This is a genomic window from Amycolatopsis sp. WAC 01375 (assembly GCF_003947325.1).
Lineage (GTDB): Bacteria > Actinomycetota > Actinomycetes > Mycobacteriales > Pseudonocardiaceae > Amycolatopsis.
Window position 1 is genome coordinate 1 of record NZ_QHHW01000036.1, and the last position, 56438, is coordinate 56438.

General features: G+C 68.7%; 56 protein-coding genes, 1 tRNA gene and 1 pseudogene (1 of these 58 running past the window's edge). 34 read left to right on the top strand and 24 right to left on the bottom strand.

The window, feature by feature from the left end; genetic code table 11:
* The 6 genes and pseudogenes from DL991_RS42985 to DL991_RS22865 all read left to right on the top strand — a co-directional run.
* Window positions 1-218: pseudogene (locus DL991_RS42985) on the top strand (hypothetical protein); the annotation flags it as partial.
* Between the two features lie 90 nt (window positions 219-308).
* Entirely contained in the window at window positions 309-980 is a 672-nt protein-coding gene (locus DL991_RS22845; protein ID WP_125786919.1) for a FadR/GntR family transcriptional regulator, read from the top strand.
* A gap of 4 nt (window positions 981-984) precedes the next feature.
* Window positions 985-2424 (top strand): amino acid permease, encoded by a 1440-nt coding sequence (locus DL991_RS22850; protein ID WP_125786395.1) that lies wholly within the window; start codon window positions 985-987, stop codon window positions 2422-2424.
* Window positions 2421-3374: an asparaginase gene (locus DL991_RS22855; RefSeq protein ID WP_125786396.1), complete on the top strand. Its 954-nt coding sequence runs from the start codon at window positions 2421-2423 to the stop codon at window positions 3372-3374. The genes DL991_RS22850 and DL991_RS22855 overlap by 4 nt, the downstream gene beginning before the upstream one ends.
* A gap of 10 nt (window positions 3375-3384) precedes the next feature.
* A complete protein-coding gene (gene aspA, locus DL991_RS22860; protein WP_125786397.1) occupies window positions 3385-4773 on the top strand; it encodes an aspartate ammonia-lyase in 1389 nt (462 codons plus the stop codon).
* A gap of 158 nt (window positions 4774-4931) precedes the next feature.
* Window positions 4932-6554 (top strand): CocE/NonD family hydrolase, encoded by a 1623-nt coding sequence (locus DL991_RS22865; protein ID WP_125786398.1) that lies wholly within the window; start codon window positions 4932-4934, stop codon window positions 6552-6554.
* A gap of 24 nt (window positions 6555-6578) precedes the next feature.
* Here DL991_RS22865 and DL991_RS22870 read toward each other — a convergent pair whose 3' ends face one another.
* Window positions 6579-7340 carry a phosphodiesterase gene (locus tag DL991_RS22870; protein ID WP_125786399.1) on the bottom strand — a complete coding sequence of 254 codons (762 nt, stop codon included), beginning with the start codon at window positions 7338-7340 and terminating at the stop codon, window positions 6579-6581.
* Between the two features lie 4 nt (window positions 7341-7344).
* Window positions 7345-7974: a GntR family transcriptional regulator gene (locus DL991_RS22875; protein ID WP_125786400.1), complete on the bottom strand. Its 630-nt coding sequence runs from the start codon at window positions 7972-7974 to the stop codon at window positions 7345-7347.
* A gap of 46 nt (window positions 7975-8020) precedes the next feature.
* Between DL991_RS22875 and DL991_RS22880 the strand changes: the two genes are divergently transcribed.
* The gene (locus DL991_RS22880; RefSeq protein ID WP_125786401.1) at window positions 8021-9199 is read left to right on the top strand and encodes an aminotransferase class V-fold PLP-dependent enzyme; all 1179 of its coding nucleotides are present in this window, start codon (window positions 8021-8023) and stop codon (window positions 9197-9199) included.
* On the opposite strand, the gene DL991_RS22885 is transcribed toward DL991_RS22880, so the two are convergent.
* On the bottom strand, window positions 9196-9687 hold the full coding sequence (locus DL991_RS22885; RefSeq protein WP_125786402.1) for a DUF1453 domain-containing protein: 492 nt from the start codon (window positions 9685-9687) through the stop codon (window positions 9196-9198). The two genes, DL991_RS22880 and DL991_RS22885, sit on opposite strands and share 4 nt — an antisense overlap.
* Window positions 9688-9750: 63 nt before the next feature.
* Here DL991_RS22885 and DL991_RS22890 point away from each other — a divergent pair, with 63 nt between their 5' ends.
* The 3 genes from DL991_RS22890 to DL991_RS22900 are packed head-to-tail and all read left to right on the top strand — an operon-like array spanning window position 9751 to window position 12087.
* Window positions 9751-10368: a TetR/AcrR family transcriptional regulator gene (locus tag DL991_RS22890; RefSeq protein ID WP_125786403.1), complete on the top strand. Its 618-nt coding sequence runs from the start codon at window positions 9751-9753 to the stop codon at window positions 10366-10368.
* Window positions 10365-11861, top strand: coding sequence for an AMP-binding protein (locus DL991_RS22895; RefSeq protein WP_125786404.1), 1497 nt, complete (start codon window positions 10365-10367; stop codon window positions 11859-11861). The genes DL991_RS22890 and DL991_RS22895 overlap by 4 nt, the downstream gene beginning before the upstream one ends.
* Before the next feature lie 52 nt (window positions 11862-11913).
* Entirely contained in the window at window positions 11914-12087 is a 174-nt protein-coding gene (locus tag DL991_RS22900; protein ID WP_233598944.1) for a hypothetical protein, read from the top strand.
* Window positions 12088-12247: 160 nt separating this feature from the next.
* On the opposite strand, the gene DL991_RS22905 is transcribed toward DL991_RS22900, so the two are convergent.
* Window positions 12248-12766, bottom strand: coding sequence for a MarR family winged helix-turn-helix transcriptional regulator (locus DL991_RS22905; RefSeq protein WP_125786405.1), 519 nt, complete (start codon window positions 12764-12766; stop codon window positions 12248-12250).
* Window positions 12767-12780: 14 nt separating this feature from the next.
* On the opposite strand from DL991_RS22905, the gene DL991_RS22910 reads away from it, so the two are divergent.
* Window positions 12781-13284, top strand: coding sequence for a carboxymuconolactone decarboxylase family protein (locus tag DL991_RS22910; protein WP_125786406.1), 504 nt, complete (start codon window positions 12781-12783; stop codon window positions 13282-13284).
* A 281-nt stretch (window positions 13285-13565) separates the two neighbouring features.
* On the opposite strand, the gene DL991_RS43400 is transcribed toward DL991_RS22910, so the two are convergent.
* Window positions 13566-13823 (bottom strand): GNAT family N-acetyltransferase, encoded by a 258-nt coding sequence (locus DL991_RS43400; protein WP_233598945.1) that lies wholly within the window; start codon window positions 13821-13823, stop codon window positions 13566-13568.
* Between DL991_RS43400 and DL991_RS43405 the strand changes: the two genes are divergently transcribed.
* Window positions 13804-14274 (top strand): hypothetical protein, encoded by a 471-nt coding sequence (locus tag DL991_RS43405; protein WP_233598946.1) that lies wholly within the window; start codon window positions 13804-13806, stop codon window positions 14272-14274. The two genes, DL991_RS43400 and DL991_RS43405, sit on opposite strands and share 20 nt — an antisense overlap.
* Window positions 14275-14417: 143 nt before the next feature.
* On the opposite strand, the gene DL991_RS22920 is transcribed toward DL991_RS43405, so the two are convergent.
* From DL991_RS22920 to DL991_RS22930, 3 genes are all read right to left on the bottom strand, one after another.
* Window positions 14418-14489, bottom strand: a tRNA-Val gene (locus DL991_RS22920).
* 39 nt (window positions 14490-14528) lie between these two features.
* A complete protein-coding gene (locus tag DL991_RS22925) occupies window positions 14529-14990 on the bottom strand; it encodes a peroxiredoxin (RefSeq protein WP_125786407.1) in 462 nt (153 codons plus the stop codon).
* Between the two features lie 76 nt (window positions 14991-15066).
* Entirely contained in the window at window positions 15067-15498 is a 432-nt protein-coding gene (locus DL991_RS22930; RefSeq protein ID WP_125786920.1) for a DUF3052 domain-containing protein, read from the bottom strand.
* A 402-nt stretch (window positions 15499-15900) separates the two neighbouring features.
* Between DL991_RS22930 and aceE the strand changes: the two genes are divergently transcribed.
* Both aceE and DL991_RS22940 read left to right on the top strand, forming a co-directional pair.
* Window positions 15901-18696 carry a pyruvate dehydrogenase (acetyl-transferring), homodimeric type gene (aceE, locus tag DL991_RS22935; RefSeq protein ID WP_125786408.1) on the top strand — a complete coding sequence of 932 codons (2796 nt, stop codon included), beginning with the start codon at window positions 15901-15903 and terminating at the stop codon, window positions 18694-18696.
* Between the two features lie 126 nt (window positions 18697-18822).
* Window positions 18823-20034 carry an alpha-hydroxy acid oxidase gene (locus DL991_RS22940; RefSeq protein WP_037342403.1) on the top strand — a complete coding sequence of 404 codons (1212 nt, stop codon included), beginning with the start codon at window positions 18823-18825 and terminating at the stop codon, window positions 20032-20034.
* Window positions 20035-20107: 73 nt separating this feature from the next.
* On the opposite strand, the gene DL991_RS22945 is transcribed toward DL991_RS22940, so the two are convergent.
* On the bottom strand, window positions 20108-20749 hold the full coding sequence (locus DL991_RS22945) for a nicotinamide mononucleotide transporter family protein (RefSeq protein WP_125786409.1): 642 nt from the start codon (window positions 20747-20749) through the stop codon (window positions 20108-20110).
* Window positions 20750-20975: 226 nt separating this feature from the next.
* Window positions 20976-21713, bottom strand: a complete 738-nt coding sequence (locus DL991_RS22950) for a hypothetical protein (protein ID WP_125786410.1) — start codon at window positions 21711-21713, stop codon at window positions 20976-20978.
* Window positions 21714-22040: 327 nt separating this feature from the next.
* Between DL991_RS22950 and DL991_RS22955 the strand changes: the two genes are divergently transcribed.
* On the top strand, window positions 22041-23255 hold the full coding sequence (locus DL991_RS22955) for a CdaR family transcriptional regulator (protein ID WP_125786411.1): 1215 nt from the start codon (window positions 22041-22043) through the stop codon (window positions 23253-23255).
* Window positions 23256-23269: 14 nt separating this feature from the next.
* On the opposite strand, the gene DL991_RS22960 is transcribed toward DL991_RS22955, so the two are convergent.
* On the bottom strand, window positions 23270-23839 hold the full coding sequence (locus DL991_RS22960) for a DinB family protein (RefSeq protein ID WP_125786412.1): 570 nt from the start codon (window positions 23837-23839) through the stop codon (window positions 23270-23272).
* 199 nt (window positions 23840-24038) lie between these two features.
* On the opposite strand from DL991_RS22960, the gene DL991_RS22965 reads away from it, so the two are divergent.
* From DL991_RS22965 to DL991_RS22980, 4 genes are all read left to right on the top strand, one after another.
* Window positions 24039-24965, top strand: coding sequence for an ACP S-malonyltransferase (locus DL991_RS22965; RefSeq protein WP_255431373.1), 927 nt, complete (start codon window positions 24039-24041; stop codon window positions 24963-24965).
* On the top strand, window positions 24962-25945 hold the full coding sequence (locus tag DL991_RS22970; RefSeq protein ID WP_125786414.1) for a beta-ketoacyl-ACP synthase III: 984 nt from the start codon (window positions 24962-24964) through the stop codon (window positions 25943-25945). The genes DL991_RS22965 and DL991_RS22970 overlap by 4 nt, the downstream gene beginning before the upstream one ends.
* A gap of 68 nt (window positions 25946-26013) precedes the next feature.
* Window positions 26014-26259 carry an acyl carrier protein gene (locus DL991_RS22975; RefSeq protein WP_004559006.1) on the top strand — a complete coding sequence of 82 codons (246 nt, stop codon included), beginning with the start codon at window positions 26014-26016 and terminating at the stop codon, window positions 26257-26259.
* Window positions 26260-26299: 40 nt separating this feature from the next.
* The gene (locus DL991_RS22980; protein WP_125786415.1) at window positions 26300-27550 is read left to right on the top strand and encodes a beta-ketoacyl synthase; all 1251 of its coding nucleotides are present in this window, start codon (window positions 26300-26302) and stop codon (window positions 27548-27550) included.
* 71 nt (window positions 27551-27621) lie between these two features.
* Here the strand turns inward: DL991_RS22980 and DL991_RS22985 are convergent, their stop codons facing one another.
* On the bottom strand, window positions 27622-28134 hold the full coding sequence (locus DL991_RS22985; RefSeq protein WP_125786416.1) for an RICIN domain-containing protein: 513 nt from the start codon (window positions 28132-28134) through the stop codon (window positions 27622-27624).
* Between the two features lie 139 nt (window positions 28135-28273).
* On the opposite strand from DL991_RS22985, the gene DL991_RS22990 reads away from it, so the two are divergent.
* Entirely contained in the window at window positions 28274-29824 is a 1551-nt protein-coding gene (locus DL991_RS22990; protein WP_158634446.1) for an alpha/beta fold hydrolase, read from the top strand.
* Here DL991_RS22990 and DL991_RS22995 read toward each other — a convergent pair.
* The 4 genes from DL991_RS22995 to DL991_RS23015 form a co-directional block, all read right to left on the bottom strand.
* A complete protein-coding gene (locus tag DL991_RS22995) occupies window positions 29812-32172 on the bottom strand; it encodes a cation-translocating P-type ATPase (RefSeq protein ID WP_199754035.1) in 2361 nt (786 codons plus the stop codon). The two genes, DL991_RS22990 and DL991_RS22995, sit on opposite strands and share 13 nt — an antisense overlap.
* Window positions 32173-32237: 65 nt before the next feature.
* The gene (locus DL991_RS23000) at window positions 32238-32831 is read right to left on the bottom strand and encodes a hypothetical protein (RefSeq protein ID WP_125786418.1); all 594 of its coding nucleotides are present in this window, start codon (window positions 32829-32831) and stop codon (window positions 32238-32240) included.
* Between the two features lie 42 nt (window positions 32832-32873).
* A complete protein-coding gene (locus DL991_RS23005) occupies window positions 32874-33377 on the bottom strand; it encodes a DUF3145 domain-containing protein (RefSeq protein WP_091599164.1) in 504 nt (167 codons plus the stop codon).
* A gap of 282 nt (window positions 33378-33659) precedes the next feature.
* Complete coding sequence (locus DL991_RS23015) at window positions 33660-35132, bottom strand: S8 family serine peptidase (protein WP_125786419.1); 1473 nt, start codon at window positions 35130-35132, stop codon at window positions 33660-33662.
* A gap of 193 nt (window positions 35133-35325) precedes the next feature.
* Here DL991_RS23015 and DL991_RS23020 point away from each other — a divergent pair, with 193 nt between their 5' ends.
* Entirely contained in the window at window positions 35326-36786 is a 1461-nt protein-coding gene (locus DL991_RS23020; protein ID WP_199754036.1) for a hypothetical protein, read from the top strand.
* On the opposite strand, the gene DL991_RS23025 is transcribed toward DL991_RS23020, so the two are convergent.
* Window positions 36783-38156: an NAD(P)/FAD-dependent oxidoreductase gene (locus tag DL991_RS23025; RefSeq protein WP_199754037.1), complete on the bottom strand. Its 1374-nt coding sequence runs from the start codon at window positions 38154-38156 to the stop codon at window positions 36783-36785. The two genes, DL991_RS23020 and DL991_RS23025, sit on opposite strands and share 4 nt — an antisense overlap.
* A gap of 158 nt (window positions 38157-38314) precedes the next feature.
* On the opposite strand from DL991_RS23025, the gene DL991_RS23030 reads away from it, so the two are divergent.
* Window positions 38315-39034 carry a histone-like nucleoid-structuring protein Lsr2 gene (locus DL991_RS23030; protein ID WP_125786420.1) on the top strand — a complete coding sequence of 240 codons (720 nt, stop codon included), beginning with the start codon at window positions 38315-38317 and terminating at the stop codon, window positions 39032-39034.
* A gap of 92 nt (window positions 39035-39126) precedes the next feature.
* On the opposite strand, the gene DL991_RS23035 is transcribed toward DL991_RS23030, so the two are convergent.
* The 5 genes from DL991_RS23035 to DL991_RS23055 form a co-directional block, all read right to left on the bottom strand.
* Window positions 39127-39876 (bottom strand): lipoate--protein ligase family protein, encoded by a 750-nt coding sequence (locus DL991_RS23035; RefSeq protein ID WP_125786421.1) that lies wholly within the window; start codon window positions 39874-39876, stop codon window positions 39127-39129.
* Window positions 39873-41258, bottom strand: a complete 1386-nt coding sequence (locus DL991_RS23040; RefSeq protein ID WP_125786422.1) for an NAD(P)(+) transhydrogenase (Re/Si-specific) subunit beta — start codon at window positions 41256-41258, stop codon at window positions 39873-39875. Before DL991_RS23040 ends, DL991_RS23035 begins: the two co-directional genes overlap by 4 nt.
* Complete coding sequence (locus DL991_RS23045; protein ID WP_007032801.1) at window positions 41255-41554, bottom strand: NAD(P) transhydrogenase subunit alpha; 300 nt, start codon at window positions 41552-41554, stop codon at window positions 41255-41257. Before DL991_RS23045 ends, DL991_RS23040 begins: the two co-directional genes overlap by 4 nt.
* The gene (locus DL991_RS23050) at window positions 41554-42660 is read right to left on the bottom strand and encodes a Re/Si-specific NAD(P)(+) transhydrogenase subunit alpha (protein ID WP_125786423.1); all 1107 of its coding nucleotides are present in this window, start codon (window positions 42658-42660) and stop codon (window positions 41554-41556) included. Before DL991_RS23050 ends, DL991_RS23045 begins: the two co-directional genes overlap by 1 nt.
* A gap of 376 nt (window positions 42661-43036) precedes the next feature.
* Window positions 43037-43693 (bottom strand): TetR family transcriptional regulator, encoded by a 657-nt coding sequence (locus tag DL991_RS23055; protein WP_125786424.1) that lies wholly within the window; start codon window positions 43691-43693, stop codon window positions 43037-43039.
* Between the two features lie 89 nt (window positions 43694-43782).
* Here DL991_RS23055 and DL991_RS23060 point away from each other — a divergent pair, with 89 nt between their 5' ends.
* The 5 genes from DL991_RS23060 to DL991_RS23080 all read left to right on the top strand — a co-directional run bounded on the left by DL991_RS23060 (window position 43783) and on the right by DL991_RS23080 (window position 48411).
* Window positions 43783-44874 (top strand): ferredoxin reductase, encoded by a 1092-nt coding sequence (locus DL991_RS23060; RefSeq protein WP_125786425.1) that lies wholly within the window; start codon window positions 43783-43785, stop codon window positions 44872-44874.
* 13 nt (window positions 44875-44887) lie between these two features.
* On the top strand, window positions 44888-46003 hold the full coding sequence (locus tag DL991_RS23065) for an acyl-CoA desaturase (protein ID WP_125786426.1): 1116 nt from the start codon (window positions 44888-44890) through the stop codon (window positions 46001-46003).
* Between the two features lie 10 nt (window positions 46004-46013).
* The gene (locus DL991_RS23070) at window positions 46014-46214 is read left to right on the top strand and encodes a hypothetical protein (protein ID WP_125786427.1); all 201 of its coding nucleotides are present in this window, start codon (window positions 46014-46016) and stop codon (window positions 46212-46214) included.
* Window positions 46215-46478: 264 nt separating this feature from the next.
* Window positions 46479-47750, top strand: a complete 1272-nt coding sequence (locus DL991_RS23075; protein WP_125786428.1) for a sensor domain-containing protein — start codon at window positions 46479-46481, stop codon at window positions 47748-47750.
* A gap of 16 nt (window positions 47751-47766) precedes the next feature.
* Window positions 47767-48411, top strand: a complete 645-nt coding sequence (locus DL991_RS23080) for a response regulator transcription factor (protein ID WP_034311085.1) — start codon at window positions 47767-47769, stop codon at window positions 48409-48411.
* 332 nt (window positions 48412-48743) lie between these two features.
* On the opposite strand, the gene DL991_RS23085 is transcribed toward DL991_RS23080, so the two are convergent.
* Window positions 48744-49274: a GNAT family N-acetyltransferase gene (locus DL991_RS23085; protein ID WP_125786924.1), complete on the bottom strand. Its 531-nt coding sequence runs from the start codon at window positions 49272-49274 to the stop codon at window positions 48744-48746.
* Between the two features lie 31 nt (window positions 49275-49305).
* Here DL991_RS23085 and DL991_RS23090 point away from each other — a divergent pair, with 31 nt between their 5' ends.
* From DL991_RS23090 to DL991_RS23100, 3 genes are read left to right on the top strand one after another with little or no spacing between them, the layout of a single operon-like run.
* Window positions 49306-49869, top strand: a complete 564-nt coding sequence (locus DL991_RS23090) for an XRE family transcriptional regulator (protein ID WP_125786429.1) — start codon at window positions 49306-49308, stop codon at window positions 49867-49869.
* 10 nt (window positions 49870-49879) lie between these two features.
* Window positions 49880-50689, top strand: a complete 810-nt coding sequence (locus DL991_RS23095) for a DUF3626 domain-containing protein (RefSeq protein ID WP_199754038.1) — start codon at window positions 49880-49882, stop codon at window positions 50687-50689.
* Window positions 50690-50694: 5 nt separating this feature from the next.
* Complete coding sequence (locus DL991_RS23100) at window positions 50695-51105, top strand: secondary thiamine-phosphate synthase enzyme YjbQ (protein ID WP_125786430.1); 411 nt, start codon at window positions 50695-50697, stop codon at window positions 51103-51105.
* On the opposite strand, the gene DL991_RS23105 is transcribed toward DL991_RS23100, so the two are convergent.
* Window positions 51043-52047 carry an ABC transporter permease gene (locus DL991_RS23105; RefSeq protein ID WP_125786431.1) on the bottom strand — a complete coding sequence of 335 codons (1005 nt, stop codon included), beginning with the start codon at window positions 52045-52047 and terminating at the stop codon, window positions 51043-51045. The genes DL991_RS23100 and DL991_RS23105 overlap by 63 nt on opposite strands.
* A gap of 128 nt (window positions 52048-52175) precedes the next feature.
* Between DL991_RS23105 and DL991_RS23110 the strand changes: the two genes are divergently transcribed.
* The 4 genes from DL991_RS23110 to DL991_RS23125 all read left to right on the top strand — a co-directional run.
* Window positions 52176-52862, top strand: coding sequence for an HAD hydrolase-like protein (locus DL991_RS23110; RefSeq protein ID WP_125786926.1), 687 nt, complete (start codon window positions 52176-52178; stop codon window positions 52860-52862).
* Between the two features lie 9 nt (window positions 52863-52871).
* Window positions 52872-53792: a hypothetical protein gene (locus DL991_RS23115; RefSeq protein ID WP_125786432.1), complete on the top strand. Its 921-nt coding sequence runs from the start codon at window positions 52872-52874 to the stop codon at window positions 53790-53792.
* On the top strand, window positions 53789-54640 hold the full coding sequence (locus DL991_RS23120) for a hypothetical protein (RefSeq protein ID WP_125786433.1): 852 nt from the start codon (window positions 53789-53791) through the stop codon (window positions 54638-54640). Before DL991_RS23115 ends, DL991_RS23120 begins: the two co-directional genes overlap by 4 nt.
* Before the next feature lie 71 nt (window positions 54641-54711).
* Window positions 54712-56438, top strand: partial view of a bifunctional lysylphosphatidylglycerol flippase/synthetase MprF gene (locus tag DL991_RS23125; protein WP_125786434.1) — the 5' portion only. Its footprint extends 442 nt past the window's final position; 1727 of the gene's 2169 nt are visible here — the first part of the coding sequence; it begins with the start codon at window positions 54712-54714; the stop codon falls past the right edge of the window.

Below are 56438 nucleotides of genomic sequence, written 5' to 3' on the forward strand. Positions count from 1 at the left end.
TGGGTGGGAGGGGGCAATTCGGGTTAGAACCCGAATCGCCACTCACGACCCACCGCACCGACAACGGTGTGACACTGGCCACCTCGACGCGGGAATCCGGTGTCACCACGGGACTCCGCACCCGCGAAGGCGCCCAGCACGGCTTTCAATTCTCGGGCGATTACCCCATCGACGCGGACCTCGCAGGCTGGATCGGCACCCTCGGGCTGATCCCTTGACAAAGCGTTGGACCGACCGCACGATCTCGTCTCATGAACCTGTCTGACAGCCAGACAGCCGGACACGGTGGTCCACGACGCGTCAGCGCGATGGAGGCCGTTCTGGCCCACCTCCGCGGCGCCATCGAGCGCGGCGAGTATCCCGTCGGGGAGAAACTGCCGTCGGAATCCGCGCTCGGCAAGGAGTTCGAGGTCAGCCGCTCAGTCGTCCGCGAAGCACTGCGGGGACTTCAGGCACTCGGGCTGACCGTGTCCAAAACGGGCAAAGGGACCTTCGTGACCGCCACCGGGCCGGTCGAGAACCCGACCTTCGGGACCTACTCGGCCCGTGACCTGTTCGAGGTCCGGCGACATGTCGAGATCCCGGTCGCAGGCTACGCGGCCGTGCGCCGCAGCACCGACGACCTGGATCTGCTCGGTCACCTCGTCGAGCGCATGGACCTCGAAACCGACAACACCGCGTGGGTGGCGCTGGATTCGCTGTTCCACATCACCATCGCCCAGGCCTCGGGCAATCCGGTGTTCGGCAAGGTCATCGAAGAAATCCGGGACGCGCTGGCCCGCCAGTCGTCGTTTCTCAACCAATTGGGTGGCCGTCGGACCCGCTCGAACACCGAGCACCGTGAGATCGTCACCGCCATCGCCGCCGGCTCCGAAGCGGACGCCGTCGCGGCGATGACCTCGCATCTCGAACACGTCGAGACCGCGCTCACCACCATCGTGCGGCCGGGCCATGCCACGCACCAGAACAAGGACGACTGAACTCGTGACCGAACAGACCCTCAGCGCGGACGGCAAATCCGCGCCGGTGCCCGCCGACGCCGGTGACGCCGGCTACGACAAGGCGCTGAAACCCCGCCACGTCAACATGATCGCGATCGGTGGCGCCATCGGCACCGGCCTGTTCCTCGGCGCGGGCGGACGGCTCGCGCAGGCAGGTCCGGCACTCGCGATCGTGTACGCGGTCTGCGGCCTTTTCGCGTTCTTCGTGGTGCGCTCGCTCGGCGAACTCATCCTGTACCGCCCCTCGTCCGGCGCCTTCGTTTCCTACGCCCGGGAATTCATGGGCGAGAAGGGTGCTTTCGTCGCGGGCTGGATGCACTTCCTGAACTGGTCGACCACCGGTATCGCGGATATCACCGCGATCGCGCTGTACGCGCATTTCTGGTCCTTCTTCACGCCGATCCCGCAATGGGTGCTGGCGCTCATCGCGCTCGCGGTGGTGCTGGCCCTGAACATGGTGTCGGTGAAACTGTTCGGCGAGATGGAGTTCTGGTTCGCCATCATCAAGGTCGCCGCGCTGGTGACGTTCATGGGGATCGGGATCTTCCTGCTGGTCACGCAGCAGCCGATCGACGGCACCACGCCGGGCTTCTCGCTGATCTCCGACCACGGCGGGATCTTCCCCGCGGGCCTGCTGCCGATGGTGCTGATCGTCCAGGGTGTCGTGTTCGCCTACGCCTCGGTCGAGCTGGTCGGTGTCGCCGCCGGCGAGACGGAGAACCCGCGCAAGATCATGCCCAAGGCGATCAACTCGATCATGTGGCGGATCGGGATCTTCTACGTCGGCTCGGTGGTCCTGCTGGCGATGCTGATGCCGTGGGACTCCTACTCGAAGAACGAGAGCCCGTTCGTCACCGTGCTCTCGCATATCGGGGTGCCGCAGGCAGGCAACGTGATGAACCTGGTGGTGCTGACCGCGGCACTGTCCAGTCTCAACTCGGGCCTCTACTCCACCGGCCGCATCCTGCGTTCGATGTCGCTGGCCGGATCCGCGCCGAAGTTCACCGGCGTGATGAACAAGAACCACGTGCCCTACGGCGGGATCCTGCTCACTTCCGCGGTCTGCGTGGTCGGTGTCGGCCTGAACGCCGTCGTGCCGAGCCAGGCCTTCGAGATCGTGCTGAACTTCGCCGCCATCGGCATCCTCGGCACCTGGGCGATCATCGTGCTGTCGCATCTGATGTTCGTGCGCAAGGCCAATCGCGGCGAGGTCGAGCGACCGTCGTACCGCCTGCCGTTCTCGCCCTACACCGAGATCGCGACGCTGATCTTCCTCGCCGCGGTCGTGGTGCTGATGGGCTTCGACGAGACCGGCCGGATCACCCTGTACTGCCTGCCGATCATCGGGCTCGCGCTGGTGGCCGGCTGGTTCGGGGTCCGCAAGCGAATCAACATGGACGTCTTCGAAAAGACGAAGCTGTGATCCCCGAGCTCCGCGTTCCCGCTCACGAACCGCTGGTGCACCTCCTCCGCGACGGAATGGTCGAGGGGGTGCACCACGGTTCGGCCGTGGTCCTCGCGCCCGACGGCCGCGTGCTGTTCGCCGCGGGCGACATCGATGCGGCGTTCTATCCGCGTTCGGCGGCGAAGCCCTTGCAGGCAGCGGCGATGGCACGGCTCGGGGTCGAGCTGAGCGCCGCCGGGTTCGCCGTCGGCGCGGCCAGCCACTCCGGCGAGGAGATCCACCTCACCGAGGTGCGCAACACCCTCGACGGTGCCGGGCTCACCGCGGAAGACCTGCGGACACCGGAGGATCTGCCGTTCGATCCGGTCGAGCGCGACGCCTGGATCGCGTCGGGACGGACCGCTTCGAGACTGGCGCACAACTGCTCCGGCAAGCACGCGGCGATGCTCGCGACCTGCCGCCTGCACGAGTGGTCCACAAAGGACTACCTGGATCCCGCCCATCCGTTGCAGCGCGCGATCGCGGAATGCGTCGAGGAGCTGACGGGGCAGCGGATCCCGAAGGTCGCCGTCGACGGCTGCGGCGCTCCCCTGTTCGCGGTTTCTTTGCGCGGTCTCGCCACCGCTGTCGGCAAGATCGCGGCGGCCGCCCCGGGTACACCGGAAGGTCTTGTGGCCGAAGGGATCCGGAAGCATCCGGAACTGGTCGCCGGCACCCGTCGTGACGTCACCGCGCTCATGCGCGCGGTGCCCGGGCTGATCGCCAAGGACGGTTTCGAGGCCGTCCAGGTCGCCGCCCTGCCGGACGGCACGGCGATCGCGATCAAGATCGCCGACGGCGGCGACCGCGCGCGGCGGCCGGTGCTCGCCGCCGCGCTCGCGCTGTGCGGTGTCGATCCGGACGTGCTGGAACCCACCCCCGGCCTACGCGTGACGGGCGCGCTGGCCGAACTCCATCTCGCCGCCTGAGGAGCCTTCGATGCACCGCGTGGAACACGATCTGCTTGGCGACAAGGAAGTCCCCGCCGACGCCTACTGGGGTGTGCACACCGCCCGCGCCAGGGAGAACTTCCCCATCACCGGGACCGCGATCTCCGCGTATCCGCATCTGATCGAGGCGCTCGCCTCGGTCAAGGAGGCCGCCGCCCACGCCAACGCCGACCTCGGCCTGCTGGAGCCGGACGTCGCCGACGCGATCCGCCGGGCCTGCCGCGAAATCCGCGAGGGCGCACTGCACGATCAGTTCGTCGTCGACGTCATCCAGGGTGGAGCGGGCACGTCGACGAACATGAACGCCAACGAGGTGATCGCGAACCGCGCGCTCGAACTGCTCGGGCACGAGAAGGGCGACTACGCCCGCGTGCACCCGAACGAGCACGTGAACCTCGGGCAGTCGACCAACGACGCGTACCCGACCGCGGTCAATGTCGCGACGATCATCGCCGTCCATGAACTGGCCGAGGCGATGGTCGTGCTGGAGCAGGCTTTCGCGGCCAAGGCCGTCGAGTTCCACGATCTGCTGAAGATGGGCCGCACGCAGTTGCAGGACGCGGTCCCGATGACGCTGGGGCAGGAATTCGGGACGTACGCGGTCATGCTCGGCGAAGACCGGCTGCGGCTCACCGAGGCGGTGACGCTGCTGCACGAGATCAACCTCGGCGCGACCGCGATCGGCACCGGCCTCAACGCCGCTCCCGGATACGCCGAGGCCGCCGTCGCACACCTTCGCGAGATCACCGGGCTGCCCGTCGTGACCGCGGCGGACCTCATCGAGGCGACGCAGGACTGCGGGGCGTTCGTGCACCTTTCCGGTGTGCTCAAACGGATCGCGGTGAAGCTTTCGAAGAGCTGTAACGACCTGCGGCTGCTCTCGTCCGGGCCGCGGGCCGGGTTCAACGAGATCAACCTGCCGCCGGTGCAGGCGGGATCGTCGATCATGCCCGGCAAGATCAACCCGGTGATCCCCGAGGTGGTCAACCAGGTCGCGTTCGAGGTCATCGGCAACGACGTCGCCATCACGATGGCGGCCGAGGCCGGGCAGTTGCAGCTCAACGCGTTCGAACCGCTGATCCTGCACTCGCTTTCGGAGAGCATCACGCATCTGCGGTCGGCCTGCCTGGTGCTGGCGCGGCGGTGCGTCTCCGGGATCACCGCGAACGCCGACGTGATGCGAGGCTACGTCGAGAACTCGATCGGGCTGGTGACCGCGCTGAACCCGGCCATCGGGTACGCGGCGGCGACCGAGATCGCCAAGGAGGCCCTCGAGACCGGGCGCGGGGTGGCGGAACTCGTCGTCGAGAAGGGCCTTCTGCCCGCCGAGGAACTGGCGAAGCTGCTGAAGCCGGAGACGCTGGCGCGGCTGTCCTGAGACCCGCGGGGCGGTACCGGGCGGTCCGCCCCGCGCCATGAAAGCGTCCTTCATCGCAAATTTCGCAATGAAGGACGCTTTCATTTCAGGCGGGCGTGGGGTCACGCGCGTACGGTCGTAAGTGGAAGGTGATCCTCCGCACGAAAGGCGGCACTGGCGTGCTCGACCGACTTCTCGACCGGTACCTCGGCCTCCCGCCCGCCGAAGGCCCCGCCCCCTCGGTGACCAAGGGGATCCCCGTCCCGATGCCCGACGGCGTCCGCCTGCTCGCGGATCGCTACGCCGTCCCGGGCGACGAGCCGCGGCCGGTGGTCTTGATCCGCACGCCGTACGGCCGCAAGGGCCTGATGGGCAAGATCTTCGGCGAGACGTTCGCGCGGCACGGGTTGCAGACGGTCCTCCAGAGCACCCGCGGGACCTTCGGCTCCGGTGGCGAGTTCCGGCCGTTCCACCTGGAGAAGGAGGACGGCGTCGCCACCGTCGCCTGGCTGCGCGAGCAGCCGTGGTGCGACGGCCGGGTCGCGATGGCGGGCGCGAGCTACCTCGGCCACACGCAATGGGCTGTCGCGCCGTACCTCGACGAGCCGCTCGAAGCACTGTGTCTCGGCGTCACCGCGTCGGAGTTCGTGTCGACCTTCTATCCCGGCGGGATCCTCGCTGTTGACAACATGGTCTCGTGGTCGGCGCTGATCGGCCGTCAGGAGGGCCGGTTCGCCGGCCTCCCGAATCCCTGGCAGACGAGGAAGACCCGCCGGGCCATGGCCTTTCTGCCGATCTCCGGGGCGGACGTCGCGGCCATCGGCAAGCAGGTGCGGTTCCTCCAGGACGTCACCGGACACGCCGAACCGGGCGACGACTTCTGGGCGCCGTCGGACCACAGCGCCGAGGTCGCCGCGCTGCGGACCCCGGTGACCATGGTGACCGGCTGGTACGACCTGTTCATCTCCGCCCAGCTGCGCGACTTCAAGGAACTCGCCGCGGCCGGACGCGCACCGCGGATCACCATCGGCCCGTGGGCCCACGGCGAACCCGCCAGCCTCAAAACCCTGCTGACCGACCAGATCGGTTTCCTCTCCGCCCACCTCCTCGGCGACCGCGCGCCGCTGAGGCGGTCACCGGTGCGCCTGTACCTCCAGGGCTCCGGACGATGGCTGGACTTCGAAAGCTGGCCGCCCGACTCCGAAGCCACACCGTATTTCCTGCGCCCCGGCAGGCTTTCCCCCGATGCGCCGGTGGAGTCGAAACCGGGCAGGTTCACCTTCGACCCGGCCGACCCGACGCCGACCGTCGGCGGCCCCCTGCTGTCGGGCGTGCAGAAGCAACAGGACAACAAGGACATCGAGGTGCGGCCGGACGTACTGCTCTTCGCCGGTGACGTGCTGAAACGCGACCTCGACGTCATCGGCGAGATCTCCGCGCTGGTACACGTCCGGACCGACATCGGGCACGGCGACGTCTTCGTCCGGCTGTGCGATGTGGACGGTCGCGGTGTCTCCCGCAACGTCACCGACGGCATTCTCCGCCTGCGCCCCGGAATCCCCGAGTCCGATGTGGACGGTGTGGTCGCGGCCGAGGTCCACCTCGACCCGACGGCTTACCGGTTCCGTCGCGGACACCGGCTGCGGTTGCAGGTCGCGGGCGGGGCGTTCCCGCGCTTCGCCCGCAACCACGGCACCGACGAGCCCGTTTTCAGCGCGGTCGACGGGAAACCCGCGCGGTTCGAGATCTTCCACGACCCCGCGCGGCCCTCCCGGATCACGCTGCCGGTGTTCGCGGGCTGAGGCGGCAGTGGGGCCGGCGCTGCGTCAGGCCGGGACCACCCGCTGGTGCGTGGTCAGCCTGCCGTCGTCGTGCAGCACGTGGAACAGCAACGACGGCGGCAGGTCGTAATCGATCGGCCCGCCTTCACTCCACGGCCGGAGGCCGTTCTCCTCCCACGGGAACAGGATGCTGGACCCGACCGAGGGCGCCGAACGCAGCGGCACTCCCGCGAAGATCGTCGACGCTGACGCGTGGACGTGTCCGCAGAGCAAGGCCACCACTCGCGGGTGGCGTGCGAGCAGCTCAGCCAGTTCGTCCTCGCCGTACTGGCGCATGGCGTCCACCAACGGCAGCCCGAGCGGAACCGGCGGATGGTGGAAGGCGATGAAGACGGGGCCGTCGCCGTCACCGAGCACGCGGTCCAGCCAGGCCATGGTCTCGTCGTCGAACTGACCGTCCGGTTTTCCCGGGATGCTCGAATCGGCCATCACGAAGGTGACGTCGCCGACCGTGTGCACCGCGTTGACCGGGGCGTCGTCCGGCGCCTGGCCGAGCAGCCCTTCGCGGAACGGGCCGCGCTTGTCGTGGTTGCCGGGGCAGGTGAACAGCGGGACGTCGGTCTTGAACAGTTCGGCCGCGCGCCGGTACTCCTCGAGCGTGCCGTGGTCGGCGATGTCCCCGGTCACCAGGATCGCGTCGACCGGGGTCGCCAGGTTCTCCAGATACCGCATCACCCGTGCGGTGCGTTCGTCGGCGCGTTCCCCGCCGTCGAGATGGTTGTCACTCAGATGTGCCGTCACGAACATCGTTTCACCCCATGTCTTCCAGATATGCCAACGTTTTCACCCAGTTCCGCACGAGCAGCTCCAACGCCGTCGCGAGGTCGGCGGCGCGGATCGCGCCGGCGATCCGGTAGTGCTCGTCGATACTCTCCCTGGCGCGCTCGGCGCCACCGAAATAGCGCGCGTCGTAGCGTTTCAGCAGCGGCTTCGTCTGCTCGAGCAGGCGCAGCAGATGCGGATTCGTGCACCGCGAGACGAGCAGCGCGTGCCAGCGATCATCCAAAGTGGACAGATCACCCTGCCGCTCGAGCTCCGCGGCCATCTCGTCGGCGATCCGGTCCAGGCCGCCGGTGAGACCGGCGAGGTCCTGCGGCGAGCTCCATCGCAACGCGAGCGACTCCAGCTCCGCGACGAGCGGGTACAGCTGCCGGGCCTCTTCCGGATCGAACGGCGGCACGAGAAAACCACGCCCCGGCGCCGAAACGAGCAGCCCGCGATCGGCGAGCCCGATCAGCGCCTCACGCAACGGTGTCCGGCTGACGCCCAGCTCGCGCGCGAGGTGTACCTCGTTGATGCGGCTGTCCGCGGCGATGCGGCCGTCGAGCACGCGGGCGGTGATCTCCTCCGCTAGGTCGCGCCGGAGCAGGTTCCTCGTCATCGGTGCAGTATTGCATGCAGTTCGGCCGTACTGTATTCAGTTAGACATGACGGACTTCGATGTGAACCGCGCTCGTGCCGAGACGCCGGGCTGCGCGGAAGTGGTCCACCTCAACAACGCCGGATCGTCCCTGCCGCCCGCGCGGGTGACCGACACCGTCGTCGGCTATCTGCGCGAAGAAGCCCTGATCGGCGGGTACGAGCAGGCCGCGGCGACCGTGGAACGGATGAACGGCGTGTACGCCTCGGCCGCACGCCTCGTCGGCGCCGACCCCGAAGACATCGCGCTGACCGACAACGCGACCCGGTCCTGGCAGGCGATCTTCTACGCGCTTCCCTTCGCCGCGGGAGACCGGATCCTGACCGCGAAATCCGAGTACGCGAGCAACGTCATCTCGTTCCTGCAGCTCGCGAAGCGCACCGGCGCCGTCGTCGAGGTGGTCGAGAACGACGAGTCCGGGCAACTGGACGTCGAGGACCTGAAACGCCGTGTCGACGGCGACGTCAAGCTGATCGCCATCTCCCACGTGCCGACCCAGGGCGGACTGGTGAACCCCGCCGAGGAGATCGGCGCGGTCGCACGCGAGGCCGGGATCCCGTTCCTGCTGGACGCTTGCCAGAGCGCCGGCCAGATCGACCTCGACGTCGCGCGCCTCGACTGCGACGCGCTCAGCGTGACCGGCCGCAAGTACCTGCGCGGACCGCGGGGCACCGGGTTCCTCTACGCGCACCCGCGGCTGCGCGAGCGCGTCGAGCCCGCGATGCTCGACCTTCACTCGGCGGCGTGGACGGCGCCCGAAAGCTACGAAGTCGATCCGACCGCGAAGATGTTCGAGGTCTGGGAACGCGATCACGCCGCCCTGCACGGTCTCGGCGCGGCGATCGACTACGCCCTCGAATGGGGCATGCCCGCCATCGAAGCCCGCGTCGCCGCGCTCGCCGCGAAACTGCGCGACGCGCTCCGCGAGGTCCCCGGCGTCCGCGTCCACGACCAAGGCTCGCGGCAGTGCGGGATCGTCACGTTCAGCGTGGCGAAAACGCCGGCACAGGAAGTGAAGAAGCGCCTCGCGGCGAAGAAGATCAACGTCAGCGTCGTCGAAGCGACGTCCGCGCAGTTCGACTTCGCCGCGCGCGGGCTGCCGTCGATGGTCCGGTCTTCGGTGCACTACTTCAACACCGAAGACGACATCGCGCTCCTCGTCGGCGAAGTCGAGAAGCTGGCTTAACGGCTGGAAAGCACGGACTCGGACGGCGGGGCGTACGGAAGCCCCGTCGTCTTCGCGCGAACGCCGATCACCAACGCCTCCCCCAGCAGGCTGACGCCGATCGACAACGTCACCGGCCGCGCGTCGGGATGCGCCCCGGCCGTCGTGGCCAGGAAGCCGATCCCGAAGTTCACCACCAGTGAAAGCACCCACACGCCGAACGTCCAGCCGGTGTAGCGCAGCCACAGCACGCCGTCGCGCTCGAACAGTTTCGTGGTGGCGGCGCGCACCGCTCCGAGACCGCAACCGATCACCGAGCCCAGCACGAGCCAGGCGCCGTCCGTGAAGGTGAAACTTTCCAGCTTGACCAGGCCGTAGACGCCGAAAGCGAGCAGGACCACCGGCGCCCCGAACACCTCGCGGGCGACCAGCGGCTCCCCGCTCAGCCTGCGCACGACGATCACGATCACCACGGCGACCGCCAGCGCGATCAGCAACCAGGTCCGCATGAACTCCCCCTTTGTAGCACGACTGTGCCAAATAAAATAGCAAGGTCGTGCTATAAAGGCAACATGCCGAAGATCGTCGACCCCGGGGCCCGGCGCCTGGAGATAGCCGAAGCCGTCTTCCGGGTGATCCAGCGGGACGGCCTCGCGCAGGCGTCGCTCAGGAGCGTGGCCGACGAGGCCGGGCTCGCGATCGGTTCGGTGCGGCACTACTTCCGGGGCCACGACGAGCTGATCGTGTTCGCCATGCGCGCGCTCGGAGACCGGGTGGAAGCCCGGCTGCTGCGCCATCTCCCCGAACTGCTCGATCCGGAGACCCCACGTTCGCGCCGTCAGGAGCTCACCGAAGCGCTGCTCGGCGAACTGCTTCCGCTCACCGAGCAGACCTGTGCCGAGACCGACGTCTGGCTGGCGTTCTCCGCCGCCGCGAAGTACCGCCCGGATCTCGCTGAGGAAGCCGCGCGGACGCACGCGGGAGTCCGCGCGCTCGTCCGCCGGGTGCTCGAAGGCGCGCGTGGCGCGGGCGGCCTGCTCGACCTCGACCTGGACGTCGAAACCGAACGGCTGGCGGCGTTGCTGGACGGCCTCGCCATGGCGGGCGGGCGGACGCCGCCGGAGCTGATGCGCACGGTGCTCGGACGGCATCTGGAAACCCTGCGACACCCTGGATCGGTGACGAAATGAGCACGTTCTACGAGGTCGCCGCCCAGGACCCCGGCCGCGTCGCGGTGATCGACGTCGACGGGCGCGAGACCACCTTCGGCGAGCTCTCGGCACGCGCGAATCAGCTGACCCATGCCCTGCGGGCGCTCGGCCTCGGCGAAGGCGACGGCGTGCTCGCGATCATCCACAATGGACTCACCTACTACGAGCTCCTGCTGGCGACCCTGCAGGCGGGGATGTACTTCACGCCGGTCAACCATCGGTCCTCGCCCACCGAGATCGCCTACATCGCGGCCAACAGCGGCGCCAAGGTCGTCGTCGCGGACGCGGACATCGCGGCCACGTGCACCGCGGAATTGAAGGGCCTGCACCGGTTTTCGCGTGGTGTGACACCTGGCTGGGCGGACTACGCGGCCTGGGGCGCGGACCTGCCCACCACGACGCCGGAGCGGCGGACCGCGGGCCAGACGATGCTCTACACGTCCGGGACCACAGGGCGCCCCAAAGGCGTGCGACGTGCCCTGTCCGGGCGGCCACCCGCGCTGCACCCGATCCACGCGCACGTGCTCGAACGGCTGGATGTCCTGCCAGGGCACGGCGTGCACCTCGTCGCCTGCCCGCTCTACCACGCGGCGCCGGGCATGTTCTCGACGTCGATCCTGCATCTCGGGCACACACTCGTGCTGATGGACCGGTTCGACGCCGAGGAAACGCTGCGGCTCACGGAAAAGCACCGCGTGACGAGCACGCATCTGGTGCCGACGATGTTCCACCGCATGCTGCGGCTGCCCGAGGACGTCCGCGTACGTTACGACCTGTCGAGCCTGATCTCGGTGATCCACGGTGCCGCGCCATGCCCGCGGGAGGTCAAGGAGCGGATGCTCGCCTGGCTCGGACCGGTGGTCCACGAGTACTACGGCGCGTCCGAGGGCCTGATCACGGCGGTGCGCGCACGCGAATGGCTCGCCGCGCCGGGCACCGTCGGCGAGCCACTGGACGGAGTGCGGGTCAAGGTTCTCGACGACGACGGCGCCGAGCTCTCCGCGGGCGAGACCGGGACGCTCTACTTCAGTTCCGCGCACACGAAATTCGACTATCACGATGATCCGGACAAGACGGCCGCCGCACGCTCCGGGGACTTCGTCACCGTCGGGGACGTCGGCTATCTCGACGCCGCGGACCGGGTGTTCCTTTGCGACCGGCGGACGGATCTCATTCTGTCCGGCGGCGTGAACGTCTACCCCGCCGAGATCGAGGCGCGACTCCTGAGCCATCCCGACGTCGCCGACGTCGCGGTGATCGGGGAACCGGATCCCGAGTGGGGGCAACGGGTCGTCGCCGTCGTGCAACCGGTCGAGGGCGCCGTCGGTGATTCCTTGCTGGCGAAGCGGCTCGAAGAGCATTGCCGAGCCGAGCTCGCCGGGTTCAAGACGCCGCGCCGGTTCGAATTCCGGGAGCGGCTGCCGCGGACCGAAAGCGGGAAGATGCTGCGGCGGACGCTTCGGGCGAAGTGAACAGCCCTTTCGGGCAGCGCCGATCGCGGTACCGTTTTCCCATGCGCCTGCGGTGACACACAACTCGGCCGACTGCGGGCTCGACGGCCTGTACCGGCAGGGCGCCGCCTTCACCGAACCGAGCGACACCGTCCACATCGGACGAAACCTCGGGACGACACCGGTGGTGCTCCAGGTGCTCTACGTGCTACCGCACGGGAGCCCGCTTTCGCAGGACACGGCCTAGGCGCTGTCCTGTAAGTCTGTTCGATGGGCTTCGTGATCCAGGTGGTCCCTGACGGTGCGGGCGGATCGGCCTCGTACCGGGTCGTACTCGGCCGCATCCGCCCGTGCCGTCAGGGACCACCTGGGCGCGAAGACCGCGAACATGACTTACCGGACAGCGCCTAGGCGCCGAACCAGCCTGCCACGTCGAGACGGAAGCCCTCCGAAGGCGCCATCGTGCGAAGGTCGGCTTCGAGCGCGCGAACCCTTTCGACGCCCAGCGCGCCGACCCACTCGTTGCGCAGCTCCTCGAAGATCACCGCGGATCGGCCGAGTGAGTCGAATCCGCGAGCGGTGAGCCGGACGACCTTGCGCCGCGCGTCGGCCGGGTCGTCGGCGCGTTCGACGTAGCCGAGCTGCTCCAGCTTGTCGATGGTCTTGCCCGCCGCCTGCTTGCTGACCCCGAGCCGCCGCCCGATCTCGCTCGCCGTCGCGCCGTGGCGGCCGATCGCCTGCATGGCGAAGCCGTACGCCGGGCGGACGTCGGGATGTCCCTGCTCGGCCAGCTCGGCGTGCATCCGGTCGATGATCGAGCGGAAGCCCGCGAACAGCAGGAGCGGCAGCTCGAACCCCGGTGGGTCGGAAACCTGCTTGCGCCGTTCGACAACCTGGTTTACCTTTTCGTCAACCACGTTGACCATCCTAAGGGGCTGCCTTGTTCACCGATCACACCGTCGAAACCGCGCCCGAAGCCTCGCGTCGCTCGATGGAGGCGACCATCCGGAAGTTCGGCCACCTCCCCACCGCCGTCGCCCGTCAGGCGTCGTCACCGGAACTGCTCGACGGATTCCTGAAGCTCAGCGCGAGTTTCGAGCGGACGACGCTCGAACCCCTCGCGCGGGAGACGGTCGTGATGACCGTGGCGACCCGCAACGGCTGCGAGGTGTGCGTCGAGATCCACACCGGCAAGCTGAAGGGCCTGCACGCGGACGACGACATCATCGCGGCGCTTCGCTCGCAGGAGCCCGTGCCCGACGAGCGGCTGGAAGCCGTCCGGCAGTTCACGCTCGCGGTGCTCGAAACCGCCGGCGGCGTGGACGACGACACCCTGCGGACCTTCTTCGAGTACGGCTACACCGAGCGGAACGCCCTCGAAGTCGTCATGGGCATCGGGGCCTACACGATGTCGACCCTGGCGAACCGGCTCATCCGCGCCTAGTCGCTCTGCGTGATCACCCCTCGTGACCTGGATCACTCCAATGGCCGCCGATCTTGATGTATCTGGGCAGTCCCGACCGTCTCCTGTCTTGTGCAGCCGAAAGTTCGCCACCCGCGGCGCGGCGCACCGGCGGTCTGGCCTGCCGAGGGGGCAGACCAGACCGCCGAAAAACCGAAAACGTTCCACAGGTGTTGGGGGTACGCGAAGGCCCTCTTCCCGCGACTGAGTCACGGGAAGAGGGCCTTCGCGTGTCTTCTTCCGCAATTAGTCACCTACTTGCGTCAGACCTCGAGGGCCCAACGCACGTACCGCATCGTCGGCGCGAAGCCCGCCTTCTCGAAGACCCCGAACGCCCCGGCGGGATCCGCGGAGTCCACGGTCGAACTCGCGCGGTCGTATCCCTGATCGGCGGCGACCCGCAACGCGTGCCCCATCAACGCGCCGGCGACGCCTCGCCGCCGGTACTCCCGAAGCGTTCCGATGACCATGAAGTGCGCGTCGCGAACGCCGGTGGCCTCCGTGTCGGCGTCCCAGCACATCGTCACCAGCATCCCCACCGCGGAGCCCGCCGCACGGAGGGAGGAAGCTGACCTCGGGCCGGAAAGTCTGGTTGGTGATCTTGTTCCGCCAGAGATCGACGGGCATCGGCACGGCACCCCAGTAGTCCCGGTACGCCTCGTTCCGGACCGCCCGGAAGTCCTCGTCGTTCCGCTCCGGCCACGGCTCGACCCGGAATCCGTCAGCGATCGCCAAACCGTCCAAGGCGCCGAGCGAGTGCTCCATGCGCTGGAAGTAGCGCACCGGCACGAAACCCCTGGACCGGACGAGTTCGGCCAGGCCCTGGATGCGCTCCGGCCGATTGACGTCGACCGCGAGCTTCGCCGACGGGTGATGCAGCGCGTGCACCACCTTGGCCGCCGCTACTCCCGCATCGACGAGCGCGCCGCCGATCCCCCTCCGGCGACACCCGGGATGCACTCCGCCGTGTAGTTCTCGCCGATCCGTCGACGGTCTCCATGGCGTTGAGGAGGTCGGCCGACGCCTGGGCGTCCCGCAGGGTGAGCGGCCGCCACATGAGGTCGTGCATTCGGCCGAAGGTAGCGCCGCGCGTGCGGCCTGTCGCGGGGTTTCGGTGGGCGCAGTAGGGATCGAACCTACGACCGCTCGGGTGTAAACCGAGTGCTCTCCCGCTGAGCTATGCGCCCGGGAGGTGGCACCCGCGCACGGGTGCCACCGGTGAAGACTCAGGCCAGCGAGGCCACGGCCTTCTTCCACGCCTGCTGGTCACGCGCCTCGCCGGGCTGGTTGACCTCGGCGAACCGCACGATGCCGTCCTTGTCGATCAGGAAGGTGCCGCGGGTGGCCAGGCCGGCCGTCTCGTTGAAGACGCCGTAGGCCTTCGCGACCTCACCGTGCGGCCAGAAGTCCGAAAGCAGCGGGAACTGGTAGCCCTCCTGCTCGGCCCACGCCTTGAGCGAGAACGGGGTGTCCACGGACACGCCGACGACCTGGACGCCCTGGCCGTCGTAGTCCGCGAACTCGTCACGGAGCTGGCACAGTTCGCCGGTGCAGATGCCGCTGAACGCGAACGGGTAGAACACGAGCAGGACCGGCTTCTCGCCCTGGAAGGACGACAGCTTCACGGCCTGCTTGTTGTAGTCGTTGAGCGTGAAGTCCGGGGCTTGCGTTCCGACCTCGACGGCCATACCGGCGGTTTCCTCTCAAGAGCGAACAGGGGCCTGCGACGACAACCCTATCGTGTCGCTCGCGCGGCTCCTGAGGTCACCGCTTGGTCTTCGACGACTTCGGCGACACCAGCCGGGTACCCGCCCACTTGGGGCCGGCGCTGATGTTGGCCGTCTGCGCCAATCCCACCTGCGGCACCGCTTCGGCGATCTCGCTCGGCTGGACGTGTCCTGGCTGCCCCGTCTTCGGGGTCAGCACCCAGATCACGCCGTTCTCGTTCAAGGGGGTCCGGACCTCGATCAGCGTGTCGCCGAGATCACCGTCGTCTTCGCGCCACCACAGCAGCACAACGTCGATGACCTCGTCGGCGTCCTCGTCGAGGATGTCGCCGCCGATCTGCTCCTCGATCGCCGCACGAAGATCGTCATCGACGTCCTCGTCCCAGCCGATCTCCTGGACCACCATGTCCGGCTTGATCCCAAGCCTTTCGGCGACGCTGTTCTGATCAGCGTCTCCCGCGGCGACCACTGCTGTCACTCCTCCAACTACGACGGAGCGTGGTGTCGCCACGGCCGGATCGACCGGGCGGGCACCACACTCGGGTACACGATGCCCGTTAGCGAACACTGGTGAGGCGCTGCGCGCAACCGTCCACACCGGATCTTGAACAACTCGTGTCGCAGCGTACGGACATTCGGACCACTCGTGCGAGGTCAATTCAGGCGCGCCTGGGCGCCTCCGAACGCCCTGCTCTAGGGTGGGAGAGAAAACGCGCGCGCGAATACAGGCGCGTGCGAGGCGTGTCGCAATCGGGTCCGCGAACGTTACCGATCAGTAGCGGTGACGAGAACGGAACCGGAGGACGACGATGGAAAGCGAACACGCCCGCGTACGAGCACAACCAGCTACCACCTTTTGCAAGGAGACCCCTTGGCCCCGCAGAACGACGGCGCCTCCGGCAAGGAGACCCCGGCACGCGTCCGCGTCATCCGTGACGGCTTGGCGGCGCACCTGCCCGACATCGACCCGGAGGAGACCGCCGAATGGCTGGACTCCTTCGACGAGGCGCTGGCCAGGGGTGGTCAGCAGCGCGCCAGGTACCTGATGCTGCGCATCCTCGAGCGGGCCAGGGAACGCCACGTCGGCGTTCCGGCGCTGACGTCGACGGACTACGTCAACACCATCCCCACCGAGAACGAACCCTGGTTCCCCGGTGACGAGGAGATCGAGCGCCGCTACCGCGCCTACATCCGGTGGAACGCCGCGATCATGGTGCACCGCGCGCAGCGTCCGGGCGTCGGTGTCGGCGGGCACATCTCGACCTACGGCTCGTCCGCGGCGCTGTACGAAGTGGGCTTCAACCACTTCTTCCGCGGCAAGGACCACTCGGGCGGCGGCGACCAGATCTTCATCCAGGGACACGCCTCCCCCGGCATCTACGCCCGCGCGTTCCTCGAGGGCAGGCTGAGCGAGAACCAGCTGGACGGGTTCCGCCAGGAGTACTCGCACGCCGGCGAGGGCGGCGGCCTGCCGTCGTACCCGCACCCGCGGCTGATGCCGGAGTTCTGGGAGAACCCGACCGTGTCCATGGGCCTCGGCCCGATGAACGCGATCTACCAGGCGCGGTTCAACCGCTACCTGCGCGATCGCGGCATCAAGGACACCAGCGACCAGCACGTCTGGGCGTTCCTCGGCGACGGCGAGATGGACGAGCCGGAATCGCGCGGCCTCATCCACGTGGCCGCCGGCGAAGGCCTCGACAACCTGACCTTCGTGATCAACTGCAACCTGCAGCGGCTCGACGGTCCGGTGCGCGGCAACGGCAAGATCATCCAGGAGCTGGAGTCGTACTTCCGCGGCGCCGGCTGGAACGTCATCAAGGTCATCTGGGGCCGCGAGTGGGACTCGCTGCTGCACGCCGACCGTGACGGCGCGCTGGTCAACCTGATGAACACCACGCCGGACGGCGACTTCCAGACCTACAAGGCCAACGACGGCGCCTTCGTCCGCGAGCACTTCTTCGGCCGCGACCCGCGGACCAAGGAGCTGGTCAAGGACCTCACCGACGCCGACGTCTGGAACCTCAAGCGTGGCGGCCACGACTACCGCAAGGTCTACGCGGCCTACAAGTCGTCGCTGGAGCACCACGGCCAGCCGACGGTGATCCTGGCCCACACCATCAAGGGTTACGGCCTCGGGCCGTCCTTCGAGGGCCGCAACGCCACGCACCAGATGAAGAAGCTCACCCTCGACGACCTCAAGCTGTTCCGGGACGCCCAGCGCATCCCGATCAGCGACGAGGAACTCGAGCGCGACCCGAAGCTCCCGCCGTACTACCACCCCGGCAAGGAATCGCCGGAGATCGAGTACATGATCGGCCGCCGCAAGGCGCTCGGCGGGTTCCTGCCGGAGCGTCGCCCGAAGGCCTCGAAGGCCCTCGTGCTGCCCGGCGACAAGGTCTACGAAGGCATCCGCAAGGGCTCGGGCAAGCAGGAGGTCGCCACCACGATGGCGTTCGTCCGGCTCGTCCGCGAGCTGGCGAAGGACTCCGAGATCGGCAAGCGGATCGTGCCGATCATCCCGGACGAGGCACGCACCTTCGGCCTCGACTCGATGTTCCCGACGGCCAAGATCTACAACCCGCACGGCCAGACGTACACGTCGGTCGACGCGAGCCTGATGCTGGCCTACAAGGAGTCCGAAAAGGGCGTCATCCTGCACGAGGGCATCAACGAGGCGGGGTCCACCGCGTCGTTCACCGCCGTCGGCACCTCGTACGCCACGCACGGCGAGCCGATGATCCCGATCTACATCTTCTACTCGATGTTCGGGTTCCAGCGGACCGGTGACGGCCTCTACGCGGCGGCGGACCAGATGGCCCGCGGGTTCGTGCTCGGCGCCACCGCCGGCCGCACCACGCTGACCGGTGAGGGCCTGCAGCACGCCGACGGGCATTCGCTGCTGCTGGCGGCGACCAACCCGGCCGTCGTGGCCTACGACGCGGCGTGGTCGTTCGAGATCGCCCACATCGTGCGGGACGGTCTGCGCCGGATGTACGGCGAGACCGGGCCGGACGGCAACGGCGAGAACATCTTCTACTACATGACGATCTACAACGAGCCCTACCAGCAGCCCGCCGAGCCGGAGAACCTCGACGTCGACGGCCTGCTGAAGGGTCTGTACCGCTACGCCGACGCCCCGGCGGGCGACGGTCCGGAGGCGCAGATCCTGGTGTCCGGCGTCACCATGCCGGACGCTCTTCGCGCGCAGCAGATGCTCGCCGAGGAGTGGGGCGTACGCGCGGCCGTGTGGTCGGCGACGTCGTGGACCGAGCTGCGGCGTGAGGCCGTCGAGGTCGACCACGACAACCTGCTCCACCCGGGCGACTCCCCGCGTGTGCCGTACATCACGCAGAAGCTGTCCGGCGCGAACGGGCCGGTGGTCGCGGTTTCGGACTGGATGCGCGCCGTACCGGACCTCATCCGCCCGTGGGTGCCGAACGACATGCTGACGCTGGGCACCGACGGGTTCGGGTTCTCCGACACCCGTCCGGCCGCCCGGCGGAAGTTCCTGGTCGACGCTCAGTCGATCGTGGTCGGCACGCTGAGCGCGCTCTCCAAGCGCGGCGAGTTCGACCGGGCGAAGGTGGCCGAGGCGGCGCGGAAGTACCGCCTCGACGACGTCGCCGCCGCGGGTCCGCAGTTGTCGGACTCCGGCAGCGCCTGACGCTGAGATGAAGGGGCCTTTCATTGCAAAATTTGCGATGAAAGGCCCCTTCATTGCGCCTGGCGGCGAAGCGGTTAGGGTTATACATCGGATGTTTCTGGGGGTAAGCGGAGAGGGTGAGTGAGTGTGACCAAGCGTCGACTGCCGAAGCCGAGTGAGCTGAAGCAGATCCTGCGGCCGAAGCCGATCGTCCTCAACCCCACCGAACGGCGGCTGGCGGGCGCGCACACGATCGCCGACCTGCGGATGCTCGCCCGCAAGCGGACGCCGCGGGCGGCGTTCGACTACACCGACGGCGCCGCGGAGCTGGAGGACAGCCTCCGCCGTGCCCGGCAAGCCTTCCGCAGCGTCGAATTCCACCCCAACGTCCTGCGCGGAGTGTCCGATGTGGACACCGGCAAGGAGATCCTCGGCAAGCGTTCGGAGCTGCCGTTCGCGTTCGCGCCGACCGGGTTCACGCGCATGATGAACCACGAGGGCGAGTCCGCGGTGGCCCGCGTCGCCCAGCGCAACGGTATCCCGATGGGCCTGTCGACGATGGCGACGACGTCGATCGAAGACCTCGCGGCGGCCGCCCCGGAGGCCCGCAAGTGGTTCCAGCTCTACGTCTGGCGCGACCACAAAGCAGGCGAAGATCTGATGAATCGCGCCTGGGCCGCCGGATTCGACACGCTCATGCTGACGGTGGACACCCCGGTCGCGGGCGCGCGGCTGCGCGACGTCCGCAACGGGCTGACCATCCCGCCCGCGCTCACCCTCAAGACGTTCGTCGACGGCGCGATGCATCCGGCGTGGTGGTTCAACCTGCTGACCACCGAGCCGCTGACCTTCGCGTCGCTGAGCCAGTTCGACGGCACGGTCGCCGAATTGCTCAACCAGCTCTTCGACCCGACCTTGAACTTCGACGACCTCGACTGGGTCCGCCAGACCTGGCCGGGCAAGCTCGTGGTCAAGGGGATCCAGAACGTCGACGACGCGCGTGACGTGGTCAAGCACGGCGCCGACGCGGTGCTGTTGTCCAATCACGGCGGCCGTCAGCTCGACCGCGCGCCGACCCCGATCGAACTGCTGCCCGCCGTGCTCGACGAGATCCAGGGCGACGCGGAGGTGTGGGTCGACACCGGCATCCTCTCCGGTGGCGACATCGTGGCCGCGATCGCGCGCGGCGCCGACGCGGTGCTCATCGGGCGCGCGTTCCTCTACGGCCTGATGGCCGGGGGCGAGCGCGGTGTTCAGCGGTGCGTGGACATCCTGCGCGCCGAGATGGTCCGGACGATGCAGCTGCTGGGCGTGCGCACCCTCGCCGACCTCAAGCCGTCACACGCCACCATGCGCTGACTCCCTCGCGATTCGGCACCTGCTTGCGGTACTTGCACGCGCAAGTACCGCAAGCAGGTGCCGAATCGCGAGGTCAGCGAACCGCGGCCGAGACGCCGGCAGGCGCGGTACGGACCTGCTTCGCCGTGCGGTTCCAGCTCCACCAGCCGTGCACGACCAAGCCGGCGAACACGATGTAGACCGCGGCTGAGAAGTACAGGCCCGAGGAGAGCTGCAGCGGTACGCCGATCGCGTCGACGACCAGCCACACCAGCCAGAACTCGACGAGACCCGCGCCCTGCGCGGCGAAGGCGACCAGGGTGCCGACGAAGATCGCGGCGTCCGGCCATGGCGCCCACGAGGCGTTCAGCGCGTCGAGGACCAGCGCCATCGCGGTGGTCCCGATCGCGAACGCGCCGATCATCGCCAGCCGCTCGCCGAGACGGCCCTTGCGGACGACGACGCCGTAGACCGGGTCGCTGCGGCGGGACCAGGCCCACCAGCCGTAGATCGAGATGACGAGGATCGCGATCTGCCTGGTGGCGAGCCCGCCGAGATGCGCGGAGAGGTAGACCGAAAAGAGCAGCACGGTGGCGCCGACCTGGACCGGCCACGTCCACAGCGTGCGGCGTTGCGCCAGGAAGACCACGGCCAGCGCGAAGATCTGCCCCGCCAGTTCGGCGAAGGAGATCCACTGTCCGAGCACCGTGACACCGTTGTGCAGCAGGAACTCCACGTCCGCACCCCTCTCCGTCTCCCGCTCCAACATGCTCCGTCGCGACGCCATTCCCCAGCGAGTGTGAGGTGCGGAACAGGGAGACGGCTCGAGAGACACTGAGGCGGAGTAGCCGGGGACCCGCAGGACACGAAAAGGGCCCTCCACCGCGTGCTCCGCGGCGACGGGCCCTCATCGACTCCACGCGGGCCCGGCGCCTTCCTCGATCACCGGGCCCGCGGGATGCTCAGGAATCTACGCGACCGATGCCCACGGGCGAAGTCGGCGGCTCCGAACGGACCTCCTGCTTGCCCGCGCCCGGCTCCAACTGGCCCTGCAGATTGGCCAGCCAGCCCTGCCAGCGGTCCTGCGCGGGCTTGATCAGGCCGCCGCCGAAGCCGACGACGACGACGCCGCCGATGGTGGCGAGGACGGCGATCAGGATCGGCCCGGTGATCGCCGTAGCGATGTTCACCTGGCCGAGCGCGGCGATGATGCCGAACGCCATGATCATCCAGTAGGCGATCGTGCCGAGCAGCCGTCCCGCCGGCCGGGTGGAGAGCGCCCCTGTCACCAGGTCTCGGACGACCTTCGCGACGGCGGCCGCGACGATCACCAGCACCAGTGCCACCAGGATCCGCGGCAGGAACGCGATGATGTCGTTGAGCAACGCGCTGACCGGATTGCTCTCACCGAATACGCCGAACGCGAGTTGCAGCGCGATCAGGAGAATGAAGTAGTACACGAGTTTGACGAGGATTCCGCCCGCGTCGACATTCGCCTGTTTGAGCGTTCCGGTGAGTCCGGTCTTCTCGATCAGCTTGCCGAATCCGATCTTCGACAGAACCAGTCCCAATGCCTTCGACAAGGCTTTCGCGATCAACCAGCCGATGAACAGGATGACCAGGAAACCGGCCAACTTCGGCACGAAGGTGGCAACAAGGTTCCATGCTTGTCCCAGACCGTCTTTCAGCTGCTCGCCCACGGCGAACTCCCTCCTCTGCGCATCCGCGACCTACCCGGTGCGGCTTGCGAGGGATCGTTGATCACCGGCACCGTACCGGCAACTCGGCGACCCACGATCGAGTGAGTGAGCTAGCGGGAAAAGATCCACAAGTCGCATACTTGTCCTACCGGTGGGGACCGGGGAGACGAGGCCGTCCGGCGCAGCGAAAAACGCGAGCGCCGGGCGGCCTCGAGTATTTTGCGAACTCCTTTCGCAATTCACCGCCATCTGTCCACTTAGGACTGGAGCGGTAACGGACCGCAGGATGAAGGCCACCTTTGCCCGGCGGACTAGGATCGGCTGACCATGGCTGATGCGACCTCCGGACGGCAAGTGCCCAAGCACCACGGGCTGTCCGTCAAGACCCTCCGGCGGCTCGAGCACGCCTCCGGCCGGCTCGCGAGCGCGAGCGTGGCGGTGATGGAAGAGCGACTGAGCTGGTTCAACCGTCTTCCCGCCGACCAGCGCGCGAGTGTCCTGCTGATCACCCAGGCGGGTGCCGCCGGTTTCGTCGATTGGCTCCGCGACGCGAAGGAGGCGCTCTCCCTAACCACCGAGGCGTTCCGCGAAGCACCCGCCGAACTTTCCCGTTGGGTGAGCCTGCGGCAGGCGGTCGGCATGGTGCGCCTGGCGATCGAGGTGTTCGAGGAGCAGCTGCCGGAGTTCGCCGCGAACGAGGCGGAACGCGCCGCGCTGATCGAGGGGATCCTGCGCTACGGCAGGGAGATCGCGTTCGCCGCCGCCAACTCCTACGCGGCCGCCGCCGAGGCGCGCGGCGCCTGGGACGCGCGACTGGAGGCCTTGGTCGTCGACGGCATCGTCCGCGGCGACGCCGAGGAAGCGGTGCTCTCCCGCGCCGCCGCGCTCGGCTGGGATCCCGCCGCGCCCGCCACCGCACTGGTCGGCACCCCGACGTCGGACGACCCGCCCGCCGTCGTGTTCGAGGTCCGCAGCCGCGCCGCCCGTGTCGGGCGCCCGGTGCTGCTTTCGGTGCAGGGGTCCCGCCTGGTCGTGGTCGTCGCCGGTCCCACCGACGGCAGCGTCAAGGACCGCGAAATCCTCACCAAGCTTTCGGTCGCGTTCGCCGAGGGCCCGGTCGTCGCCGGGCCGACCGTGCCCACCCTCGCCGAAGCGCACCACAGCGCGACCGAGGCGCTCTCGGGCCTGCGGGCCGTCGTCGGCTGGCCCGGCGCGCCACGGCCCGCGAGATCGATCGACCTGCTGCCGGAACGCGCGTTGTCCGGCGATCCCGAAGCCGAACGCCTGCTCGTCGAGCAGATCGCCCGGCCGCTGGAGGAAGCAGGCCCGGCACTGTTGCGGACGGTGGAGACGTACCTCGACAGCGGCGGCGTCCTGGAGACCTGCGCGCGGACGCTGTTCGTGCATCCGAACACCGTCCGGTACCGGCTGCGGAAGGCCGCCGAACTCACCGGCCGCCACGCCGCCGAATCGCGCGACGCCTGGGTGCTGAAGGTGGCGCTGACCGTCGGGCGGCTGGCTCGTGCTCGTGGGCTCTGGTAGCCGCGGATCGTGAGTCAGGCCGTGGCCGGATCGGCGGCTTCGGCCGCCCGCTCGATTTCCGCCCGCCGCTTCTCCCAGAAGGCCGCGTCCCGCCGGGCCGTATCGACCTCGCCGTCCACTTGCTCGCGCAGGATGTCGGCGTGCCCGGCGTGCCTGCCGGTCTCCGTGAGCATGTGGACCAGGACGTTGAACAGCAGCACGTCCGGACGTGGCCACCAGGGCACGTGGCCGGGCGAGTCGATCGCTAGAGCGGCGATGGTCGCGTCGGAGTGTTCCCAGGCGCGCCGGTAGCGGCCGGTGATCTCCTCGCGAGTTTCGTGTTCGGTCGCCCACAGGTCGGTACCGCGCTGCTCGAGATCATCCCATCGGGGGACGGGCTCGGGGAACGGCCGATCGAAGACCTCGCCGAAATACCGGGCCTCCCAGACCGACAAGTGCTTGACGAGACCGAGCAGGTTGGTCCCCGTCGTGGTCAGCGGACGCCGGATGTCGTACTCGGACAACCCGTCCAGCTTCCGGAGCAGCACTTCACGGAGCTCTCGCAGTTCGCCGTGCAGGTACTCCTTCGCGAAATCGTCGATCATGAGCACGAGCATGCACCAACCGGCCGGTGACTCTGCGCAGTGACGGACTTCATAGGGAAAGCTGGTTGAACCCGACAAGGCTTTTGGGTTAAGCGCAGAGATCAGGATGGCACTTTTGGAGGTTTCCTACAACTACGTCGGCCGGACTTGGTGAGCGTCGGCATCACGACCATGGTGGCCGAGAGTGTTCTCTAGTGGGGTGACAGTCGCAGTCCTCGCCCCCGGTCAGGGTTCCCAAGCCCCAGGCATGCTCTCCCCTTGGCTCGAGCACGACGGTGCCCGCGCGCGCGTCGAAGCCTGGTCCGAGCGGGCCGGTCTCGACCTGGTCCGTCTCGGCACCGAAGCCGACGCCGAGGAGATCCAGGACACCGCGATCACGCAGCCGCTGATCGTGGCGCTGTCGCTGCTCGCGTTCGAGCACCTTCAGCGTGAGGCCCCGGTCGCCGCGGCCTCGCCGGTCGCCGGTCACTCCGTCGGCGAGCTGGCGGCCGCCGCCATCGCCGGGGTGCTGAGCCCCGAAGACGCCGTCGCGCTGGCCGCCGTCCGCGGCGCGGAAATGGCCAAGGCGTGCGCGCTGGAGCCCACGAGCATGGCCGCGGTCATGCTCGGCGACCCGGAGCAGGTCGTCGCATGGCTCGACGGGCACGGCCTCGCCGCGGCGAACCGCAACGGCGCCGGCCAGATCGTCGCCTCCGGCGCCGCCGACGCGATCGAGAAGATCGTGGCCGAGCCGCTGGAGGGCACCAAGGTCCGGGCGCTCAAGGTCGCGGGCGCGTTCCACACCTCCTACATGGCACCCGCGCGTGAAGCGCTGGCCGCCCACGCTGCGAAGATCACCCCGGCGGACCCGACGCGTCCGCTGCTGTCGAACGCCGACGGCCAGATCGTCACCAGCGGGGCCGAGTACCTCGACCGGCTGGTCAAGCAGGTCACGAACCCGGTGCGCTGGGATCTGACCATGGACGGTCTGGTCTCCGCGGGTGTCACCTCGACGCTCGAACTTCCGCCGGCGGGCACGCTGACCGGGCTGGTCAAGCGGCAGCTCAAGGGAACCGTGACCACCACGATCGCTCTGAAGACGCCCGCCGAGCTGGCGAAGCTTCAGGGGCAGGAGGACGCTTCGTGACCGACCGATCCACCTTGCGGCAGGCGCCGGGCGCCGCCGGGACCCGCATCCTCGGTGTCGGGAGCTTCCAGCCCGAGAAGATCGTGACCAACGACGATCTCTCGAAGATCATGGACACCAACGACCAGTGGATCCGCGACCGGGTCGGCATCGTCGAGCGCCGGTTCGCCGAAAAGGACGAGTCGCTGGTCGACATGGCGGTCAAGGCTGGCACCGCCGCGCTGGCGGACGCCGGGGTGGACCCGTCCGAAGTGGACACGGTCATCCTGCCGAACTGCACGATGCCCACGCAGATCCCGAACGCCGCCGCGCAGGTGGCCGACCGGATCGGCATCACGCATCCGGCCGCGTTCGATCTCAACGCCGCCTGCGCCGGGTTCTGTTACGGCATCGGCGTCGCCTCGGACCTCATCCGGGCGGGCACCGCGAAGAAGGCGCTCGTCATCGGCGCCGAAAAGCTCACCGACCACGTCGACCCGGTCGACCGCGCGAACGCGATCATCTTCGCCGACGGAGCGGGCGCGGCGGTGGTCGGCGCGGCCGACACCCCGCAGATCGGCCCGGTCGCGTGGGGCAGCGCCGGCGAGCACGTCGACCTCATCTACATGCGCGACGACAAGTGGATCTACCAGGAGGGCCAGTCGGTCTTCCGCTGGGCGACCACGCAGATCGCGCCGATCGCCTTGCACGCGCTGGAACTGGCCGGGCTCGAACCGTCCGATGTGGACGTGCTGATCCCGCATCAGGCCAACCTGCGCATCGTCGAAGCCATCGCCAAGAAGCTGCGCGCCAAGGGCGCCCGCGAGGACATGGTCGTGGCCGACGACATCAAGCACTCGGGCAACACCTCGTCCGCGTCGATTCCACTGGCGCTGGACCACATGCGCAAGGCAGGCACCGTGAAACAGGGCGACGTCGTACTCGCCGTGGGCTTCGGTGCCGGACTCTCCTACGCGGGCCAGGCCTTCATCTGCCCGTGATGAATACTTCCCTTGTGGACACCGTGTCCGCAGGGCAGCCGAAAGCATCACCGAGAAGGGAACAACCAGTGGCAGACAACGCAGAGATCCTCGCCGGCCTCGCCGAGATCGTCGAAGAGGTCGCCGGTGTGGCGCAGGACGACGTGACCGCCGAGAAGTCCTTCGTGGACGACCTCGACATCGACTCGCTGTCCATGGTGGAGATCGCTGTTCAGGCCGAGGACAAGTTCGGCGTCAAGATCCCGGACGACGAGCTCGCGAACCTGAAGACCGTTGGCGACGCGGTGAACTACGTGTCGGCCAACTCCAAGTAAGTCCGACTTCTTGATTGGCGCCGACCTTGGGGAGACTCCAATGAGCAACATCGACGTCGTGATCACCGGGATGGGCGCGACCACGCCGCTCGGCGGGGACGTCGCGTCCACGTGGGACGGCCTGCTCGCCGGCGCGAGCGGGATCCGCCGCATCGAAGCCGACTGGGTCGACGAACTCGAGCTGCCGGTGAAGATCGGCGCCATGCTCGCCGTCGACCCGTCCGAAGTCCTGCCGCGGGTCCAGGCCCGGCGGCTGGACCGCTGTGAGCAGGTGGCGCTCATCGCCGCCCGGCAGGCTTGGGCGGACGCGGGCTTCGAGCAGCCGACCGACGAGCATCAGGATGTGGAACCCGAGCGCCTCGGGGTGACCATCGGTACCGGTGTCGGCGGTCCGGTCACCCTGATCTCCCAGAACGACCTTCTGCACAAGCAGGGACTCCGCAAGGTCTCCCCGCTGACCGTGCCGATGCTGATGCCGAACGGCCCCGCCGCACACGTCGGGATCGATCTGAAGGCGCGTGCCGGTGTGCACTCGCCCGCGTCGGCCTGCGCGTCGGGCGCGGAAGGCATCGCCGCCGGCTACGAGATGATCCGCTCGGGCCGGGCCGACGTAGTGGTCGCCGGTGGGGCCGAATCGTGCATCCACCCGATCACCCTCGCCGGTTTCGCGCAGGCGCGGACGGTGTCCACCCGCAACGACGATCCGACCAAGGCGTCCCGGCCGTTCGACGTGAACCGTGACGGTTTCGTCCTCGGTGAGGGCTCCGGAGTCGTGATCCTGGAGCGGGCGGACCGCGCCAAGGCACGCAACGCGCGGATCTACGCGCAGCTCAGCGGATACGGGATCACCTCGGACGCCTATCACATCACGGGCAACCACCCGGAGGGCGTCGGCCAGATCGCCGCCATGCGGCAGGCGATGACGATGGCCGGGGTCTCCCCGACCGACGTCGGCCACGTCAACGCGCACGCGACCTCGACGGTCGTCGGCGACGTCGGCGAGGCCGCGGCGATCCGCAACGCCGTCGGCGAGCACGTCGTGGTGACCGCTCCCAAGGGCGCGCTCGGCCACCTGGTCGGCGGTGCGGGCGCGGTCGAGGGCATCGCCACGATCCTGGCGATCTACCACGGGCTCATCCCGGCGACACTGAACCTCGAGGACCTGGACCCGAAGGTGCAGCTCGACGTCGTCTCCGGCGAGGCGCGCAAGGTCGAGCTGGGCGCGGCGATCAGCAACTCGTTCGGCTTCGGCGGGCACAACACGGCTCTGCTGTTCACTCCGGCGGCCTGATTTCAGTACGTGAAGGCCCCCTTCACTGCGTCTAGCGCGGTGAAGGGGGCCTTCACGTATTTCGGCCGGGCTCAGGGATGGATGAGCCAATGCGTCATGGGGTGGTCGTCCTGGCAGATGTAGATCTGCATCTGCGTGAGATCCGCGGTCTCGCCCTTGGCGTCCAGGCACCGGATCCTGTTGTCGCCGCCGCCGACCCTGGAGTAGATGAACTTCGGCACGAAGTTGGGGACCACCGGTGGGATCCACCTCTGGTTGCTGTTGTCGTTGCATCTCACCTGGTTGACCGGGGCTCGACTGGTGTTCTCGCCGATGACGTTGAGGCAGAAGCCACTGGCCTGGTTGACGAAGTAAACGGTGTCGTGGGTATTGGGGACGATCGCCCATTTCTGGACGGCGTTGTCGTTGCAGGGCATCTGCACGACAGCCGCGAGCTCCGCCAGTGGGTTGTTCGGATGCGGCTGGATGCACTTGTTGCTGCCGTAGTTGCGTACGCGGTAGTAGCCGTCCGCGCCCGCGGGCGGGGCGGCCAGCGCCGTCACCGCGAGCGCGGCGCTCAGCAGTCCGATGATCTTGGCCTTCATGATTCCCCTCGTCTCCCTGGGTGCCGCCGATCGCGGCCTGGTGCGTCGAGACTGGCCGGAAGTGCTGCGTCACCGCTGCGTCCGCGCTGCGGTGGAACGTTTCCGCCTCGGGGGACGACCTCTCCAGGAGGGGGGTCTCATGCTGGTGCGGATTCTCGGGCCGGTGGACGTGGTGGCCGACAGTGTGGTGCGGCCGGTGCGGGGGTCGCGGCGCAAGGCGTTGCTCGCCGTGCTGGCCTTGCGGGCGGGCGAGATCGTGAGCGTCGACCGGCTCATCGACGTGGTGTGGGGTACTCGGCCGCCCACGGCGAACACGGTGCAGACCCACGTTTCGGCGTTGCGTCGGATGCTGGGCGACCGCGACGCGATCGTGGCCCGCTCCCCTGGCTATGTCCTGAACGCGGCGACGGATCTGGGAGACGCACAGCGCCTGATCGAGCAGGCCGGGCAGACGCCGGATCCCGCTTCGACCGCGGCGTGCCTGCGGGAGGCCTTGGCGTTGTGGCGGGACCAGCCGCTGGCCGACGTCACCGGCATGCCGTGGCTCGACGAGCAGGCCGAGCGGCTCGCGTTGCTGCGGCTCGACGCCGTGGAAGCACTCGGCGAGGCACGGCTGGCGCTCGGCGAGCACGCGGGGCTCGTGCCCGAACTGGAAGAACTGTGCCGCCTGCATCCGTTCCGCGAGCACCTGCACCGGCAGCTGATGCTCGCGTTGTACGGCGTGGGACGGCAGGCGGACGCGCTCGACGTATACGACCGCGTGCGGCGGGCGCTGGACGATCAGCTGGGTGTCGAACCGGGTCCGGCGCTGCGCGAGTCGCACGCCGCACTGCTCCGTCAGGACACCTCCTTGGACCGGCCACCGGCGCCGCTCACCGCCGAACCGAACAGGTTCTGCACGACCGGCTCCGGCGCGCGGATCGCCTACAACGCCACAGGCCGGGGATCCCCGCTGGTGATCCCGCCCGCCTGGATCGCGGCGCTGGAGCTGGGCTGGGAAGACCCGGGACTACGCGCGCTCTACGCACCCTTGGTGGCCGGGCACCGGGTGATCCGCTACGACATGCCGGGCACCGGGTTGTCCGGTCCCCTTGTCCAGCCGAGGTCGCTGGACGGTGAGGTCGAATCGCTGCGCACGGTCGTCGACGCGGCCGGAGCGGAGCGGGTGGCCCTGCTCGGTGGGTCGATGGGGGCGCCGGTGGCGCTGGCGTTCGCGGCCCGCTATCCGCACCGGGTGGATCACCTCGTGCTGTACGGCGGGTACGCCGACGGCGGCGCCATCGCACCCGCGTCCGCCCGGCGGGCGTTCGTGGGCCTGGTCCGGGAGAACTGGGGTCTCGGCACGGAACTGCTCGCCGACGTCCTGATGCCCGACGGCGACGCGGCTGCCCGCGCGCGGTTCGTCCGCATGCAGCGCGCGACGGCGTCGGCCGAGGCGGCCGCCGGTTTGCTGACCACCTGCTACGAATTCCGCGTCACCGAACTGCTCGACCGGGTCACCGCCCCGACGCTGGTGCTGCACCGGCGAGAAGACCGGGCCATCCCCTACGAATCGGGCAGGGAACTCGCCACCCGGATCCGGGACGCCCGGTTCGTCGCGTTGGAGGGACGCAGCCACCTGCCGTACGTCGGAGACGCGCACGCGGTGGTGAACGCGATCGTGGACTTCCTCGCCTGTCACGCCTCCTGACGTTTGACCAGATGCCGCCCGATCCACCAGGCAGCTTCCACCAGCACGATCCCCACCCCGGCACAGGCGAACGCCGACAGCGTGTACGCGCTCACGCTCGGGTCCAGCGCGAAGAACTTCTGCGTGAACGGGATCAGGAACAACGCGAGCGTCAGCACGACCATCCCGCCGATCAGCAGGATCTTCCACCACCGGTACGGCCGCGCCACGATCCCGAGTACCCACAGCGCGATCGTGATGAGCGTGATCAGCGCGGTCGTCCCCGCTTGGATCTTGTCCAGTTCGGACTGTCCGGATCCCTTGTACACCAGCAGGTAGCTCACGAAGGTCGCGGTCGCGATGACCAGCCCGGCCGGGACGGCCATCCGCATCACCCTGCCGACGAAGCCGCTTCGGGCGCGTTCGTTGTTCGGCGCCAGCGAAAGCACGAAGGCGGGCAGGCCGATCGTGAACCACGCGGTGATGGTGATGTGCCGCGGCAGGAACGGGAACGGCACCTGCGCGATGCCGACCATCAGCGCCAGCAGCACCGAGTAGACCGTCTTGGTGAGGAACAGGTTCGAGACGCGCTCGATGTTGCCGATCACGCGCCGCCCCTCGGCGACGACGTGCGGCAGGGTGGCGAACTTGTCGTCCAGGAGCACGATCTGCGCGACCGCGCGGGTGGCGGGACTGCCGGCGCCCATGGCGACACCGATGTCCGCGTCCTTCAGCGCGAGGACGTCGTTCACACCGTCGCCGGTCATCGCGACGGTGTGGCCCTTCGACTGCAACGCACCGACCATCGCGCGTTTCTGCAACGGGGTCACGCGGCCGAAGACGGCGCGCTCCTCCAGGGTGTCGGCCAGCTTTTCGGCATCGTCCGGGAGCTTCCGAGCGTCGACGGGTTTGTCCGCGCCCGGCAGGTCCAGGGTGCCCGCGACGGCGCCCACCGAAATGGCGTTGTCGCCGGAGATGACCTTGACCGCGACGTCCTGGTGCGCGAAGAAGTCCAGAGTGTCCTTCGCGTCCGGGCGGACCTTCTGCGCCAGCACCACGAGCGCGACCGGTTCGATGGCGCCGGGTCCCTCGGCCGCGTCGACGGCTCGCTCCGCACGGCCCAGCAACAGGACGCGCAGGCCGCGAGAGCCGATCTTCTCGGCCTCCGCCCGGTGCTCCCCCTCGGGCAGCAGGACGTCGGCCGCGCCGAGCACCCAGTCGCCGTCGCCGTTGAACGACGCGCCGCTCCACTTGCGCGCCGAGGAGAACGGCATGGTCGTGGAGACCCGCCAGCCCGGATCGGTCCGGTGCGCCTCCGCGATCGCCTGCAGGCTCGCGTTCGGCCGGGGATCGGCGGCGGCGAGCGCGGCCAGCGCGTCGTCCACCGGATGGCCCGGCGTGATCTCCCGGACCTCGGAAAGCCGCATCGCGTTCTCGGTGAGCGTGCCGGTCTTGTCCGCGCACACCACGTCGACCCTGGCGAGTCCCTCGATCGCCGGGAGTTCCTGCACCAGGCACTGGCGCTTGCCGAGCCGGATGACACCGACCGCCAGCGCGACGCTGGTCATCAGCACCAGTCCTTCGGGCACCATCGGCACGAGCGCCGCGACCATGCCGCGCAGCGCGTCCGGCCACGCCTGGTCGCCCGCGAGCTGGTTGTAGATGGTCAGCGCGCCCGCCGGGATCAGCAGGTACGTGATGAACTTGAGGATCTTGTCGATGCCCTGCCGCAGCTCCGACTTCACCAGGGTGAACTTGCTGGCCTCCGCGGCCAGTTTCGCCGCGTAGGACTCGTCGCCGATGACGTCCGCGCGGTAGGTGCCGCTGCCCGCGACGACGAAGCTGCCGGACAGCACCTTGTCGCCGGGCTGTTTGATCACCGGATCGGATTCACCGGTCAGCAGCGACTCGTCGACCTCCAGCGCGTCGGCCGTCAGCGTCGGGCCGTCGACGACGATCTTGTCGCCGGGCCCCAGTTCGACGAGGTCGCCGAGCACGACGTCTTCCGGGGCGATCTCGGCGCTCTGCCCGTCACGGCGGACCGTGGGCTTCGCCTGCCCGACGATGGCGAGCCGCTCCAGCGTCCGTTTCGCCCGGAGTTCCTGGATGATGCCGACCGCGCTGTTGACGATGATCAACCCGCCGAACAACCCGTCGATGAAGTACCCCGTCGACAGGATGAGCACGAACAGCACGCCGTAGATCGCGTTGATCCGGGTGAAGACGTTCGCGCGGATGATCTCGCCGGTGGTCCGGCTGGTCTTCGTCGAGACGACGTTGGTCTGGCCCGCGGCCACCCGCCGGGTGACCTCTTCGCTGGTGAGCCCCCTCGAGGCGTCGGTCAGCAGGGCCGGCTGATCTATTGCCATGCCCGCGACTCTATTCCGCCCGGTTCCCGCCCGCGTCAGCCTGCGGGACGATGTCACCCCTTACTTCAGCATCTTTCGTGTTCGGGGTTGGTACCGCCTTCGGTGGTGTCGACGCGCCACGAACCGCTCTCCAGTCGCAGCGGCAGCACCAGCCGCCAGCGGATGCACGCTTCCGGCAGGTACACCGGAGCGTCCTCGACGTCCTGCGTACTGGTGAAGGCGACGAGTACCCGGAGCGTGTTCGGCGCGCCCGGCTCGATGCGGTAGACGAGGATGCTGCCGTCCCGAGTGGACTGATAGTCCTTCTTCCACTCCGACGCGGACTTGGTCTTGGCCCGTTCGCGGGTGACCACCGAAGTCCACTTCGGATAGTCGCGTTCGTTGATGGAGTCGAAATATCCCTGCAGCACCTGCCGGACGCTTTGGTACTGCGGATGCGCGAAGACGTCAGGAGTCACCTCGACGGCGGGCGAGCCTGGCTGTTCCTCCGGGGCGACCGACGTCGGCGAGTCGCTGACGACCGGTTCGGTGGGCGCGGCTTCCGGGCGCAGATAGAGATCGCGTGCCAGCAGCCCGACGCCGACGGTCAGGGAGACCACGACCACGATGACGGGGATCAGCCACCGCTGGCGAGAGAAGGGGCGAGGCTGGGCGGTCACCCTGAAAGGTTAGCCGCCCGCCTCTTCCGTCTTCACCGGCGTCTACCCGACTTGGTGCAGCCAGGTGACCGGGGCACCGTCACCGGCGTGCCGGTACGGTTCGAGCGCTTCGTCCCAATTGGCGGCGAGGAGCTCGTCGAGCTTGTGCGCCAACGATTCGCCGGTGCGGACCTTGCTCACGAGAGCGCGCAACTGGTCCTCACCCACGACGATGTCGCCGTTGGCACTGGTCCTGCCGTGCCACAGGCCGAGACCTGGAGCGAAACAGAACCTTTCGCCGTCGACCCCCGCACTGGGCTCTTCGGTGACTTCGAACCTGATCATCGGCCACGCCTTGAGCGCGGACGCCAGCTTTCCGCCGGTGCCCGAAGGCGCACGCCAACCACATTCGGCGCGGAGCTGTCCTGGACTGGCGGGCTGCGCCGTCCACTTCAACTCGACTCGGGCACCCAGGGTGCCCGAAATGGCCCACTCGACGTGCGGACACACCGCAGACGGCGACGAGTGGACGTACACCACGCCACGGGTGTTGCCACGGGTGCTCACTGCTGACCTCCGCTACTCGACGAGGGGCGTCTTCCCCTACGACCTCGCGAGCTGCGCTGGTCAGGTGGCTCGTGCCGCCTCCCGGTACGCGTGAGCACATTGTGCACCCCAACTGTGCTGTTTGGCCACATGAACACCATAAGTCGCACCTGATTGGGACGCGTGACTCACGTGAGGGCCCCCTACGCGGGTTAACCCTGGTACGGCGTTCCGCACGGTCCGTGAAGGCCTCCTTGAGGGACTCTGGGTCCCTCAAGGAGGCCTTCACGGACTTGCCTCAGGTCAGCCCTGGGCGCCCAGGGACTTCGCCGCGGCGAAGGTGTCCACCAGGCCGGTGCCCTTGTCGAAGCTCGACGTGTACGGCCCGGCCGCCACATACGGCGAGCCGTTGGCGAACTTGTACGCCGTGCCCTTGATCGCGGCCTCGATGTCACCCGGGGTCGCGGACGGCGCGACCTGGAACAGCTGCGCGACGATGCCGGCGATCTGCGGCGCCGCCATCGAAGTCCCGCTGATCACGTTGTAGGTGGCGAGGTCCAGGAGTCCGGGGCCGTTCTTGGGTTGCAGGCCCTGCGTACAGATCGGCTGTGTGGGACGGCAGGACGAGAGGATGTTCTCCCCCGGCGCGGAAACGTCGGGCCAGCTCGCCTCGTCGGTCTTGAGACCGCGCGAGGAGAAGTCGGACACCGTGCCGTCGCGGGTGCCGGTCCCCTTGTCGTTGAACGACGCCGCGGAAAGCACGCCCGGCGTCTGGTCCTGCCCCGGCGGGTTGGAGAGGTTCGCCGAACCGTCACCGCCGTCGTTCCCGTTCGCCCACACCGTGACGACGCCTTCCGCGGCGAGCGCGCGTTGCAGCTTCACGGTCGCCGAATTCGGGTCGAAGGCGCCGCCGCCGCTGGGACCGTAGGAGTTGTTCGTCACCTTGATCGGCGGGCAGACCGACGCCGCGACACCCGCGCCGCAGGGTGCCTTGTGGTTCTCCAGCACCCAGTTCAGCGCCGCGTCCGTGCCGAGCACGAGCAGCGCCGCCCCGGTCGAGACCGAGACGATCTTCGAACCCGGCGCCGAGCCGCCGACCTTCGTGCCGTCGGTCAGCGTCAGCTGGTTCCCGGCGGCGATGCCGGTGACGTGCGTGCCGTGGCCGCCAAGGGCGAGGGTGTCGGTGTCGACGGAGGTCGGGACGTCGACGATGCAGTTCGTCGCCGTGCCGTCGAGACAGAGACTCTTGAGATTGCGCACCACCCGTGTCTTGCCGTCGGCGCCCTTGAACGCCGGATGGGTCGGGTCGACGCCGGTGTCGATGATCGCGACGGAGACGCCCCGGCCGTCCACGGAAGCGCCGCCGGCGTCCTTGAGCTGCGCCTGCGTCTGGAGGCTCCGTGTCGCCGTGGTGCCGGAGCTGCCGTGCGCCTTGAGCTTCTCGTTGCCTTCGACGTAGGTGACCCCGGCGGCCTTGCGCACAGCGCGCACCTGGTCGGCGGTGCCCCGGACGGCGACGACGCCGATCTTCCCGAACGAGGTGATCTTCGTGAGTCCGGCCGCGCGGGTCGCGCGTTCGGCGGTGGCGACGTCGCCGGCGTGCACGAGCGCGGTCACCCCCGTGGCGCCGGTGACGGCCGAGAGCAGTCGGGACAGTCCGGGGGCGACGGGGGCGAGCGGTCCCGCGGCCTGCGCGGGGACCATCCCCGCGGCCGGGACTGCCAGCAGGGCGACGACGAGCGCTGCGCGTCGACGCCAAGGACGAGATACGGCCATTGCGTTTCTCCTGGTGACAGGGGGCAAGGAACTGTCACCTACCAACGAGTACCACCCGGACGGGTGACGGTGCTCACGCGCATTACAACTTTTCGGAGCAACATCACCGCGCCTACCTGCGACGTGTCTTCCCGTTGCTCCGGATGGAGGCGCTAGTTTGTGCAGCGAGACCGACGAGATGGGGAGGGGTTCGGTGCGACTCGTTCGCCTCGCTCAACAGCCGTCCCGGGTGGCCGAGGACGTCCGCGCCGCGCTGGCTTCACTCGGCCGGGGCAGCAACGTCGTCGGCGGGGTCGCCCTCGTCGGCGCCAGCCCGGTCGACGGGCGGCCCGTGGAGGCCGTCGTCGTCATGCCGAAGGGCATCCTCATCGTCATCGGCGTCGACCTGCCGGACCCGGCGTTGAAACTCGAAGCCCCGCTCGGCGGACCGTGGAAGGCCGACGGCTGGCCGCTGGTCCACGGTGACACCTCGATCAACCCGGCCACGGACGCGCTCTCGCTGTCCGCCGCGTGCACCCACAAGATCGCGGACGTCGCCCCCGGCGCCGGGCCGATCGGCACGATCATCGCCGTCGGCCCCTATGTGGAGACGGTCGACCAGCCGGCCGCGGATCTCGCCGGCTCGGTCCGCGTGCTGTACCCGACGGCGACGACGATGCTCGCCGCGACGGTCTCGCTGGCCACCGCGCCCCGGCCCCGCTCGGTCCAGCAGGCGCGGGAACTGATCGCCGCGCTCGCCCCGGACGCGCCGCCGATGCCCGAGGAGATGCTGCTCGGCGAGGGGTTCAGCGCCTACTCCGACGACGAGCCGACGGTGATCCGCGAGAACCCGCTCGTCGCCATCGCCCCGACGGTTCCGGTGCAGCATCCGGGGAAGGCGAAAAGACCGGCGAAACCGGCCGTTCCCCCCGTCAAGCCCGTGCAGGCGGCCCCGCCCGTTCAGCCCGTTCAGCCTGTTCAGCAGGCCGCCGCCGCGAAGCCCGCTCCTCCGGCCCGGCGAACCCCGCCACCGGCGGGCCCTCCCGCCGAGCCGTCCCCGAAGAAGTCGCACCAGTCCAAGACGGTGAAGTGGCTTCCGGTCGCCGCGATCGGCCTGCTCATCGTGCTGCTGGTCGCGGCCATCAGCGTGGCCTCCGGTGGTGACGACACGGCGTCCACGCAGACTCCCCCGCCGCCGACCCCGGCCAGCAGCCCTCCGTCTCCGAGCAGCAGCGCGGTGGAAAACATCCAGTTCACCTCGCGGGCGTCGGCCGCGGATCAGAAATGCGCGTCGCACGCGTACGGCGACGTCCAGGCGAGCCTTCAGCAGACGAGTTGTGCAGGGGTGAAACGGGCCAGTTTCGCCAGTTCCATCGACGGCCGGGCCGCCGCGGTGACGATCGCCGTCGTGGAGTTCCCGAACACCGGGCAGGCGACCGCGTTCAAGGCCGCCGCCGACACCCCCGGCGGTGGCGGCATCCTCGACCTCGCCACCGAGACCAACCAGTGGCAGGGCGAGGTCCCGGTGTTCGAGGGCGCCGCCTACCAGAGCAGCCTCGACGGGAAGTCGGTCCGGCTGGTGCAGGTGGTGTGGGTGCCGGGACCGTCCACTGCGGACGATCCCGGCCTGGTCCGCGGCGCGAAGGCCGCACTCGAACTGCCGGTGAACGGCTAAAGCCCGTATGCCTCAAGCAGGCGCAGCCACACTTCGCTGATCGTGGGGAACGACGGGACCGCGTGCCACAGCCTCGACAGCGGGACCTCCCCGACGATCGCGATCGTCGCCGAGTGCAGCAGTTCGGACACGTCCTGCCCGACGAAGGTCGCGCCGAGGAGAACACCGCGTTCGGTGTCGACGACGATCCGCGCCTTGCCCGCGTAACCGTCCGCGTGCAGCGACGAACCGGCGACCGCGATGTCGATGTCGACGACGCGGTGCGGCTTGCCCTCCTCGGGTCCGGCGAGCCCGACCGAAGCGACCTCCGGGTCGGTGAAGACGACCTGCGGGATGGCGTGGTGATCGGCCGTGGCGCTGTGCGCGCTCCAGGCGGCGGAATCGACCGGCTTGCCCGCCGCCTGCGCGGCCACGGAGTCCCCGGCGGCCCTGGCCGCGTACTTGCCCTGATGGGTCAGCGGCGCCCGGCCGGTGACGTCCCCGACGGCGAACAGCCAGCGACCGTCCACAGCGGACACACGGCCGTTGTCGTCCGTCTCGAGCGGCGCGCCCGCTTCGAGCCCGATCGACTCGACACCGAGTCCGTCGGTCGCCGGGCGGCGGCCGGTGGCGACGAGGAGTTCGTCGACGATCAACCGGTCGCCGCCCTTCAACGCCAATTCCTTGCCACCGTCCACTGCGGACACGGAGTCGATCCCGGAGCCGGTGTGCACGGTGACCCCGGCTTCGCGGAGTCCCGCGATAACGGCGTCACCCGCGAACTCCGGCAGCCGCGGCAAGGGACGTGCCCCGGAGATGATCAGGTGGACTTCGGCGCCGAGTGTGGCGAAGGCCTGCGCCATTTCGACTCCGACCACCCCGCCGCCCAGTACGCCGAGGCGGCCCGGAACCTTCTCCGCCGAAGTCGCCTCTCGCGAACCCCACGGGGAAACGGTGTCCAGCCCGGGGATCGACGGTGTCCGTGGGACGCTGCCCGTGGCGACGATCACGGCGTGCCGCGCGGTCAGCATGTCGCCGCCGTCGACGGTGACCTCCCGCTCACCGGTGATCCGGCCGTGCCCGCGGATCGGGACGATCCCGACGCCTTCGGCCCACTTGACCTGTCCGGTGTCGTCTCCCTTGCCGGTGAACCAGTCCCGGCGCGCGAACACCTCGGCCGGGTCGACCGCGTCGCCCACCGGGACGCCGGGCACCCGCTTGGCGGCGGCGAGGAGGTTCCCCGGCCGCAGCAGCGCCTTGCTCGGAATGCAGGCCCAGTAAGAACATTCGCCGCCGAAGCGCTCGTGTTCGACGAGCGCGACCCGCAGTCCGCCGCGTGCTGCCCGTTCGGCGGCGACCTCGCCGACGGGGCCGCCTCCGATCACGATCACGTCAAAAGTCTGTGCTGACATGCATTCAGCGCACACCACCGCGCAGCTTCGCGCAACCTGCCGCTATCCTCGTGTCGCTGCGTGAGTCATCAGCCGCGGGTTCAGGTTGCACCGTGCCGGTTACGCAGTAGAACGATCGAGCGCGGGAGGTTTTTTTCATGGCCAGGAACACTGCTGTGCATTTGCTGGATGATCTGACCGGCGAGGCGGCCGAAGAAACAGTCGCTTTCGGCTTGGACGGAATCGCTTACGACATCGACCTTTCGGCCGACAACGCCACCGCACTCCGGGAAATCCTGCGTGCCTATGTGGAAAACGGCCGACGGATCGGTGGACGGAAACTGCGGCCGCGGGTCGTGCAGCGACCCAAGGGCGCGCGGGTGTCGAAGTCGACCCCGAAGACCACGGCCACCGCCGCGAAGGCCGAGGCGAAGTCGGCCGCGAAGCCGGGCCGCAAGCCCGCCGCGAAGGGTGTCGCCGGCCGCAGGCCCGCCGCCGCCAAGGCCGCTCCCAAGACCGCGGCCGCGAAGACCACCGCCGCCAAGGTAGAGGCCAAGGCTCCGGCCAAGACCACGGCGAAAGCCACCGCTGCCAAGGCGAAGGCGGCCCGCGGCGCGACGGCGAAGGCCACCGCGACCAAGGCTCCGGCAGGCCGCGCGAAGACCGCCGCCGCCGCGACCAAGACCACGGCCAAGGCCGCGCCGAAGACCGCGGCCAAGACGACTGTCGCGAAGGCAGCCGCCGCGAAGACGACGGCCGCCAAGGCCGCGCCGAAGGCCGCCGCCAAGACGCCGGTGAAGAAGGCCGCGGAGCCGAAGAAGACCACGCGCGCCGCCCGTAAGGTGCCGGCCGTGACATTCTCGGCCACCGAAAAGTAATCGATAGACAAAAGGGGCCCCATTCGCGTGGTAGCGAATGGGGCCCCTTTGTTGTCGTGAGTGATTTGGGTCGTTCCAACGACCCAAATCACTCACGAGGCCGGACGCTGAGCCCCTTCCGAATGCCACTTCGGATACCCGTACCGCGTCTGCCGGAGCGAGCGGTGCCACTCCCGCTCCTCGGCCGTGGGCTTCCGGGTGGTGAGTTCACCCAGTCGCGCGGCCGCCGCCACGCGGACCGCGGCCGTGACTTCGGCAACACCTTTGCGCAGGCCATGCTCGGCGAGCGACGCGACCGGGCTCCGGTGGGAGTCGAGCGGACGGGGATCCGCGGGGGCCGAAGTGAGGTACCGGCCGACCCGCTCGGCCGCGGTCGACACGAGCAGTGTCGAATGCGCGAGCAAGCCCGTTCTCGTCCGGAACACGGCGAAACCGCACAACTTCGCGTCACCGACGAACAGTCCCCGATCACCGACCCGCGACGGCAGCCCGAGTTCGGCCACCGTCGCGGTCATCAGTTCCCCGAGCGCTTCGAGCGGCTTGACGGCTTTCGCCGACAAGCCGAGCTCTGGCAGGACGAGGGTGATGTTGAGATTGCCGGGATCGTGGAAGACGGTGCCGCCGCCGCTGGCCCGACGCAGCACCGGGACGCCGTCGCCGGCGCAGACGTCGGCCTTGACCTCGCGTTCGATCTTCTGCCCCCGCCCCACGACCACGGAGTCGGTGCTGCGCCAGATCCACAGGACCGGCGCCTCCGGCGCGGCACGCAGGAGGGCTTCGTCGAACGCGAGGTTGTCGGCCGGGTCGTCGAACGAGGCGACGACTTCCGAAGGACCGATCACAGTGCTTTGAGTTCCTCCACGATCTCGCCCACCGACGATTTGGCGTCGCCGAAGAGCATGCTTGTCTTCGCATCGTAGAAGAGCTCGTTGTCGATGCCGGCGAAGCCCGAGCTCATCGAGCGCTTGAGCACGATCACCGACCGGCTGTGGTTCACCTTGAGGATCGGCATTCCGTAGATGGGCGAGCCCGGATCGGTCTCCGCGGCCGGGTTCGTGACGTCGTTCGCGCCGATCACCAGCGCGACGTCGGTCTGGGCGAACTCGGAGTTGATCTCGTCCATTTCCTTGAGCTGTTCGTACGGGACGTCGGCCTCGGCGAGGAGCACGTTCATATGCCCCGGCATCCGGCCCGCCACCGGGTGGATGGCGTAGGCGACCGTGATCCCCTTGGCCTCCAGCAGTTTCGCCATCTCGCGGACCACGTGCTGTGCCTGCGCGACGGCCATGCCGTAGCCGGGGACGACCACGACCTTGTTCGCGTACGCCATCTGGATCGCGGTGTCGGACGCGCTGGTGCTGCGGACCGGGCGAACCTCGCCGGAGCCACTGCTCGCCACCGCCGTGCCGCCACCGAACCCGCCGGCGACGATGGCCGGGATCGACCGGTTCATCGCCTTCGCCATCAGGTTCGTCAGGATCGAACCCGAAGCACCGACGATCATGCCCGCCACGATCAGCGCGGTGTTGTCGAGCGCGAGCCCCATGGCCGCGGCCGACAATCCGGTGAGCGCGTTCAGCAACGAGATGACGACCGGCATGTCCGCGCCGCCGATCGGCAGCACGACCACCACGCCGAGCACGCCGGCCGCGAGCAGCAGGCCGATCATCAGCAGTTCGGCGTCACCGCCGACGGCGATGACGACCGCGAAGACGATCGCGGCGATCAGCACCAGCGCGTTCACCGGCTGCTGCAGTTTGCCCAGCGTGATCGGGCGGCCGGAGATGAGCTCCTGCAGTTTCCCGAACGCGATGTTCGAGCCCCAGAAGGACACGGATCCGACGATCGCGGCGAACAACGACGCGATCGCGACGTACGCCGGCTCGTGCGCGTAGCCCTCGGTGGTGCGGAACTCGACCCACGCGATGAGCGCGACCGCCCCGCCGCCGACGCCGTTGAACAACGCCACCATCTGCGGCATCGCGGTCATCTTCACCTTGCGCGCGGACGGCACGCCGACGACGACACCGATCGCGACACCGAGCGCGATCAGCAGCCAGTTGCTCATTCCCGGTGTCAGCAGCGTCGCGATCACCGCGATGCCCATGCCGATCGCGGCGATCCAGTTGCCGCGTACCGCGGTGCGCGGACCGGTCAGGCCCATCAGGCCGTAGATGAACAGTGCGAAGGAAATGATGTAGAGGACGGCGATGAAGGTCGTCACTTGTCACCACCGTCTTCCGGCTTCTTCGCCTTGAACATCGAGAGCATCCGGTCGGTGACGAGGAAGCCGCCGACCACGTTGATCGTGCCGAAGGCGATCGCGATCACCAGCAGGATCTTGTTCAGTACGCCGTCGACCCCGAGGCCGAGCACGATGAGCCCGCCGAGCAGGACGATGCCGTGGATGGCGTTGGTGCCCGACATGAGCGGGGTGTGCAGCGTGTTGGGCACCTTGGAAATGACCGTGAAGCCCACGAATCCGGCGAGTACGAGGATCGCCAAACTGCCTACGAGCATCACTCGCCCCCTTCTTCTTTTCCGGCGACGCAGGCCCCGGCGACGATCTCGTCGGAGAAGTCGAGCGCGAGCTTGCCGTCGGAGTCGACGAGCAGTTCGAGCAACTCGGTGACATTGCGCGCGTAGAGCTCGCTGGAATGCGCGGGCATCTCCGCGGCGAGGTTGAGCGGCGAGCAGATGGTGACGTCGTGCTCGACGACCTCCTCGCCCGGTTTCGTCAGTTCGCAGTTGCCGCCGGACTCGCCGGCGAGGTCGACCACGACACCACCGGCGGGCATCCCTTTCACCGCGTCGGCGGTGACGAGGACCGGCGCCTTGCGGCCAGGGACGAGCGCGGTGGTGATCACGACGTCGAACCTCGTGATCGCCTCGGTGAGCCTGCGTTGCTGCTCGGCCTTTTCCTCGTCGGTCAGCTCGCGGGCGTACCCGCCTTCGCCGACCGCCTCGATGCCGAGGTCGAGGAATTTCGCGCCGAGCGACTTGACCTGCTCACCGACCTCGGGCCGGACGTCGTACCCGGTGGTCTGCGCGCCGAGCCGTTTCGCCGTCGCCAAGGCCTGCAAACCGGCGACACCCGCGCCGAGTACGAGCACCTTCGCCGGTGGCACCGTTCCGGCCGCGGTGGTGAGCATCGGGAAGAACCGGGTGAGTTTCTCCGCCGCCAGCAGTACCGCGCGATAGCCCGCGACACTGCTCTGCGACGACAACGCGTCCATCGCCTGCGCGCGGGAGATCCGCGGGATCGCCTCGACGGCGAAGGCGCGGACGCCCGCCGATTCGAGCGCCGCTATCCCGTCCGGATCACCCCGTGGATTCAGGAAGCCGATGAGAATGGTGCCCTGCTTGAGCTTCGCGACTTCGGCCGCGCTCGGAGGCGCCACCTTCACCACGATGTCGGCATCCCACGGATCGCCGATCACCGCGCCGGCCTGCTCGAAGGTCTCGTCGGCGAGCAGCGCGCCGGCGCCCGCGCCGGGCTCGACCACCACCCGCAGTCCGCGTCCGGAGACGCGCTCGATGAGCTTCGGTACCAGCGCGATGCGGCGTTCACCTTGTCCGGTTTCCCGGACAACACCGACCGTGAGCTGCTCGTTTTCTGCCGCCACAGGCGACCTCCTCGCTGGAGAGGACCACACGAACCCGCACTGTTTACCACGTCCGGCCGACAACTTTCCTGGCTGAACGTATCCGGGCGGCATCTTTCCGTGACATCGCTCATCACGATCGATCCAGCCATCGATCCAGGTGCGCGACGTCATATGGGGTCGGCCGCTGGTGAGAGGAAGGCCGAACGTGGTGTGTCCGGGTGGTCGTGAGTGGCGTTTCGTGTTCTAACCCGAATCGCCACTCACGAGGGCTTGGCCGATGTCTTTGCCCGCCGGAGTACATGAAGGTCGAGTTTCCTCGGCTGAGCCGAGGGAAGGGGGCCTTCACGCGCCACTGTTGTGGCTGCTGGCGCCTGTGGGGCGAACGCTTTCCGCATCACGGAACGCTTCGCCAGTTCGGCACGCCCAGAAAGATCAGCCGCAGCCGCCGTTCGGCCGTACGCCCGATCTCGTCGTCCCGCGACGGTGCCTCGAGCAACTCCAGCACCGTCGTGAGCATTGTCGTCACGATCAGGTCGGCGAGCAGGTGGAGATCTTCGGTGCTCCATTCGCGGAGATTGTCGAACCGCGCGAGGTCGACGGCGAGTTCGCTGACGAAGAGCTTGAGCTCGAACGCGATCGCCTGCCGGACCGGTCCCGTGCCGCCGTAACGCTCCCGGGTGAGGAAATGGAAGTGGTCCTCGTGCGCCCGGACGTGCTCGCGCAGGATGCGCACGGACATCTTGATCATGTCGTTGTACGCGGCCGGTTTGGTGCGTGCCGAACGGATCATCGTGCGCAGTGTGCGCATCGACTCCTCGACGAGCGCCACGCCCAGTTCGTCCATCGACGCGAAATGGCGGTAGAACGCCGTCGGCACGATGCCTGCCTGTTTCGCCACCTCGCGCAGGCTCAGCCCGGAGAACCCTCGTTCCGCCACCAGATCCAGGGCGGCGTCCAGCAGCGCCTGCCGTGTGCGCTGTTTGCGCTCCTGCCGGGAAACGGGCTCCGTTGTCACGACGGACAGCGTAATGGCCTCCGCGGTATCACTCACGTCACATCGCCCTCCTCTCGCGTTGACAAGCGCGACCATCGCCACTTCACTATTGAGTGTACAAGCGTTCACTGAATTTGGGAGAAGTGATGACGGCACTGGTACCGCGCAGGGCCAGGCGGCTGGCCTCGCTGGCCGAGGCCCTGCTCACGCCCCATGGCATGGACCGCTACCTCGAACTCGTCGATCCGATGCTGGTCCGCCGGGAGATCCGCGGCCTGGTCACCGACGTCCGGCGCCAGACACCCGACACGGTCACGCTGACCATCCGGCCGAGCCGCGCCTGGCGGGGACACGTCGCGGGCCAGTACGTGCGGGTGACCGTCGAGATCGACGGCGTCCGCCGGACCCGCTGTTACTCACCCGCCGGTTCGGAGCACGACGGATCACTGGAACTGACCATCAAGGCCGACCCGCAGGGGCTCGTCTCGCGACACCTGAACCGCACGGTCACCATCGGTTCGGTGCTCGGACTGTCCACTCCGGACGGTGAGTTCACCCTGCCTTCGCCGAGGCCGCGGCGGATCCTGCTGCTCAGCGGCGGGAGCGGGATCACGCCCGTCCTGTCGATGCTGCGCACGCTCGCGCACGAGAAGTACGAGGGTGATCTCGCCTTCCTGCACTACTCCAACGGGGCCGAAGACGCGCTCTACAGCGCCGAGCTCGCCGACCTCGCGCGCCGCCTGCCCGGCCTGCGGGTGGTACACGCGTTCACTCACGCCAAAACCGGAGGCGACCTGCACGGGTTCTTCTCGAAGGAGCACCTCGCCGAGGCCGCGCCGTGGTATCCCGACGCCGAAACCTTCCTGTGCGGTCCGAAGCCGCTGATGGATTCGGTTCGCGAGGTCTTCGAGGCCGACGGCCTGGGTGTACATCTGCACACCGAGGAGTTCACGCCACCGGCGCTCACCTTCGACACCGAGAACGCCGAAGGGCAGGTGCGGTTCGCGCGCAGCGGCCGCGAATTCGCCAACTCCGGGAAACCGTTGCTGGAGCAGGCCGAAGAGGCGGGGCTCAGTCCGGAGCACGGTTGCCGGATGGGCATCTGCTTCTCCTGCACTCAGATCAAGACCTCCGGCTGCGTGCGCAACGCCAAGACCGGCGAGACCTCCAGCGAAGAGAACGAAGAGATCCAGCTCTGCATCTCCGTCCCGGTCGGGGACGTCGAGATCAACGCTTAGAAAGGAGCCCGCGATGACCGGCTTGCAGGACAAGCTCACCCCCGCCCAGGTCGAGGAGTTCGGCCGCGAACTGGACGAGATCCGGCAGCGGATCGTCGCCGACCTCGGCCAGGTCGACGTCGACTACATCCACAACGTGATCAAGACCCAGCGCGCGCTCGAAGTCGCCGGGCGCGGGCTGCTGTTCGCCGGGTTCTTCCCGCCGGCGTGGGTCGCCGGGGTGACCGCGCTTTCGGTGGCGAAGATCCTCGACAACATGGAGATCGGCCACAACGTCATGCACGGCCAATACGACTGGACGCGCGACCCGGCGCTGAGCTCGCAGAAGTTCGAATGGGACACCGTCGCGCCGTCGGAGAACTGGCGCCACTCCCACAACTACATCCACCACACGTACACGAACATCCTCGACAAGGACCGCGACATCGGTTACGGCGTCCTGCGGATCGACCCGGCGCAGAAGTGGAACCCGTACTACCTGGGCAACCCGGTGTACGCGACGCTGCTCGCGCTGTTCTTCCAGTGGGGCGTCATGCTGCACGACCTCGAGTTCGACCGCGTCGTCAAGGGCGAGCGCAAGTGGTCGGACAACAAGGAGGTCGGCCTGAAGATGCTCAAGAAGGCCGGGCGCCAGGTCGGCAAGGACTACGTGCTCTTCCCGTTGCTGACCGGTCCGCTCGCACCGCTGACCTTCCTCGGCAACGCCACCGCGAACCTGACCCGCAACCTGTGGGCGTTCTCGATCATCTTCTGCGGGCACTTCCCCGCAGACGTCGAGAGCTTCACCGAGGAGGAGACCGAGAACGAGTCGCGGGGCCAGTGGTACCTGCGGCAGATCCTCGGCTCGGCGAACATCAGCGGCGGCAAGCTCTTCCACATCATGACCGGGAACCTCTCGCACCAGATCGAGCATCACCTGTTCCCGGACATCCCCGCGCGCCGCTACCCGCAGATCGCGGGCGAGGTGCGGGCGATCTGCGAGAAGTACGGCCTGCCCTACAACACCGGTCCCCTGCACAAGCAGCTGTTCTCGGTGGCCAAGAAGATCGTGAAACTGGCACTGCCCTGGAACGGTGAACCCCGCACTCCGGCTACCGTGGAGAGCGACAAGACCCTCCGAGCGGCTTAAGGTGTCTGACATGGTCGGTCAGTTCGAAAGCACCAAGGACGTGGTCCAAGAGGTCACCGAGTCCGCGGCCACCCACATCGGCAACATCGCGACGATCATCACCGGCGCGATCCGGGACATCGCCCGCGAGACCGGCGATTGGCTGACGGACGTCATCGAGATGCGTGAGGCGTCCCAGCGGGCGCAGGCCGACGGGACCCGCGAAGACTAGAGGAATCGTGAGTGGCGATTCGGGTTATCGAGGGGTAGGACAAAGCGACATTCCCCTTGATTCGCGTCCTGTGGACGGCTGGCGAGCCTCCGGAAGTCCGTGAAGGCCTCCTTGAGGGACTCTGGGTCCCTCAAGGAGGCCTTCACGGACTTCGGCTGCCGACCCATGTCGCGAAACAAGCCTTCGCAACCTGCCACAGCCGCGTCGGCGAAGATTACGGAAAACCGGATGGGCACGAGGCGGTGACCACGGCAGGCTGAAGCCATGATCACCCGCCTCGCTCCGCGCCGGTTCGCCGGTCACGTCCTCAGCGCGCAGCTGAGCCGCGCGTACTGGGCCGAGCTGGCGTGGGTGATCATCGGCGCGCCGCTGACGCTGGTGTTCATGGCGCTCGTCGTCGTCGGGCTGTTCCTCGGGATCGGCCTGAGCCTGCTCACCATCGGCCTGCCGGTGCTCATCGGCGTCTTGGCGGGTGCGCGGCTGATCGGCGCTGTCCACATCGGCCTGGCGCGTGCCCTGCTCGGGACCACGGTCGCCCCGCCGGCCCGGCCCGAACCGCGGCCGGGGCTCTGGAACGGGGTCAAAGGGCGGCTCGGGGATCCGATGGGCTGGCGGTCGATCGCCTACCTGGTGATCCGGCTGCCGTTGTCGTTGACCGGGTTCTTCCTGGTCGTGTCCCTGTTCGTGTACGCCGTGAGCACGCTGACCTATCCGCTGTTCTGGTTCACCCTGAACGGCGAGGCCATGCCGACGTTCGACCTCCGCGTCGACACCTGGCCTCTCACCCTGCCGCTCGCCCTCACCGGGCTGGCCGTACTGCTGGCGATGCCGTGGGTGGTCCACGGCCTCGCCGAATTCGACCGCCTGCTGGTGCGCGGGGTCCTCGGCGCCGAGGACCTCTCCAAACGTGTACGCGACCTCGAACGCACCCGGGCGACCGCGGTCGACGACGCGACGCGGCGGCTGCGCCGGATCGAACGCGACCTTCACGACGGCGCGCAGGCCCAGCTGGTCGCGCTCGCGATGAAGCTCGGCATCGCGAAGGACGAGCTGGCCGGCGACGGCGACATCGAGCAGGTCACCGCCCTGGTCACCGCCGCACACGCCAACGCGAAACAGGCGCTGGTCGAGCTGCGCGACCTCGCCCGCGGCATCCACCCCGCCGCACTCGACGCCGGCCTCGACGTCGCACTGTCCACTTTGGCCGCGGGCTCGGGCATCGACGCGCGGATCACCGTGGACCTGCCGAGCAGGCCGTCGCCGTCGATCGAGACGATCGCCTACTTCACCGTCGCCGAGTTGCTGACCAATGCCGCCAAACACACTTCCGCCGCGATCGAGGTCGACGTGGGTATCGTCGGCGACGGCCTGCGCCTCGTGGTGCGGGACGGCGGTGAAGGCGGCGCCCGGCTGGAACGCGGCGGCGGGCTCGCCGGGATCGCCGAGAGGCTCGCGACAGTGGACGGCGGGCTCGACATCGACAGCCCTCCCGGGGGGCCTACGGTGATCAGCGCGGAGATACCACTACGGAAATAGAACAATGGGGGGCGGCGTGCGCGTCGTGATCGCGGAGGATTCGGCCATCCTGCGGGCGGGACTCGTCGAACTGCTGAATCTTCGGGGGCACGAGGTCGTCGCGGCCGTCGCCGACGGCGACAGCCTGTGCGCGGCGGTTCGCGAACACCGGCCGGACGTGTCCATTGTGGACATCCGGATGCCGCCGACGCACACGGACGAAGGACTCCGCGCGTCGATCGCGTTGCGTGCGGAGCTGCCGGGGTGCGCCATCCTGCTGTTCTCGCAGTACGTCGAAACGCAGTACGCGACGGAACTCCTCGCCGACCGCGCGGGTGGCGTCGGCTACCTGCTGAAGGACCGAGTCGCGGAGGTGTCGGACTTCCTCGACGCGCTTCAGCGGGTCGCCGACGGTGAGACCGTGCTCGACCCGGAAGTGGTCAGTCAGCTGTTCACCGCCACCCGGAAGACGGACGCGCTCGCGGGACTGACGCCGCGGGAGCGAGAGGTGCTGGGACTGATGGCCGAGGGGCGGTCGAACTCGGCCATCGCGGCGGCGCTGTTCCTTTCGGCGGGCTCGGTGGAGAAGTACGTGTCGAGCATCTTCGGGAAGCTGGCGCTGCCTCAGTCCGAAGGGGACAATCGGCGGGTTCTCGCTGTGCTGCGGTACCTGGAGTCCTGAGAAGTGGACTGAAGGGGAGCTTCGCCGCATCGGCGGATCCGGCCACGGGCGAGGTCGGCCTCCAGTCACGCGAGATCGGCGTCCGATCACGGGTGATGTCCGTCGACGTGAACCGCCCAGGCCATGAATTCGCCAACAACGTCATCTCGTGCGGTGAAGGACGCTTTCGCTGAATGGCATGCGGGGGAAGCTCCCTTCGGCCGATCCAGCCGGCGAAGGCCTACCGGGCGATGCTGTGGACGGGCCGGGTGGACTGAACCGGAGGCGACAGCAAAGGTCCCCCGCTCCCTTTCCACAGGTCAGCACGCCCGGCGATACTTACCGGACACGGCCTAAGCCGGCTCCACCGGCACCCCGTCCACCTCCGGCAGGCACAGCTGCACCCACATGACATCCCGCCAGGCCCCGTGCTTGTACCCGATCCGCCGATAGGTCCCCACCGGCTCGAATCCCATCGCGCTGTGCAATCCGGCGCTCGCGTCATTCGGCAGCACCATTCCCGCGCAGAAGTTCCGGAAGCCACGCGACGCCAGCTTGTCCAGCAGCGCTTGATAGAGCGCGCGCCCGCCACCGGTCCGCCGTCGGCCGAGCTCCAGATAGATACTGACCTCGCAAGACCAGCGATAGGAAGGTCGGCCGCTGAACGGGCCTCCGTAGGCGTAGCCGGTGACGCGGCCTTCGTCGTCTTCAAGCACGAGCCAGGCATGCGATCGCTGCGCCTTGGCGATGCGCTCGGCCATCTCGTCCGGTTTGGGCGGCTCGGTCTCGAACGAGATCACCGTGTCGGTGACATACGGCGCGTAGATCTCCGCGCACGCCGTCGCGTCGGCTTCCGTCGCTTCCCTGATCACCATGGCAACCATAGTAACCGAGGCTGCCACTATAGTGAGCAGCATGTCGGATCCCTTGTCCGCGTCGCTCGCCGCGACGCTCCAGTCCGCGAGACTCGACCAGAATCTTTCGGCCAACGCCCTCGCCGAGTCCTCGGGGGTGTCCAGGGCGATGATCGGCAAGATCGAACGCGGCGAGGCGCAGCCGACGGCCGTCCTGCTCAGCAGGCTCTCCGCCGCCCTCGGGATGACGTTGTCCGAGTTGATCGCGCGCGCCGAACACGGTGACCGCAGGCTGGTGCGCGCGGCCGATCAGCCGACCTGGACCGACCCGGACACCGGCTATGTGCGCCGCGCGGTGTCGCCTTCGCTCGGCGGGCCGCTCGAACTGGTCGAGGTCGCGCTGCCCGCAGGCGCCGAGGTCGCCTTCCCTGCCCACACCTATGCGCTGACCCACCACCAGATCTGGGTGCTGGACGGGCATTTGCGGTTCCGCGAGGGCGACGTCGAGCACGAACTCGACGCGGGAGACTGCCTTCAGCTCGGCAGTCCGCAGCAGTGCGCCTACGTCAACCCGACCGGGGAGCCGGTCCGATATCTGGTCGCGCTCGCCCGGCGGCACGCCTGATACTCGGGTGATGGCGCATCGGGCCCTCGCGTACGTCGCGGCGAAAGCACGCGGCGGGTTCGAGGCCGGGCTGCCGGTGACCCTGCACTTCCATCCGGACAGTTCCACAGTGGACGGACGCCCGCTGCTGGCAGCGATGGCGGCGGACGGGTTCTACCGCAACCAGTTCGAGACCGGGACGAGCAACGGAGGGCTGACCGCGTATCCCGGCGGAGATCGCTGGCAGTGGGAGAGCCGGATGTTCGGCGGTGCCTACGACGACGCGCCGCCCGCCGAACGGCCGAAGTACGGCGCCTTGAACTTCCGTCGCCGCGCGGCCGGCGGCGCGCCGAGATTCGGCTCGGCCCATTTCCGGATGGCCGCGCACACCGTGGACAGGACGACGTTCTGTTACCCGGACAGCGTGCTGTCGCCCCGAGATTTCGGCCACGGCACCAGGGTTTCCGCGCTGATCACCTTGGCGGAGCAAGACGACACCGATCTTCTCGACGACTACATCGAAGCGCACGTCCACGGCCCCGTCGACCTCGCGACGGATGTCCAAGCGCTCGTCCTCGACCCGAGTCACCGCGGCACCGACGTCGAGAAGGCCGCGTCACGACTCGGCTGCCCGGTCGAATGGCATCCGGGTTTCCGCCTGTCGACCGAAGAACTCGAACGGCACCCCGGCTACCGCGGTGCCGAATTCGTCGAACTCGGCCTGACACTGGCCGAGGACGGCTATCTCGATCCACGTGTCCTCGGCGAAGCCCACCACCTCGACCAGCAGGCCCTCAAACGCGTCTGGCACTACGTCGCACGCTTCGGGGCACTACCGTGAAGAGCATGTACTCCACGGAGATCGAGGTGCGCACCGGCAGCGTGGCCGTGGTGCACGACCTGACCAAGGACGCCGAGACGTTCCTGCGCGACGCGGACGCCGAGGACGGGATCCTGCACGTCTTCGTCCCGCATGCGACGTCCGGGCTGGCGATCCTCGAGACCGGCGCGGGCAGCGACGAAGACCTGCTGGCGGCACTCGACGACCTGCTCCCCCGCGACGGCCGCTGGCGGCACCAGCACGGCAGTCCCGGTCACGGCCGTGACCACGTCCTGCCCGCGCTGCTGCCGCCGTATGCGACGATCCCGGTGCTCGGCGGCGTGCTGACGCTGGGCACCTGGCAGTCGGTCTGCCTAGTGGACACCAACCTGGACAACCCGGTCCGGCGAGTCCGCTTCAGTCTTCTGGAGGGCTGACCGGCCCGGCCACAGCGCGAACAGCAACCCCGCCGCGAGCAGTCCGGCGAGCACCCACCCCCCGGTCGCGACGTCCGGCGCGCCGGGCACGCCCTGCAGCAGGCTCCGGAGGCCTTCGGCGGAGAACCGGAACGGCGTCCACGACCACAGCACCGCGCGATACGCGGGGTTCAGCAGTTCCGGCACCTGACCCGCGACGGCGGGCGCGACCAGGTACAGCGGGCCGAGGATCGCCATCGCCCGCACGCCGAGCAGGCGCAGCAGGCCGGTCTGCACAGCGGCGAAGGCGGTCGAGGCCAGGAAAAGGAAGCCGAGGACGTCCCAGCCCAGCGGGAGCGAGGAGTCCCACAGCTTCAGGAATCCGGCCAGCACACCGGTGACCAGCACACCTGCCGAAACGATCTGTGTGAAGCGCGCGGCGACTCCCGCGTTCCGGCCGATCCGCCGTCCGGCCAGGATCAGCACGGCGCCGGCGGCCAGGCAGCCGACCCAAGCCAGCGCGCTCAGCGCGAGCGGTGCGACCCGGCCAGCCGCACTGGCGGGATGCAGCGTTTCGACCTTGGGTGTCCCGCCCAGTGCTTGCGCGGCACCGGTCAGCACCTGTTGCGCGATCTGCGTTCCGGACGGGTTCACCGCCCCGGAGACGACGACCGTCGACGGAAGTTCGAGGACTCCGTAGACCTCCTTGTCCTCCAACAGTTTCCGGCCTTCCCCAAGAGAGGTCACCCGCCACGAGACCTGCCCTCCGCCATGGGACGCGATCCCCTTCGCGGCCGCCTGGAGCGGCCCCGGGGGCGCGGCCACGGCGATGGGGAGGCCGTCGGGTGCGACGGTGGCCTGCGCGCCGAAGGTGAGAAAGCCGAGTACGGCGGCGATCAGCGCACCGGCCACCGCGGCGAGTAAGGCGAACGCCCCGGCGGGGCGATGGCTCTGGGTCGGCATGGCCGTCCTCCCATTTATTCATCTTACGTTGAATTATTCGCCAAGGTAGGCGCCCGTGCCAAAGAAGTCAACAGACGTTGAATAAGCTCACCGGTACCGTCGACCGCGTGACTACTCCGCACCGGCTCGTGCTGTGGGACATCGACCAGACCCTCGTGGATCTGCGCGGCATCGGCGCCGCCTGGTACACGACCGCGCTCGCCGAGGTCGCGGGCGTCGAACTGCGGGCGCTGCCGAATTTCGGCGGCCGCACCGAACGCGCCATCAGCGCGGACATCCTGACCTCGCACGGCGTCGAGCCCACTGAGGAGAACGTGCGCAAGCTCTGGCTCGCGCTGATCGCGGTCTCCGAAAGCCACGCCCCGACGCTGTCCTCCAGCGGCCGGGCGCTTCCGGGCGCCAAAGACGCGCTGAACGCCTTCGCCACGCACGGCGGCGTCGTCCAGACACTGGTCACCGGGAACCTGCCGGAGATCTCCGTGCACAAGCTGACCGCGTTCGACCTGCACGAGCACGTGGACTTCGAGATCGGTGGCTATGGCTCGCTCTCGGCACACCGGCCCGATCTGGTGCCCGCCGCCGTCGGCCACGCTTCGGCGAAACACGGCACCGAGTTCGCGCCGGCGTCGGTCGTCGTCATCGGCGACACCCCGGACGACGTGCGGGCCGCGCTCGACAACGGCGCCGTCGCGGTGGCCGTGGCGACGGGGCAGTTCAGCGCCGAGGAACTGGCAGGCGCGGGCGCGCACACCGTGCTCGAAGACCTGTCCGACCTGCCAGCGGTGCGTGCGGCCGTCCTCGGGCGCGCCGACTAAACTCGGTCCATGGCATACCCAGGCGGCAACGGCTGGCCGGAGCAACCACAGCAGCCCGATCAGCGGCAAACCCCGCAGCATGGGTACCTGCCCCAGTACGCCCAGGATCCCCAGCAGCAGTACCAGGGTTATCAGCAGCAGGGTTTCCAGCAGTTCCCGCAGCAGGCCTACCAGGGTTTCTCTCCCGAACCGCCGAAGAAGGGCAAGAAAGGCCTGTGGATCGGCCTTGGCGCGCTCGTCGTGGTCATCGCCGTCGGCGCCACGCTGTTCTTCGTCCTGCGTGACGGCGAAGATCCGCGGCCCGAGCCCACTCCACCACCCGCGGCCGCGTCCGCGTCGAACCCTCCGCCGACATCCCGGGGCGGCGACGCCCCGGAGGACAACAAGGTCCCGTCCAAGACGTTGGGCTGGCAAGGAATCGTCTCCAGACAGGACAAGACGGCGTACGACCTGCCCCCCACGGGCTGGGAGACCAAGCCGGGATACGTCACCGGGAACACCGAGCGCGAGTTCAAGATGGTGATCCGCGAGGCGATGAGATACAAACTCGGCGCCTGCCCCGACATCAGCGGTTCGCACCGGGGAATGGTCGGCTTCGCCACCGCGGATCAGATCCCCGTCGAGAACGCCGCCAGAGGCGCGGTCCGGCTCTGGATCCAGTCCGCCACCGGCAAGGCCGACGTGCCGCTCCCCGAAATCAAGCAGATCCCCATCGCCGGCGGCACGATCCAGGCACTCAGTTCCTCCGCCTCGTTCACCCCGAGCGAAGGCGAAGGCTGCCGGGCGCCGACCGTGAAGGTCACGTCGGCGGCCTTCAAGATCGGTGAGCAGACCGTCTGCTTCGTGATGGTCCTCGATCAGGGCACCCCGGACGCCCTGTCCGAAGCGGACGCGCAAACGATCCTCGCCAGTTTGAGGCCGCAGCAATGACCGGCCCCGGTGGGCCCCTCGACGAACCTCGGCCGTGGTTCGTCGATCCGCTCACCGGGCAGCCGCTCGAAACCGAAGCCGAACGGACGGCGCCGCTTCCGGTCATCCGGGACAACGCGCCGCCGCGCCGCCGCCTCCGCCTCAGGCCGGTGCTGGGCGTTCTCGGCCTTGCCGTCGTCATCGCCGTCGGCACCACCGCCACCTACCAGGCCAAGACCGCGACGCCGCCGCCGTCCGTCCATGATCTCGTCCTGCCCGATCCGGTGGGGCCCACCCGGATCAAGCCGGTGATCGCGGGCTGGCAACCCGTGCGGTCCGACGATCACCCGCTCGTCTACGACGTCCCGCCGGACTGGAAGATCGAAGAGCCCGACGTCGCCGTCGGATACGAGACACCGGCAGGCGACCTTGTCACCCTGCAGGGTGTCGCCCGGTACCGCCGCGACTTCTGCCCCGCCGCCGGACTCTCGGCGCGGGCGATGGCGGGGTTCACCACCATCGACGAGGGCGAGGTCGGCGGCATCGCCCAGGCGGCCGAGGAAACGACCCTGCGGTGGGCCGAAGCGGCGTACGGGCGGTCCACGAAGGCCGAAGTCGGCAAGGCCGGGCCGGTGCCGCTCCTCGACGGCGGCACGACCGCCAACTCCGTGACCACCACCGTCGTCCCCGCCGCGGACGGACCCTGCCCCGCCCCCTCGGTCGCGATCACCGCGATCGCCCTCCCGCTGGACGCTCTGCCCGGTTCCGGCCGCTACCACGTCCTCCTGGTGCTGGCGGACCAGGAGATCTCCGGCCAGGTGGCCAGGGACGTCGTCCTCAAGATGGGTGAGAGCATCCGTCGCGAGTAGCACTCCCCTAAGGGAAATATGGGTCCCCTGCCGGATGTGGCCGACGGGCCCCCGCACTTACCTTGATTTCCATGCCAACAGGGGGAAGCGGGACGGCCGCGCCGGGCCGGACACACAAGATCGCCACGGTGCTGAGGCACCGGCTGCCTTTCACCACCCTCGTCACGGTGACCATGCTCGCGCTCGCCTTGGCCACGGGCGCGCTCTGGTCGGCCGCCGAGGATCGCGCGGTGTATCCGTACATCGCGTATGGGCTGCCGTCGCTCGAAGCGGGCCGATGGTGGACCTTGCTGACCGGACCGCTGTTCGCGGTCGTCCCGCTGTACTACCTGCCGATGGTGCTCAGCTTCGCGTTGTTCGCCGGGTTCGCGGAATGGCGGCTCGGCACGCGGCGGGCGATGGCCGTCGCCATCGGCGGCCAGTTCGTCAGTGTGCTGGTGGCGGTGCAGTTCCTCGCGTTGAGCCGTAACTCCGGCTGGGAATGGGCGGAACGGGTCGCGGGCAGCCTCGACGTCGGGTTCTCCGGTGGCGCGCTCGCCGCGGTCGCGGTCGCCAGCGCCACCCTGCGCCCGCCGTGGCGGCTACGGTTGCGCGCCGGATTGTGCGTCTACGCCGGGATCGCGATCATCTTCGTCGGCACACTCGCCGACCTCGTGCACTTCTTCGCGCTCGTCCTCGCGCTGCCGTTCGGGCGCAGGTTCCTCGGTACCAAGGACGCCTCGCGCGAACGGAGGCCGAGCCTGCGCGAGTGGCGGTTCTACGTCGTGGCCGGGCTGCTGGTGCTGACCGTCGCCGAACTGGTGATGTCCTTCGTGCCGGGTAACGGCCCCTTCGGTTCGTCCGAAGAGCTTTCGCTGTCCACGTGGGAAGTCATCATCCTGTGCGTGATCGTCGTGCCGATCATGAACGGCCTGCGCAAGGGGAGCCAGGTCGCCTGGTGGTGCGCGATGATCCTGACGTCGTTCGTCATCCTGCAGGTGATGGTCTACGGCGGGGTGCTCACGCTGGCGGAGATCTTCGGCGAAGACGCCGGCCTGCTGGATCCGCCGCTGTTCTTCGTGGACAACCTGCTGTGGACGGTCGAATTCGCGCTGTTGATCTCCGCGCGAGGCGCCTTCCGGGTTCCGTCGCGGCGGAAGCGCCGTCGCCTCGGCCGGATGGGCAACCCCGCGCTGGCCCGCACGCTGCTCAGCCGTCACGGCGGAAGCACGCTTTCGTGGATGACGACCTGGCCGCAGAACTCGTACTTCGTGGCCGCGGACGGCAAGTCCTACCTCGCCTACCGGCGGCACGCCGGGGTCGCCATCGCCCTCGGCGACCCGATCGCCCCGGACGGCGCCGCCGACCGGACGATCGCCGAGTTCATCACCATGTGCGAGAACACCGGTCTCGTGCCGTGCCTGTTCTCCGCCACCGGCGACACCACCGCCAAGACCGAAGAGCTCGGCTGGAAGCAGGTCCAGGTCGCCGAGGACACCCTGATCGAACTGGAAACGCTGGAGTTCCGCGGAAAGCGCTGGCAGGACGTGCGGACCGCGCTCAACCGCGCCAAGAAGGACGGCATCGAGTTCCGGCTCGTCCGGCTCGCCGATCAGCCGCGCGCGGTGATCTCGCAGGTGCGCGCGATCTCCGAGGAGTGGATCAGCGACAAGGGCATGCCGGAAATGGGCTTCACCCTCGGCGGGGTCGACGAGGCGATGGACCCCGAGACCCGCGTGGGTCTCGCGGTGGACGCGGACGGCGTCGTCCACGGCGTGACGTCGTGGCTGCCGGTGCACACCGGCGCGGGCGCGATCGG

Excerpts from the sequence above, each read along its gene's own strand:
- DL991_RS22995 (WP_199754035.1), bottom strand. The coding sequence starts at position 32,172 with ATGGCAATAGATCAGCCGGCCCTGCTGACCGACGCCTCGAGGGGGCTC.
- DL991_RS23075 (WP_125786428.1), top strand. The coding sequence starts at position 46,479 with ATGATCACCCGCCTCGCTCCGCGCCGGTTCGCCGGTCACGTCCTCAGC.
- DL991_RS22955 (WP_125786411.1), top strand. The coding sequence starts at position 22,041 with ATGGCTGATGCGACCTCCGGACGGCAAGTGCCCAAGCACCACGGGCTG.
- DL991_RS23085 (WP_125786924.1), bottom strand. The coding sequence starts at position 49,274 with ATGGTTGCCATGGTGATCAGGGAAGCGACGGAAGCCGACGCGACGGCG.
- DL991_RS23070 (WP_125786427.1), top strand. The coding sequence starts at position 46,014 with ATGGTCGGTCAGTTCGAAAGCACCAAGGACGTGGTCCAAGAGGTCACC.
- DL991_RS22880 (WP_125786401.1), top strand. The coding sequence starts at position 8,021 with ATGACGGACTTCGATGTGAACCGCGCTCGTGCCGAGACGCCGGGCTGC.
- DL991_RS23060 (WP_125786425.1), top strand. The coding sequence starts at position 43,783 with ATGACGGCACTGGTACCGCGCAGGGCCAGGCGGCTGGCCTCGCTGGCC.
- DL991_RS22875 (WP_125786400.1), bottom strand. The coding sequence starts at position 7,974 with ATGACGAGGAACCTGCTCCGGCGCGACCTAGCGGAGGAGATCACCGCC.
- DL991_RS22925 (WP_125786407.1), bottom strand. The coding sequence starts at position 14,990 with ATGGCCGTCGAGGTCGGAACGCAAGCCCCGGACTTCACGCTCAACGAC.
- DL991_RS22870 (WP_125786399.1), bottom strand. The coding sequence starts at position 7,340 with ATGTTCGTGACGGCACATCTGAGTGACAACCATCTCGACGGCGGGGAA.
- DL991_RS23120 (WP_125786433.1), top strand. The coding sequence starts at position 53,789 with ATGACCGGCCCCGGTGGGCCCCTCGACGAACCTCGGCCGTGGTTCGTC.
- DL991_RS23045 (WP_007032801.1), bottom strand. The coding sequence starts at position 41,554 with ATGCTCGTAGGCAGTTTGGCGATCCTCGTACTCGCCGGATTCGTGGGC.
- DL991_RS23100 (WP_125786430.1), top strand. The coding sequence starts at position 50,695 with ATGTACTCCACGGAGATCGAGGTGCGCACCGGCAGCGTGGCCGTGGTG.
- DL991_RS22895 (WP_125786404.1), top strand. The coding sequence starts at position 10,365 with ATGAGCACGTTCTACGAGGTCGCCGCCCAGGACCCCGGCCGCGTCGCG.
- DL991_RS22990 (WP_158634446.1), top strand. The coding sequence starts at position 28,274 with ATGCTGGTGCGGATTCTCGGGCCGGTGGACGTGGTGGCCGACAGTGTG.
- aspA (WP_125786397.1), top strand. The coding sequence starts at position 3,385 with ATGCACCGCGTGGAACACGATCTGCTTGGCGACAAGGAAGTCCCCGCC.
- DL991_RS22885 (WP_125786402.1), bottom strand. The coding sequence starts at position 9,687 with ATGCGGACCTGGTTGCTGATCGCGCTGGCGGTCGCCGTGGTGATCGTG.
- DL991_RS22845 (WP_125786919.1), top strand. The coding sequence starts at position 309 with ATGGAGGCCGTTCTGGCCCACCTCCGCGGCGCCATCGAGCGCGGCGAG.
- DL991_RS22985 (WP_125786416.1), bottom strand. The coding sequence starts at position 28,134 with ATGAAGGCCAAGATCATCGGACTGCTGAGCGCCGCGCTCGCGGTGACG.
- DL991_RS23105 (WP_125786431.1), bottom strand. The coding sequence starts at position 52,047 with ATGCCGACCCAGAGCCATCGCCCCGCCGGGGCGTTCGCCTTACTCGCC.
- DL991_RS23090 (WP_125786429.1), top strand. The coding sequence starts at position 49,306 with ATGTCGGATCCCTTGTCCGCGTCGCTCGCCGCGACGCTCCAGTCCGCG.
- DL991_RS43400 (WP_233598945.1), bottom strand. The coding sequence starts at position 13,823 with ATGTGCTGGGACGCCGACACGGAGGCCACCGGCGTTCGCGACGCGCAC.
- DL991_RS23095 (WP_199754038.1), top strand. The coding sequence starts at position 49,880 with ATGGCGCATCGGGCCCTCGCGTACGTCGCGGCGAAAGCACGCGGCGGG.
- DL991_RS23115 (WP_125786432.1), top strand. The coding sequence starts at position 52,872 with ATGGCATACCCAGGCGGCAACGGCTGGCCGGAGCAACCACAGCAGCCC.
- DL991_RS22890 (WP_125786403.1), top strand. The coding sequence starts at position 9,751 with ATGCCGAAGATCGTCGACCCCGGGGCCCGGCGCCTGGAGATAGCCGAA.
- DL991_RS22980 (WP_125786415.1), top strand. The coding sequence starts at position 26,300 with ATGAGCAACATCGACGTCGTGATCACCGGGATGGGCGCGACCACGCCG.
- DL991_RS22960 (WP_125786412.1), bottom strand. The coding sequence starts at position 23,839 with ATGATCGACGATTTCGCGAAGGAGTACCTGCACGGCGAACTGCGAGAG.
- DL991_RS23030 (WP_125786420.1), top strand. The coding sequence starts at position 38,315 with ATGGCCAGGAACACTGCTGTGCATTTGCTGGATGATCTGACCGGCGAG.
- DL991_RS23015 (WP_125786419.1), bottom strand. The coding sequence starts at position 35,132 with ATGGCCGTATCTCGTCCTTGGCGTCGACGCGCAGCGCTCGTCGTCGCC.
- DL991_RS23065 (WP_125786426.1), top strand. The coding sequence starts at position 44,888 with ATGACCGGCTTGCAGGACAAGCTCACCCCCGCCCAGGTCGAGGAGTTC.
- DL991_RS22905 (WP_125786405.1), bottom strand. The coding sequence starts at position 12,766 with ATGGTCAACGTGGTTGACGAAAAGGTAAACCAGGTTGTCGAACGGCGC.